42 protein-coding genes and 4 pseudogenes are annotated in these 51,252 nt (G+C 63.7%); 27 read left to right on the forward strand and 19 right to left on the reverse strand.

The features are described 5' to 3' along the window. Positions 1-28 precede the first annotated feature (28 nt). The 4 genes from eda (at position 29) to pgi (ending at position 4,785) form a co-directional block, all read left to right on the forward strand. Entirely contained in the window at positions 29-661 is a 633-nt protein-coding gene (gene eda, locus WKW80_RS31955; protein ID WP_340367619.1) for a bifunctional 4-hydroxy-2-oxoglutarate aldolase/2-dehydro-3-deoxy-phosphogluconate aldolase, read from the forward strand. Positions 662-688: 27 nt separating this feature from the next. Beyond that, positions 689-1,438, forward strand: a complete 750-nt coding sequence (gpmA, locus tag WKW80_RS31960) for a 2,3-diphosphoglycerate-dependent phosphoglycerate mutase (protein WP_340367620.1) — start codon at positions 689-691, stop codon at positions 1,436-1,438. 225 nt (positions 1,439-1,663) lie between these two features. Next, positions 1,664-3,130: a glucose-6-phosphate dehydrogenase gene (zwf, locus tag WKW80_RS31965; protein ID WP_340367621.1), complete on the forward strand. Its 1,467-nt coding sequence runs from the start codon at positions 1,664-1,666 to the stop codon at positions 3,128-3,130. Positions 3,131-3,189: 59 nt separating this feature from the next. Beyond that, complete coding sequence (gene pgi, locus WKW80_RS31970) at positions 3,190-4,785, forward strand: glucose-6-phosphate isomerase (protein ID WP_340367622.1); 1,596 nt, start codon at positions 3,190-3,192, stop codon at positions 4,783-4,785. Between the two features lie 143 nt (positions 4,786-4,928). Here the strand turns inward: pgi and WKW80_RS31975 are convergent, their stop codons facing one another. The 4 genes from WKW80_RS31975 to WKW80_RS31990 all read right to left on the reverse strand — a co-directional run bounded on the left by WKW80_RS31975 (position 4,929) and on the right by WKW80_RS31990 (position 8,355). Next, positions 4,929-5,096, reverse strand: a complete 168-nt coding sequence (locus tag WKW80_RS31975) for a hypothetical protein (RefSeq protein ID WP_340367623.1) — start codon at positions 5,094-5,096, stop codon at positions 4,929-4,931. A 94-nt stretch (positions 5,097-5,190) separates the two neighbouring features. Further along, complete coding sequence (locus WKW80_RS31980) at positions 5,191-6,303, reverse strand: potassium channel family protein (protein ID WP_340367624.1); 1,113 nt, start codon at positions 6,301-6,303, stop codon at positions 5,191-5,193. A 271-nt stretch (positions 6,304-6,574) separates the two neighbouring features. Beyond that, complete coding sequence (locus tag WKW80_RS31985; protein WP_340367625.1) at positions 6,575-7,216, reverse strand: hemerythrin domain-containing protein; 642 nt, start codon at positions 7,214-7,216, stop codon at positions 6,575-6,577. Between the two features lie 476 nt (positions 7,217-7,692). Continuing rightward, a complete protein-coding gene (locus tag WKW80_RS31990; protein ID WP_340367657.1) occupies positions 7,693-8,355 on the reverse strand; it encodes a dihydrofolate reductase family protein in 663 nt (220 codons plus the stop codon). A 520-nt stretch (positions 8,356-8,875) separates the two neighbouring features. On the opposite strand from WKW80_RS31990, the gene WKW80_RS31995 reads away from it, so the two are divergent. The 3 genes from WKW80_RS31995 to WKW80_RS32005 all read left to right on the forward strand — a co-directional run bounded on the left by WKW80_RS31995 (position 8,876) and on the right by WKW80_RS32005 (position 10,483). After that, positions 8,876-9,205, forward strand: coding sequence for a hypothetical protein (locus tag WKW80_RS31995; RefSeq protein ID WP_340367626.1), 330 nt, complete (start codon positions 8,876-8,878; stop codon positions 9,203-9,205). Positions 9,206-9,238: 33 nt separating this feature from the next. Continuing rightward, positions 9,239-9,766, forward strand: coding sequence for a methyltransferase family protein (locus WKW80_RS32000; protein WP_340367627.1), 528 nt, complete (start codon positions 9,239-9,241; stop codon positions 9,764-9,766). Between the two features lie 258 nt (positions 9,767-10,024). Next, positions 10,025-10,483 (forward strand): SET domain-containing protein, encoded by a 459-nt coding sequence (locus tag WKW80_RS32005; protein ID WP_340367628.1) that lies wholly within the window; start codon positions 10,025-10,027, stop codon positions 10,481-10,483. A gap of 372 nt (positions 10,484-10,855) precedes the next feature. On the opposite strand, the gene WKW80_RS32010 is transcribed toward WKW80_RS32005, so the two are convergent. From WKW80_RS32010 to WKW80_RS37505, 3 genes and pseudogenes are all read right to left on the reverse strand, one after another. Then, a complete protein-coding gene (locus WKW80_RS32010; protein ID WP_340367629.1) occupies positions 10,856-11,839 on the reverse strand; it encodes an ABC transporter substrate-binding protein in 984 nt (327 codons plus the stop codon). Positions 11,840-12,071: 232 nt separating this feature from the next. Next, positions 12,072-12,653 (reverse strand): annotated as a pseudogene (locus WKW80_RS32015) (IS30 family transposase); the annotation flags it as partial. Positions 12,654-12,729: 76 nt separating this feature from the next. Beyond that, a pseudogene (locus tag WKW80_RS37505) lies at positions 12,730-12,816 on the reverse strand (hypothetical protein); the annotation flags it as partial. Between the two features lie 169 nt (positions 12,817-12,985). Here WKW80_RS37505 and WKW80_RS32020 point away from each other — a divergent pair. Continuing rightward, positions 12,986-13,840, forward strand: coding sequence for a shikimate dehydrogenase family protein (locus WKW80_RS32020; RefSeq protein WP_340367630.1), 855 nt, complete (start codon positions 12,986-12,988; stop codon positions 13,838-13,840). A gap of 8 nt (positions 13,841-13,848) precedes the next feature. Here WKW80_RS32020 and WKW80_RS32025 read toward each other — a convergent pair whose 3' ends face one another. After that, the gene (locus WKW80_RS32025; RefSeq protein ID WP_340367631.1) at positions 13,849-14,637 is read right to left on the reverse strand and encodes an IclR family transcriptional regulator domain-containing protein; all 789 of its coding nucleotides are present in this window, start codon (positions 14,635-14,637) and stop codon (positions 13,849-13,851) included. A gap of 22 nt (positions 14,638-14,659) precedes the next feature. Here WKW80_RS32025 and WKW80_RS32030 point away from each other — a divergent pair, with 22 nt between their 5' ends. The 5 genes and pseudogenes from WKW80_RS32030 to WKW80_RS32050 all read left to right on the forward strand — a co-directional run. Next, a complete protein-coding gene (locus WKW80_RS32030) occupies positions 14,660-15,874 on the forward strand; it encodes an ABC transporter substrate-binding protein (RefSeq protein ID WP_340367632.1) in 1,215 nt (404 codons plus the stop codon). Between the two features lie 74 nt (positions 15,875-15,948). Further along, positions 15,949-16,134 carry a hypothetical protein gene (locus tag WKW80_RS32035; RefSeq protein WP_340367633.1) on the forward strand — a complete coding sequence of 62 codons (186 nt, stop codon included), beginning with the start codon at positions 15,949-15,951 and terminating at the stop codon, positions 16,132-16,134. Next, positions 16,079-16,996: a cytochrome b gene (locus WKW80_RS32040; protein ID WP_340367634.1), complete on the forward strand. Its 918-nt coding sequence runs from the start codon at positions 16,079-16,081 to the stop codon at positions 16,994-16,996. Before WKW80_RS32035 ends, WKW80_RS32040 begins: the two co-directional genes overlap by 56 nt. Positions 16,997-17,019: 23 nt before the next feature. Then, positions 17,020-18,765 (forward strand): glucans biosynthesis glucosyltransferase MdoH, encoded by a 1,746-nt coding sequence (gene mdoH, locus WKW80_RS32045; protein WP_340367635.1) that lies wholly within the window; start codon positions 17,020-17,022, stop codon positions 18,763-18,765. Between the two features lie 121 nt (positions 18,766-18,886). Further along, a pseudogene (locus WKW80_RS32050) lies at positions 18,887-19,432 on the forward strand (LysR substrate-binding domain-containing protein); the annotation flags it as partial. A gap of 125 nt (positions 19,433-19,557) precedes the next feature. Here the strand turns inward: WKW80_RS32050 and WKW80_RS32055 are convergent. After that, positions 19,558-20,364 carry a transglutaminase-like domain-containing protein gene (locus WKW80_RS32055; protein ID WP_340367636.1) on the reverse strand — a complete coding sequence of 269 codons (807 nt, stop codon included), beginning with the start codon at positions 20,362-20,364 and terminating at the stop codon, positions 19,558-19,560. A 206-nt stretch (positions 20,365-20,570) separates the two neighbouring features. Between WKW80_RS32055 and WKW80_RS32060 the strand changes: the two genes are divergently transcribed. Continuing rightward, positions 20,571-21,449: an SHOCT domain-containing protein gene (locus tag WKW80_RS32060; RefSeq protein WP_340367637.1), complete on the forward strand. Its 879-nt coding sequence runs from the start codon at positions 20,571-20,573 to the stop codon at positions 21,447-21,449. A gap of 271 nt (positions 21,450-21,720) precedes the next feature. Here the strand turns inward: WKW80_RS32060 and WKW80_RS32065 are convergent, their stop codons facing one another. Then, positions 21,721-25,089: an AfsR/SARP family transcriptional regulator gene (locus tag WKW80_RS32065; RefSeq protein ID WP_340367638.1), complete on the reverse strand. Its 3,369-nt coding sequence runs from the start codon at positions 25,087-25,089 to the stop codon at positions 21,721-21,723. Between the two features lie 136 nt (positions 25,090-25,225). On the opposite strand from WKW80_RS32065, the gene WKW80_RS32070 reads away from it, so the two are divergent. After that, entirely contained in the window at positions 25,226-26,824 is a 1,599-nt protein-coding gene (locus WKW80_RS32070) for an AMP-binding protein (RefSeq protein WP_340367639.1), read from the forward strand. A gap of 8 nt (positions 26,825-26,832) precedes the next feature. Continuing rightward, positions 26,833-28,115, forward strand: a pseudogene (locus WKW80_RS32075) (aminotransferase class V-fold PLP-dependent enzyme). A 192-nt stretch (positions 28,116-28,307) separates the two neighbouring features. Here WKW80_RS32075 and WKW80_RS32080 read toward each other — a convergent pair. Together WKW80_RS32080 and WKW80_RS32085 are read right to left on the reverse strand one after the other, a co-directional pair. Beyond that, positions 28,308-29,255: a VOC family protein gene (locus WKW80_RS32080; protein WP_340367640.1), complete on the reverse strand. Its 948-nt coding sequence runs from the start codon at positions 29,253-29,255 to the stop codon at positions 28,308-28,310. A gap of 116 nt (positions 29,256-29,371) precedes the next feature. Beyond that, positions 29,372-29,947, reverse strand: a complete 576-nt coding sequence (locus tag WKW80_RS32085; protein WP_340367658.1) for a malonic semialdehyde reductase — start codon at positions 29,945-29,947, stop codon at positions 29,372-29,374. A gap of 244 nt (positions 29,948-30,191) precedes the next feature. Between WKW80_RS32085 and WKW80_RS32090 the strand changes: the two genes are divergently transcribed. Genes WKW80_RS32090 through WKW80_RS32100 form a run of 3 tightly spaced genes read left to right on the forward strand, consistent with a single transcriptional unit; the run spans position 30,192 to position 33,675 of the window. Then, positions 30,192-31,691, forward strand: a complete 1,500-nt coding sequence (locus WKW80_RS32090) for an aldehyde dehydrogenase family protein (RefSeq protein ID WP_340367641.1) — start codon at positions 30,192-30,194, stop codon at positions 31,689-31,691. After that, a complete protein-coding gene (locus WKW80_RS32095; protein ID WP_340367642.1) occupies positions 31,691-32,470 on the forward strand; it encodes an enoyl-CoA hydratase/isomerase family protein in 780 nt (259 codons plus the stop codon). The genes WKW80_RS32090 and WKW80_RS32095 overlap by 1 nt, the downstream gene beginning before the upstream one ends. An 11-nt stretch (positions 32,471-32,481) precedes the next feature. Next, complete coding sequence (locus WKW80_RS32100) at positions 32,482-33,675, forward strand: CaiB/BaiF CoA transferase family protein (RefSeq protein WP_340367643.1); 1,194 nt, start codon at positions 32,482-32,484, stop codon at positions 33,673-33,675. Between the two features lie 20 nt (positions 33,676-33,695). On the opposite strand, the gene WKW80_RS32105 is transcribed toward WKW80_RS32100, so the two are convergent. After that, positions 33,696-34,628, reverse strand: a complete 933-nt coding sequence (locus WKW80_RS32105) for a LysR family transcriptional regulator (protein ID WP_340367644.1) — start codon at positions 34,626-34,628, stop codon at positions 33,696-33,698. Positions 34,629-34,866: 238 nt separating this feature from the next. Between WKW80_RS32105 and WKW80_RS32110 the strand changes: the two genes are divergently transcribed. Beyond that, entirely contained in the window at positions 34,867-35,730 is an 864-nt protein-coding gene (locus WKW80_RS32110) for a fumarylacetoacetate hydrolase family protein (RefSeq protein ID WP_340367645.1), read from the forward strand. A gap of 592 nt (positions 35,731-36,322) precedes the next feature. Further along, positions 36,323-37,948 carry a phospholipase D-like domain-containing protein gene (locus WKW80_RS32115; protein ID WP_340367646.1) on the forward strand — a complete coding sequence of 542 codons (1,626 nt, stop codon included), beginning with the start codon at positions 36,323-36,325 and terminating at the stop codon, positions 37,946-37,948. Positions 37,949-38,054: 106 nt separating this feature from the next. Here WKW80_RS32115 and WKW80_RS32120 read toward each other — a convergent pair whose 3' ends face one another. The 5 genes from WKW80_RS32120 to WKW80_RS32140 form a co-directional block, all read right to left on the reverse strand. Then, positions 38,055-38,345 (reverse strand): DUF1330 domain-containing protein, encoded by a 291-nt coding sequence (locus WKW80_RS32120; RefSeq protein WP_340367647.1) that lies wholly within the window; start codon positions 38,343-38,345, stop codon positions 38,055-38,057. Positions 38,346-38,497: 152 nt separating this feature from the next. After that, complete coding sequence (locus WKW80_RS32125; RefSeq protein WP_340367659.1) at positions 38,498-39,559, reverse strand: xylose isomerase; 1,062 nt, start codon at positions 39,557-39,559, stop codon at positions 38,498-38,500. 5 nt (positions 39,560-39,564) lie between these two features. After that, positions 39,565-40,770, reverse strand: a complete 1,206-nt coding sequence (locus WKW80_RS32130; RefSeq protein WP_340367648.1) for an ABC transporter substrate-binding protein — start codon at positions 40,768-40,770, stop codon at positions 39,565-39,567. Positions 40,771-40,813: 43 nt separating this feature from the next. Next, positions 40,814-41,839, reverse strand: a complete 1,026-nt coding sequence (locus WKW80_RS32135) for an aromatic ring-hydroxylating dioxygenase subunit alpha (RefSeq protein WP_340367649.1) — start codon at positions 41,837-41,839, stop codon at positions 40,814-40,816. 282 nt (positions 41,840-42,121) lie between these two features. Continuing rightward, positions 42,122-42,895 (reverse strand): ferredoxin--NADP reductase, encoded by a 774-nt coding sequence (locus tag WKW80_RS32140; protein ID WP_340367650.1) that lies wholly within the window; start codon positions 42,893-42,895, stop codon positions 42,122-42,124. Positions 42,896-43,157: 262 nt separating this feature from the next. Between WKW80_RS32140 and WKW80_RS32145 the strand changes: the two genes are divergently transcribed. After that, complete coding sequence (locus WKW80_RS32145) at positions 43,158-44,804, forward strand: 6-hydroxynicotinate reductase (protein ID WP_340367651.1); 1,647 nt, start codon at positions 43,158-43,160, stop codon at positions 44,802-44,804. An 87-nt stretch (positions 44,805-44,891) separates the two neighbouring features. Beyond that, positions 44,892-45,224, forward strand: a complete 333-nt coding sequence (gene fdxA / locus WKW80_RS32150; RefSeq protein ID WP_340367652.1) for a ferredoxin FdxA — start codon at positions 44,892-44,894, stop codon at positions 45,222-45,224. Between the two features lie 113 nt (positions 45,225-45,337). Here fdxA and WKW80_RS32155 read toward each other — a convergent pair whose 3' ends face one another. Continuing rightward, a complete protein-coding gene (locus WKW80_RS32155) occupies positions 45,338-46,060 on the reverse strand; it encodes a TetR/AcrR family transcriptional regulator (protein ID WP_422823005.1) in 723 nt (240 codons plus the stop codon). A gap of 343 nt (positions 46,061-46,403) precedes the next feature. Between WKW80_RS32155 and WKW80_RS32160 the strand changes: the two genes are divergently transcribed. The 4 genes from WKW80_RS32160 (at position 46,404) to WKW80_RS32175 (ending at position 50,989) form a co-directional block, all read left to right on the forward strand. Next, positions 46,404-48,365, forward strand: coding sequence for an ABC transporter permease (locus WKW80_RS32160; protein WP_340367653.1), 1,962 nt, complete (start codon positions 46,404-46,406; stop codon positions 48,363-48,365). Beyond that, the gene (locus WKW80_RS32165; protein WP_340367654.1) at positions 48,362-49,165 is read left to right on the forward strand and encodes an ABC transporter ATP-binding protein; all 804 of its coding nucleotides are present in this window, start codon (positions 48,362-48,364) and stop codon (positions 49,163-49,165) included. The genes WKW80_RS32160 and WKW80_RS32165 overlap by 4 nt, the downstream gene beginning before the upstream one ends. After that, a complete protein-coding gene (locus WKW80_RS32170) occupies positions 49,162-49,896 on the forward strand; it encodes an ABC transporter ATP-binding protein (protein ID WP_340367655.1) in 735 nt (244 codons plus the stop codon). Before WKW80_RS32165 ends, WKW80_RS32170 begins: the two co-directional genes overlap by 4 nt. 124 nt (positions 49,897-50,020) lie before the next feature. Further along, entirely contained in the window at positions 50,021-50,989 is a 969-nt protein-coding gene (locus WKW80_RS32175; protein WP_340367656.1) for a PDR/VanB family oxidoreductase, read from the forward strand. The last annotated feature ends 263 nt before the right edge of the window (positions 50,990-51,252 follow it).

Here is a 51,252-nt window from a genome sequence, read left to right on the forward strand (position 1 = left end):
CCGCAGTGCGAAGCACGGAGCTCGCGTCATGGACATCCTGGACATCATGCGCACCGGCCCGGTCATCCCGGTCATCGTCATCGACAGGCTGGAGGACGCGGTGCCGCTGGCGCGCGCGCTGGTGGCCGGCGGCGTTCGCGTGCTCGAGTTGACCTTGCGAACGCCGGTGGCACTGAAGGCGATCGAGGCCATCGCCAACGAGGTCGAAGGCGCGATCATCGGCGTCGGAACGATCACACGGCCGGAGGACTTCGACGCCTCGCTCAAGGCCGGCGCGCTGTTCGGCGTGAGTCCCGGCTTGACGCCGGAACTGGTTGCCGCGGCATGGGACAGTGCGCTGCCCTTGCTGCCCGGCGTGATGACGCCTTCCGACGTGATCGCGGCGCGCACAGCGGGCTTCACGGAACTCAAGCTCTTCCCGGCGCAGCAGGCCGGCGGGGTCGGCATGCTGCAGGCCTTGTCCGGCCCCTTCCCCGACCTGCGGTTCTGTCCGACCGGCGGGATCAGCGGCACCACCGCTGCGCAATTCCTGGCCTTGCCCAACGTGGCCTGCGTCGGGGGTTCGTGGCTGACGCCGGGCGACGCGGTCGCCTCTCGCGACTGGGGCCGCATCACGACGCTCGCACGCGGGACCGCGGACCTGCGGCCGGCCGCTCATTGACAGACACCCTCTACCCAAGGATCGACCATGAAAAAAATCGTTCTCCTTCGCCACGGCGAATCGACATGGAACCAGGAAAACCGCTTCACCGGCTGGACCGATGTGGGCCTCACCGACAAGGGCCTGGCGGAAGCACGCGCGGCGGGCCGGCTGTTGAAGCAGGAAGGCTACGACTTCGACGTGGCCTACACCTCGGTGCTCAAGCGGGCCATCAAGACGCTGTGGACCGCGCTCGAGGAGATGGACCGCATGTGGATCCCGGTCCACCATTCCTGGCGCCTCAACGAGCGCCACTACGGCGCGCTGCAAGGCCTCAACAAGTCGGAGACCGCGACGCAATATGGCGACGCGCAGGTGAAAATCTGGCGCCGCGCCTACGACGTGGCGCCGCCTCCGCTCGCGGACAGCGACCCCCGGATCGAGGCCGGCGATCCGCGCTACGTCGAGCTGGGTTCGACCGGATTCCCGCGCACCGAGTGCCTGAAGGACACGGTCGCGCGCTTCCTGCCCTATTGGCATTCCACCATCGCCCCTGCCGTGCAGTCGGGTCGGCGGGTGGTGATCGCAGCGCATGGCAACAGCCTGCGGGCGTTGATCAAGTACCTCGACAACGTGTCCGACACCGACATCGTCGAGCTGAACATCCCCACCGGCCAGCCACTGGTATACGAACTCGACGACGAACTCAGACCCTTGCACCACTACTACCTTGGTGACGAGGAGGCGATCAACGCCTCCCTGCAGGCGGTGGCCAATCAGGGCAAGTCGGGCGCCTGAGGAATGGGCGCCGTGAGCAATTCCACATCCGGCGGATCGGATTTCACCTTGCACCGCATCGTCATCGTCGGCGGGGGCTGGCAGGCTCGAGTGGGCCACGCGCCCCGCGAGCGGCGTGAAGTCCCGGTGGCGCCCTGCGTCGACCGCACCGAACCCGCGTCCAGCTGCATTCAGCGCGCGAAGCGATCTCGCCGCGCTCACTCTTACGCAAGAAGGAACCTTCACATGCCCAAAGTCAATTCATTCGATCTGCTCCTGTTCGGCGGTACTGGCGACCTCGCCATGCGAAAGCTGCTTCCTGCCCTTTACTTCCGTCACCGCGACGGCGACCTGCCGCCGCATGGCCGGATCCTGGGCCTGGCGCGCGAGACGCTGAGCCGGGCCGAATTCATCGAGAAGGTGAAGTCGAGCTTCGACAAGTTCGTCGCCGTCGCCGACATCGACAAGGCGACCTTCTCGACCTTCGCGGAGCGCCTGGACTACGCCAAGGTGGAGGCGAACACGCCGCGGGATTTCGGCGTGCTGGCCAAGTCACTGAAGGACTCGCCGGCGGAGGTGCGCGTCTTCTTCCTGTCCACCGCGCCGGACTTCTTCGCGCCGATCTGCAAGAACCTGGCGGCCGCCGGGCTGGTCGACGCGAACTCGCGCGTCGTGCTGGAGAAGCCTCTGGGGCGCGATCTGGCCTCCGCGCAGAAGATCAACGAGGACGTGGGCAGCGTGTTCACCGAACCGCAGATCTTTCGTATCGACCACTATCTGGGCAAGGAACCCGTTCAGAACCTGCTTGCGCTGCGGTTCGCCAACGCACTGCTGGAGCCGCTGTGGAACCGCACCTGGGTGCGCAACGTGCAGATCACCATCGCCGAGCAGGTGGGCGTGGAAACGCGGGGTGATTTCTACGACCGCACCGGTGCGCTGCGCGACATGGTGCAGAACCACCTCCTGCAGCTGCTGTGCATCGTGGCGATGGAGCCGCCGACATCGATTGATCCGGACGCGGTTCGCGATGAGAAGCTCAAGGTCCTGCGCGCGCTGGCACCCATCATCACGCAGGCCGACGTGGGCTCCTGCACCGTGCGCGGCCAATATCGCGCGGGAACGGTCAACGGCGCCGCCGTGCCCGGATACCTCGATGAAGCCGGCATCCCGCCCGACACCTCGACGGAGACCTACGTGGCCATCCGCGCCGAGCTCGAGAGCTGGCGTTGGTCGGGTGTTCCGTTCTACTTGCGCACGGGCAAGCGAATGGCCGAACGCGCGGCCGAAATCGTCGTGAACTTCCGCAGCGTGCCGCATTCGATCTTTCCGTCCGCGGGGAAGGATTCGCTCGGCAACCGGTTGGTGATCCAGCTTCAGCCGGAGGAGGGACTCAAGCTCTTCATGATGGCCAAGGTACCCGGCGACACCATGAACCTCAGGCCGGTCGGCCTGAACCTCGACTTTGCCGAGCAGTTCAAGCAGCGTCCGATGGAAGCCTACGAACGCCTGCTGCTGGACGCGATCCGCGGAAACCTGACGCTCTTCATGCGCCGGGACGAGCTCGACGCCGCGTGGCGGTGGTGCGAGCCCATCCTGGACGGCTGGGAGGCCTCCGGCGAAATGCCCCGGCCGTACAGCGCCGGCTCATGGGGACCCGCTGCCTCCAGCGCACTCGTCGGGCGCGACGGTGCGGCATGGCGCGAGGAGTCCTGAGTCCTCACCCGCATCACCATGGCGATCCGTCCATGCGCAACCACCCTCCCAGACACACCATGAACACACCCCGTTGCGACCAAACCCAAGCCTGGGCCGCCCTGCGCAGCCACTACGAAGGGGATGGTCACCAGTTCGATCTGCGCGAGGCCTTCGCCAGCGATCCCGGCCGCTTCGACGCGCTGGTGGTCGAGGCTCCCGGCATGTTTGCAGACTTGTCGAAGAACCGCATCGACGCCGCGTCGATGAAGCTGCTGATCGATCTGGCGAGAGAGTGCCAGCTCGAGAAGCGGCGCGACGCCATGCTGGCCGGCGCCGCGATCAACACCACAGAGGACCGCGCCGTGCTGCACACCGCGCTGCGCGCGCCGCGAGGGCAGGGTCCGTTCAGCGACGACGTGCACGGCGTGCTCGACGCGATGCTCGCCTATGTCGAGTCGGTGCGCCACACCCGGGCGAGCGGCATCCGCCACATCGTGAACATCGGCATCGGCGGCAGCGACCTCGGGCCGCAGATGGCGGTACCGGCGCTGGAGGCCTTCGTGCACCCGGAGCTCGGCTTCCACTTCGTCTCCAACGTCGACGGCCACGACATCACCTCGGTACTGCGCCATCTGCGTCCAGCGGAAACGCTGTTCGTCATCGCGAGCAAGACCTTCACGACGCAGGAGACCATGGCCAATGCGCATGCGGCAAAGGCCTGGTTCGTCGCCAACGGTGGGACCGACACGACGAAGCACTTCGTGGCGACGACCACCAACGTCGCGGCGGCGGCCGAGTTCGGCATCGAGACGACCTTCGGCTTCTGGGATTGGGTCGGCGGCCGCTACTCGCTGTGGTCGGCCATCGGCCTGCCGATCGCCCTGGCGATCGGCGCGGACAACTTCCGCGCCATGCTGGGCGGCGCCCACGAGATGGACAGGCACTTCGCCACCGCGCCCCTCGCGAAGAACCTGCCGGTGCTCCTGGGGCTGATCGACGTCTGGTATCGCAACTTCCACGGCTTCACGAGCCGTAGCGTCGCGCCTTACCACCAGGGGCTCAAGCGGCTGCCGGCGTACCTGCAGCAACTGGAGATGGAATCGAACGGCAAGTGCGTCGACCTCGATGGCAACGCCTTGCCCTTCGCGACCAGCCCGGTGGTGTGGGGCGAACCTGGCACCAATGGCCAGCACGCCTACTTCCAGATGCTGCACCAGGGCACCGACGTGATCCCGGTCGAGTTCCTGCTGGTCAAGCACCCGACGCACGACCTGGCCGACCAGCACACGAAGCTGCTGGCCAACGGCCTGGCGCAGGCACAGGCATTGATGCTGGGAAAGCGCTCGAGCCAGGCCATGGCGGAGCGCGCTCCGACCGCCGCGAAGTCACTGGCGCCGGAAATCGTCGCAAGGCATCGGACCTTCCCCGGCAACCGGCCCAGCACCACGCTGCTGCTCGACCGGTTGACGCCCCACAGCCTCGGCGCGCTGATCGCGATGTACGAGCACCGCGTCTACACGAGCGGTGCGCTTTGGGGGATCAATAGCTTCGACCAGTGGGGCGTCGAGCTCGGCAAGGCGCTCTGCGGCGACCTGCTGCCGCGAATGGCAAGCGGCAACACCGAGGGTCTTGATGCCTCGACGGCGGGTTTGATGCGACGGCTACTGGATTGATCGGGACGCGCAACATGCGGGCCTGCGCCACGTCGCCGCGCTTGAACGCAGCCATGCCGGCAGGCGCCAGTGCTTTCGGATGATTGGGGTCGATGGCAAGCGCCGCGTCGATGGCCTGTTGGGCCGGGCCATCCAGATCGCCATCACTTGCCAATGCAAGTGCGTCCGCAATAGTCGGCCAGCAATTGCGGCTGACCGGGAGCAAGCGCCAAGGCCTTCTGGTAGGCCACCACGGCGTCCGTGCCCGCGCGCGTACACGCGACGCAATCATGGATGGCATGGGGCGTGGCCGGAATGCTGATCGTCGGCATGCCCGCAGCGGCATCGGCATGGCCTTGTGCGCATGCCCCGTTGAGCCGTGGGCGTTCGGGATCCCGTCTTGAAATGCTGCAAGCCGGGACGAATTCAGCCCGGGCGGCCCTCGGTGAGATGCCTGACGACCGCATCGCGACCGAAGCGTTCGGCCGCCGCCCCGGCGGGGTCAATCCAGTCCGGCAAAGGCAGCAACAGGTAGGCCGACAGGCCCTCGAGTCTCGGCTCGTAGGTTTTTCGTAATTGCTGGATGACTTGCAGGGTGGCCTCGTCATCGTGCCAGGCGGGCAAGATTCGACGAATCGTGGGCGAGAGATGACCAAGCGCCTCGGCACCCATCCGGCGGGCCGACACCTGGCGCACAGGGGCCACGCGCAGCGACTCGCTCGCCTCGTCGAGGATGCGCCTCAAGGCCGAGAAGGTGGCGGTAGCCTGATGACGCCGTGCGTGGTCAGCCCCGGCAATAAGCAGCGTGCACACGTCCAGCACGACCGCCAGGGAGCCTAGCCAGGAATGGCCCTCGTGTTGCGATCGGTAGTACGCGAGCATCGGATACACGGCGTGACTTTCAATCAGATCGCTGCCCCAGAGCTCCCAGTCCCTGAGCCAGCGTTCGAGCGCCTCGGGGCTGTCATGCACATGCCAGCCGAGCAGGGCTGCGGCCGTCGGTGGCGACCCGGCACGCGCGGAGAATTCAATGAGCTGGAGATCGCGACGGGTGAAGTGCTGGTAAAGCACGGGCAGGTAGCCGATGGTCAGCGCGATGAATCCGAAGCCGGTGCCGGCTTCGACAATCACCAGCAGTCGTGCAAGCGAATGGTGCGGGACGATGTCGCCATAGCCGAGCGTGAAGAAGGCGTCACCGCTGATGATGATCTGGTCGATCAGCGCGTCGGCGCCGGCAGCCGGCACCAGGCGCTGCAGCGCCCATTGCATCAGCCCAAAACCGACGATCAGGCTTGCGCCCCAGAGGGCGAAGAGCATGACCATCGACAAGGGGCCGTAGACTCCGATGAAGTCCTCGCGCCGACGACCGGTGGGCCAAAGGTTGGCGCACCAGGCCCAGACGTCCCAGGTGCATTTGAAAAAATAGCGGTTTAGCCGTACCCGCCGGCGCACCGGGCGCGGCAGCAGTACCACCTCGAAGGCGTCTATCAGAGTAGCCAGAACCAGGATGACGCCGAGCAGGAGGGCGAACGAGGGCATAGAAACAGTCCAAGGAACTAAAAGCCCATCATCGATGAATGACCTGCTACCGTCCTGGCCAACTACCCTATTCCTCGAAGACGTCGGTCCTGGGCGGATTTAAAAAGGACGGCGAGTCGCATTGCAAGCCTCGGCAGCTATGCGCTGTGCAATGCGACCGAACAATGTTGGAGCAGCGACGAGCGCAAGCCCATCCGACCTCAAGCGCAGGCGCGGAGTCCGTGGGTTCTCTCGCTGGTGTCTGCCCGAATGTCTGCCGGCCGCAGCGGGGTCATTGTTCCGACGAATATTTCGGCTGCGCCGCGCCTGCCAGCGCTTCGAGTGCGGAACCCACACCCGAGATCCGCAACGAGCCGAGTATTTTCCTGAACAGCGGCCGATACACCTCGTCGGCTTCAAAGCCAGCGAACGCGTCGCGATTGGCCAGGAACGCGGCGTCGAGTGCGGCCCAGTCGTGCGCAGTAAGTGCCTTCTCGGCAAGCGGCAACACCTCGGTCTCCTCGATGTGCATGTGTTCGAGACAGCGGTCGACGTATTGCCTCATGGAGGTCTCGAACTTCTCGCGGCGTGCGTCGCACTGGTCGGTATCGCTCATCATCTGGAAGCCGACCAACTCGTGCTCGAGGTCGCGGATCGATTGGTCACCGCGCGCGTGGTCCCGCTCCAGGCGGTCGAGCACCGCGTCGGTACTCGCGTCGTGTCCGCGCAGACTCGGAAAGAGCAAGCGGCTCTCCTTGGGGTGATGCAGCTTTTCATGAAATTCATCCACGTAGAACAGCATGGCGTGCAGCGCGTCGAAGTCGGGAAGGGTACTTCGGCGCTTGTGCTCAGCGAGCAGCAAGGAGATCGTGCGCAGCATCGCCGACAGGGCACGATGCTCGCGACGGATGATGGTGAGGCTGGCGTGCGTCATGGCGCGATCTCCTGCATGGTCATGCGCCTAGGATGCCGCGTTCCGAACCGCGTGGCTTGAGGCAGATCAAAAGATCGCAGGGATCGACGGACTTCATCGCAAGACCGTCGGTTTCCGGCGCGCAGTTTGCGCCGCACCTTGGCGCTGACGAGCCCCGGCGATTGGAGGCGCCGAACACCGCGGTGGGCCGACGTCGGCAGGCGGTCGAGACGGCGAATGCGCAACGTGGGTCTCCTGGATGGAAATCCCTGCACGGACCGACCAGGCGACGTTGCAAGGGCGGCGCGACCGGCCGCTCCTGGCCCGCTCCTGGCCGGCCATCACCAGCCAATCAATTTGGATGCCAGAGAGCCGCCGCTCGAGGCCGCTTTCGACCCCGAAGCGGTCAGTGCCGTCAGGGATTCGACGACTGCAAGCAGCCGCTCGACGCTCCAGACCAGCGGCGGCGCGGCAGCGCTGTCCGCTGCAATCGGTTGTCAGGTTTCATTGCGCCCTTGCCGCCGAAGTACGACATGGGTGGCTTTCTCCGACGCAACGAACTGAACGCATTCGTATCCCAGAGCGCGCATGTCAGTCCCCTCGAATAGTCGCTCTCCCCCGCCAAGCAGGACCGGCGATATCGCGACGTGCAACTCATCGATGAGGCCTGCACGAAGATATTGCTGGACAGTGTTCGGTCCGCCGCCAATGCGCACATCCATTTCGTTGGCTGCGTCGCGCGCCCGGTCGAGCGCCTCGTGAATGCCGCCTGTAACGAAGTGAAATGTCGTTCCGCCTTCCATCTGGATGGGCGGGCGCGCGTGATGCGTCAAGATGAAAGTTGGAACGTGATAGGGCGGGTTGTCCCCCCACCAGCCTTTCCAGCTCATGTCGGGCCAGGGACCACGAATCGGTCCGAACATGTTTCTTCCGAGAATCCAGGCACCCACATTCTTGAAGCCCCGCGCGGCGAAGTCGTCATCGATCCCCGTTGATCCACCGTCGGCGCCGAACAGGGCTCGTTGAAAGGTGCGTGTCGGGACTAGCCACTGATGCAAGTCTGTCCCGCCCACGCCGAGCGGATTCCTGACGTCCTGATTCGGACCAGCTCCGTATCCGTCAAGCGAGATGGTAAAGCCCTCAACTCGGACGCGTGTCATTTTCATGCCTTCCTTTCTATTGACGCCTGAACGTAGAGATTACCGCTGCGCGGAGGCGAAGCACCCAGAGTGGACAGTGAAGGTTTCGCGGCCAAGGTGCCTTGCCATTACGGGTCCGCTTGAGCGAGGGGTCATGCGTAGCCCTGCTTCGAAGCCGCGATGCTTGCTCGCCGCCATGTTTCTCGCTGGCGGGCCTCTGGGGCACGCAGCGACGGCGGCGACCCGCCAGTTGAAGGTCAGCGTCTCCTGTTGCGGAACCGCAGCGGACCGTGGCCTGCCGGTCATCGCCGTCCAACGCGGTTGTCGGAAATAAGGAAGTGGCTATTCGGGGACTCGCGCCATCCGCCGCGGGGCAGAAACCATAGTGGGCGCCTCGGCGGCCGTTCAAGAAATAATGCGGGTAGAGATCTGTCCGCGCAAGCCGCGTGCTTGCCCTAACTGAACGAGGTTCGCTCCGAGTTCGCATCTCGCCAGGACGCGCATTGCGGGGTGGGACGGCGGGGGTACCATGCATGCAACTATGGATCCGCTCTACAGGAAGGCCATTGCACAAGGGTTGGCGGGGATGGCGGTATTCGTCGCCTTGATTTTCTTGCCCGCGGGCACGTGGCACTACTGGCAAGGCTGGCTCTTTATCGCAGTCTTTTCGGTCTCGACCATCGCCTTCACGGTCTATCTCGCCCTGTACGACAGGCCGCTTCTCGAGCGCCGTATGAATGCCGGACCACAGCATGAGAAAGAATGGTCGCAGAAGATCATCGTGTCGCTCATCATCCTCGCCTTTTTTGTCGGTCCTTCAGGGTTTGGAGTGGGTCGCCTGGGGAAATTCGAGCGGCTGCAACCGACATGAAACTGCCCAATCGCACCTTCGTGAATTCCCTCGATGCCTCGGAAAGCGAGCGCTGGTGCGGGTTTCCGGTCTGGCGGGGCTGTTTGTGCCTCCAAGCGACCGGAACTGCCGCGGCGTTTTGACCCACTGGAAAGTCCGAAGGACCTTTTTGTCTTTATCACTTTGCCTCCACTCGACTACCGCGTCGGCCTCTCGCCGGTGCCCGCATACCTGTCCATTGTTGGAGACATCGTGATCGTATTGTCCTTCCTCATTATTTTCTGGGTGTTGAAGGTCAATAGTTTTGCTGCAGCCAACATCAGTGTCGCGGATGATCACAAAGTGATCGACACCGGCCCCTATGCGTATGTGCGTCATCCCATGTACGCAGGCGCGCTCTGGCTATTCATCGGCATGCCGCTGGCGCTTGGCTCGTGGCTGACGATGTGTCTCGTCCCACTCATCCTGCCGGTACTTTTCTGGCGGCTTCTCGATGAGGAAAGAATCCTTCGCCGCGATCTTCCCGGCTACAACGAATACGCAAGCCGTGTGCGCCATCGTCTCATACCGAACATCTGGTAGGAATCGCTGGACGCCCTTGGGCCGAGGCCGTGCGACCGCTGGCGTAAAAGGGCTGGCTCGCGGCGGAGGAACGTCGACCGCATCCTTCGCGTATGGCTGTTCGGGCAACTCATCGTCGGGGCGACGTCGATGTACCTCACCACCGAGCGCGATGAAAGAATGAAGGCGATGCGAGGGTTCCGGAAGACGCGCGGATGACTTCCAGGGCTTCTACAATTTCGATTGCGGTCATCCCTCGAGGGCCGACGCGCTTAGCGAATGAACGCACGAACTCCCTATCTCCAAATTGCCTCCAGCGGCGTCCATGGCCTGGGCGTGTTTGCAACACAGGATCTGCCCGAAGCGACGCTCCTGGGCACCTATCAGGGACGGCGGTTCTCTCCGGAGCAACTCAGTCGGCGACGCTGGGACGACAGCCTGACTTACTTGTTTTCGTTATCGAATGGCGACACGATCGACGGGAGCAGGGGTGGCAATGCCACGCGGCATATCAATCATTCCTGTGCGCCGAACTGCGAAGCGGTGGAGGAGTGGGATGCAAGGGGCCGATTGGTGCTGAGGATCTATGCGCTCAGGCCGCTGTGCGCAGGCGAGGAGGTGTTTCTGGACTATGGCCTCATCGTCGACGAGTCGTACGATGCAACCGACTACCGTTGCTTTTGTGGTGCGGTCTCGTGCCGCGGAAGCATGGTGGCGCCCGCCGGCACGTCGGCATGACGGACCTCGTGGCGGTGAGCGGGCACGCAGGCTCACGGTAGCGCGGGAGCAAGGCCGGCAAGGCACGATCGGCAGCAGCGTCGGCGGACCACCGCAAACCCAGAGAGCAGCCGCGGGACCGCGGGGGCTGCGACACCCGATCAGGGCAGGGCTTCGGCGGACCCTTCGCGTCACCGGCCAACGAAGAGTCGAGCGAAGTGTGCCGTGCTGGGCGAGTTCGATACTCTGTGAGCGCCTCACCGGCCGCCACCGCATGCGCCCCGACCGCTGAAACTGGGCTTGTCGCAGGGCACGCTGCGGGCGTTGGGGCGCCTGGAAGTCAGAAAGCAGTCCAAGACAATCCACCATACACGCCACAAGCAGTCGATTCGGTCACTCGACGACGCGAGTAGCCTGCAACAGAAGTGATGGCGAAATCGTCAGGCCCAGCGCCGTCGCGGTCTTCACGTTGATGAAGAGGTCGAGCTTGGTCGGCTGCTCGACCGGCATTCGGGCCGGATTGGCGCCCTTCAGGATCTGGTCCACATAGCTGGCGGTCCGGCGAACCATCACATTCAGATCAGGCCCGTAGCTCATCAATGCCCCCGACTCGACCCACGGACCCCAGCCCGCCACCACGGCAATCCGCTGCCGTGCCGCGAACTCCAGGACCCGCTGCCGGTTGATCGTCGTGAGCCTCGACGACACCACGACGATTGCTTCCGCCCGTTCCGCCGCCGCTGCCTGCAAGGCCGGATCGAAGTCGCCCGCACTCCTGACTTCGAGCGACTGGACGTGAATGCCGAGGACCTTTCCCGCAGCCTGGGTCTCGCGGTACTCGGGGTCGATATGGTCGGGATTCCAGAGCACCGCGACCCGCGAAATGCCGGGCGCGGCCTGCTTCAGGATCTGCAGCCGCTTGGCCGCCAACTCGGACGACACGAAGGTCACGCCGGTGATGTTTCCACCCGGTTTCGACAGGCTCGCGACAAGCCCTGCCTGCACGGGGTCCTGGCTGGCCGCCATGACGATGGGAATCACGTTCGTGGCGGTCCTGGCGAAAGGGGCCACGTCGCCGCCGAGCGCGAGGATGACATCCGGCTTCAGCGCAACGAGTTCACTGGCCAGGGCGGGAAGGCGCTCAGGCTTTCCTTCGGCAAAGCGGTACAGCGTCGTGAGATTCGCGCCTTCGACATAGCCCAGATCGCTCAATCCTTGCCGGAATGCAGCAGCGTTCGGATCGGCCTCGGGTGCGCTGAACAGCAACACGCCGACGCGCGCGACTTTGCCGGCTTGCTGCGCCTCGGCGGGAGGCGGGGCTGCAAGCAGAAAAAGAACCGCCGCGCTGACGAGAAACGCGGTGATCGTCGATCGCAAGAATGACCTCCATCGCGGTTTGTTCGGCGGCCAATAGGAGGCACACATTGCGCCAGTTCCGCGCGGAGCGCAACCCGAAGTGCCCGCTGCATCGCCTGCTCTGAAATCATCCGATGCTGACTATCCGCTTTTGATCTGAGACTCTTTTGTGATGGGCGCAGGCGCGCGAGCGGGATGAACGCTGCAATCCTTTCAGTGGGCGGTTTCAAGGCTGAAGCGCAACGGGGTTGAGTTATTGAATTGACGCTGGCGGTTGATGGGACGATGCCAGTGTTCGTGCGAACACTTCCAGCGGCGTGTGCCACGCGTGCGTGGCGCGAGGCCTGTTGTTCATGCTGTCGGCGATCCCGTCGAGCTCGTCCTGGCTGAACAGACTCAGGTCTGTTCCCTTGGGCATGTACTGACGCAGCAGGCCGTTTGTGTTCTCGCAGGTGCCGCGCTGCCAGGGGCTGTGCGGGTCGCAGAAGTACACCTTGACCCCCGTCTGGGCAGCGAGATCCGCGTGACGCGACATCTCCTTGCCCTGATCGTAGGTCAGGCTCTGGCGCATCGGCTCAGCAATCGAATTCAGCTTGGCAGAGAAGCCCGCAAGCGCCGAGGCGGCGGTCGCATCGTCCATCTTGGCCAGCAGCACCAGGCGGCTGGTGCGCTCGACCAGCACGCCCACCGAGGACTTGTTGCCTGCGCCCTTGATGAAGTCTCCCTCCCAGTGCCCCGGCATCACCCGGTCGTTCACCTCTGGAGGGCGCACGTGGATGCTGACCATGTCCGGGATCCGGCCGCGACGATACCTGAGCCGAGTGCGAGGCGTACGGCAACTCGCCCAGCGTGTTGCGCTCCAGCTCCCGGCTGATCGTCGACGTCGAGCGCCCGAGCATGCGGGCCATGGCCCGCATGCTCAAAGACTGCTGACACATGCTCGCTATCGTGATCCGGTCCTCGGGTTGAAGCTGCTGGTACCTGGTTCGTTCATTCATGTGCACACCTTATGCGATCAGGTGTTGCACTTCAGTTTTGAGTCCGCCGTGGATACCCTCGAAGCGACCGTGTACCGTGCAGTGCGGCCGCTGATCGCCCTGTCACTCTTGAGCCGTATTGGCGCGCTGACTAGATTGGGATCTGGTTCCACTTCCAGCGGTGCGGCATATGACGATATTCGGAAGCACACGCGTCTTCCTGATCCTGGGCGACCCGGTGGCCCAGGTTCGGGCGCCGCAGGTTTTCAACCATCTCTTCGAAAAGCACGGCGTCGATGCGGTGCTGGTGCCGGCACGCGTTGCCCCGGGCGAGTTCGATTCCTTCGCACATGCGGTTCTGAAGGCCGGCAATATCGACGGCTTGTGGCTGACCATTCCCCACAAGACGGCCATGATGCGAATGCTCGATCGGTGCGACGCACTGGGACATGCCGCCGGCGCCGTGAATGCGGCCCGCCGCAACGCCGACGGGTCGATCGAAGGGGCTTTGTTCGACGGCATTGGCTTCGCCAAGGGTCTCGACCACTGGAAGGTCCCGATTGCCGGTCGCCGCGTGCTGATCGTGGGTGCCGGTGGCGCCGGCGTCGCGATCGCCGCGACGCTCGCAGCCCGCGGCGCTGCCCGAATTGCCTTGGCAGTGCGCGATGTCCAGCGAGCGACCGAAATCGTGGAGCGGCTGCGCGCAGCGTTCAACTGCGACGTGGCGGCTGTGCCGACGCCAGACCCTGCCGGCTACGACCTGGTCATCAACGCCACGCCGCTCGGCATGCAGGCGAGCGATCCGCTGGCCTTCGATGTCGCGCGCCTCGACGATGGCAGTTGCGTCGTCGACATCCTGATGAAGAATCAGCCAACGCCACTGCTGCGCGCCTGCCATGCGCGCGGTATCGCGGCCTATCCCGGCTTCGAGATGCTGATCCAGCAGGTGCCTGAATACCTGTCGTTCTTCGGGTTGGACCATGTCGCGGCCGCAGTGCAGAGCGACCTGTCCGGCGTACGCGCGCTGTTCGAAGCGGCCCAGTGACCGGCGCTTCAGAGTAGCGTCCGCAGCGACAGGGCTGCGTGGCTCAAGGCAGGGACCCATCGGCTGATGACGCGCTCTCGTGGCCACGCGTTCATCTGCAAAGTCATGCCGATCGCTGCCACCACGGTGTCGCGGCGGTCGCTCAACGGCATCGCGACGCCGAGCAAGGCCGGGCCGAGGTGCTCCTCGATGATCCAGTAGCCCAGGTCGCGCGCCGCGCGCACGTGGCGCACGAACTCGTTTGGATTGGTCACCGTCTTCGAGGTGAAGGCAGTAAAGACGTGCTCGCCGATCCAACGCTGCAGGGCGTCGTCGCCGAGCGCCGCGAGCAGCGTGACGCCTGGCGTCACGAGGTGGGCCTGTACGCGCAAGCCTGGATAGAAGCCAACCGACACCAGCCGCGGGCTGTTGCTGCGCGAGATGTAGACCACGTCGTGGCCGTCCAGAACGCTCACGTTGACGGTCTCGCCGGTGCGTGCGGAAAGGTTCTCTTTGGACGGCTGCACGATGCGCGGCAGGCGTGTCGCTGCGTGGAACCGTCCGCCCACACGCAATACGCGCGGTGTCAACCAGAAGCGCTTGCCGTCGGTCTGCGCGTAGCCATGATGGCAAAGCATCAGCAGATGCCGACGGGCTGCGTTGCGACTCAACGAGGTGCGCACCGCCACTTCAGAGCCGCTCATCCGGGAATGATCGACATCGAACGCCTCGATGACCGAAAGGCCGCGCGCCAGGCCTTCGACGATCGGACAGTGTCGAGCGACAATCGGTCGCCGACGCCTGCGTTGCGAATCCACGTTCGTTCCATGGTATCTACCGATGCCCGATGACGCACTTGTGCCAAGCTCGTTCAGCGGACTCGTCATCCACCCACAGGACCCCTTGACAGACCGGTGTCCGCCTTGCGGCTCGTGTGGTTGTGCTCATGCGTGGCTCCGGTTGATGCCCCTAGGGTTGACTCGAAGCGCATCGGGAGCTGCGCCCGAGGACACGCTGCAGGCCAATGAGGAGATCGAAATGACATCGAAGCGACCAACAATCCTGGAATCGCGGCGCGCTGCGATTGTTACGGCCATCGCCACCTTCGCCGCCCCGCTGACGGCGCAGTCCCAGGCGGCGCCAGGCAGGGTTCGCCGCCTGGGCTACCTCAGTGGTTCGGCGCCCGACCCGATCACGTTGCGCAACGCGGTCAATCCGTTTCGCCAGGGGCTGCGCGAGCTTGGCTACATCGAGGGGCAGAACCTTGACATCGCATTTCGCTGGGCAGATGGCAAGTATGAGCGGTTGCCCAGTTTGCTGGACGAATTGATCCGGCTCGCTCCAGACGTGCTGGTGACCGCCGGCCCGCGCCCAGCGATGCTCGTCAAGGACGCAACAAAGACTCTCCCCGTTGTCGCCATCGCGGTCGATGACCCAGTTCAAATGGGTCTGATCACGAGCCTGACGCGGCCGGGCGGTAACGTCACCGGCATTTCGGCCGCGTTCGACGGCATTCTGCAAAAGCGCCTGCAACTGCTCAAGGACATCTTCCCGACAGCGCGCCGGTTTGCCGTGCTGTTCCATCCGGACACAGCGTCGCCCGAGGGCCTCGCCCGGGCCGTTCCAGGCTGGCAACAATCCCTTGGCGTCGCGCTGCAGTTGGTGGAAACGCGCGGCCCGGATGACTTCGATTCGGCGTTCGCATCGATGGCCAGGGAGCGCGTGAACGCTGTTGCCATCCTTGCCGACGCCATGATCTGGACCCAGCGCGCAAGACTCGGCGAGTTGTGCCTCAAGTATCGGCTGCCGTCGATCTGGGGTGGCGCGGCCTATCTCGACGCCGGCGGCCTGCTTTCCTACCAGGGCGACTGGCCCGCCATGTTTCGCCGCTCTGCCGCGTTCGTCGACAAGATCCTCAAGGGCGCAAAACCGGGCGACATCCCGTTCGAGCAAGGCACCAAATTGGAACTCGTTGTCAACCTGAAGGCCGCCAAGGCGCTTGGCGTGACGATTCCGCAGAGTGTGCTCGTGGCTGCCGACGAACTGATCGAATGAAACGCCGCGCGGCCGGCATTCACCGTCGACAACCAGATCGTTGCCAGCCGAGACAGACCCCAGGGAAGCATCGAATGACCGACCGCCGCTGCTTTGTCAAGGCCGATGCGACCCTCATCCCCGCTGCCGCGCTTGGCGGCTTCATGCACGGGGTGTCGCGGCCGGGCTATCAGCCGCTGGCAGGCTTCTTCGGCATGCCGCCGCATGTCTTCATCACATATCGCCGATGGTCGTCTCGCCACGCCCGGCGAACTCATTGAAGCCACCCGCGGCGTGCCGACGAATGCCGGCAACGCAATGCGCGCGCCGACCTCGCTGCCACTTCGCCGGATACTCCCACGGAGGCTTGCTCGCTTTGGTCGCGCTGGGGCGTTCGGCAGCTGTCTTGGTGCTGTGCGTTCCGGCCTGCGTAGGTCAGAATTTGGCCAAGCCGACTTCTTCCCAATGGCCCTGGCCGGGGATAATCGCATCCCGATCGAGCTTGCCATTGAACCGGCGGTGCCAGGGTCAGTTGCCGGCGACATGGTCCGGATGACGCCGCTCAGGCACGCGCTTCGCGCCGGTTTTGACGAATCTGGAGGTCTGACAATGACATCTGTGTCGCGCTACGCTGCTTCGTCCCGCTGGCTGCACTGGCTGACCGTGCTGCTGCTGCTCGTCATGATTCCAGTCGGCATCTGGATCGGCTTCTTCGAGCCGACCGAAGAGGCTTTGAAGATGCGGCTGTACAACGTGCACGAGAGCCTGGGCGTGCTGGTGTTCGTGCTGGTGCTGATTCGTATCGTCAATCGCCGCCTCAACCCCCCGCCGCCGCTGCCGGCCGACATGCCGGCATGGATGCGGTCGGTCGCTCATGCGAACCATATCGGCCTGTATGTGCTGCTGGTCCTGATGCCGGTGATCGGCTTCCTTGCCACCAATGCTTGGGGCTTTCCCCTTTCGGTTTTCAATGTGTTGCCGATCCCGTCCCCGCTGGGCAAGGACGAGGCGCTCGCCAAGGTGCTGTCGTTCCTGCACTTGTGCGGGGCGATCGCGATCGGGCTGATGATCCTGGGACATCTGGCGGGCGTGGTGCACCACACTTTCATCCGACGCGACGGGCTGTTGCGCCGAATGCTGTGAAGCATGCCGCAACGGCTTCGGCAATGAGTGCCGGCCTGCGTTGGCGTCGCGCTGGCTTCGCGCTCGCCGTCGCAGCCACGGGGCTCGGCCTTGTCTGGTTAATGGCTGCGACGCTGTTCGTCGAAAGGGTCGATGCGACGGGCTTGGCGATGCTGCTGGCCTTCGCGGTCACGCTGCCATGGACGGTGGTCGGCTTCTGGAATGCGGCCATCGGCCTGGCGCTGATGGGCTTCAGCCGCAATGCGGCCGGCCTGGCGGCGCCGCATATCCAGGCCGCCGACCCGCGGCAGCGCATCGAGGCGTCCACGGCGCTGCTGGCCTGCGTCCGCAACGAGGACGCGGGCCGGCTCTCTCACAATCTGGCCTGGATGCTCGAAGGCCTGATCGACAGCGGTGAGGCTTCGGCCTTTCGCCTTTACGTCCTGAGCGACAGCGACGAGCCCGAGATCGTGGCGGCCGAGGCCCGCATGATGTCCCAACTGCAGGCGCGCTTCGGCGCGGCCATCGCGCTGCGCTACCGATGCCGCGAGCAGCCGCATGGCTTCAAAGCCGGCAACATCCGCGATTTTTGCGAAAGCTGGGGCCCACTGCACGACTACGCCATCGTGCTCGACGCCGACAGCCTGATGACGCCGCGGGCGATGCTGCGGCTGGTGCGCATCATGCACGCGCGGCCCGCGATCGGCATCCTGCAGACGCTGGTAACCGGGCTGCCCAGCGCCAGCGCCTTCACGCGCATATTTCAGTTCGGCATGCGGCTGGGCATGCGCTCCTACACGCTGGGCGCGGCCAGTTGGCAGGGTGACTGCGGTCCTTATTGGGGACACAACGCCATCTTGCGTCTGCAACCGTTCACTGCGCACTGCAAGCTGCCGGAGTTGCCCGGCCCGCCGCCGCTCGGCGGCCCGGTGCTGAGCCACGATCAGCTCGAGGCCGTGCTGATGCGGCGCGCTGGCTATGAAGTCCGCGTACTGCCGGACGAGGAGGGCAGTTGGGAAGAGAACCCGCCCAACCTGCTCGAATTCATCCGGCGCGACTTGCGCTGGTGCCAGGGCAACATGCAATACCTGCAATTGCTCGCGATGCCTGGGCTTCGGCCCGTCAGCCGCTGCCAGCTGTTGTTGGCGATCGCGATGTATCTGGGCGCGCCAGCCTGGCTTGCCTTCATGGTGCTCGGGCTGTGGCGTGAACAGCCCTTCAGGCCGGACCTCGGGCTCGCACTGTTCCTCATGATGCTGGGCATGAGCGTGGCGCCCAAGCTCGCCACCCTGGTCGACGTGCTTCTGTGCGGTCCACTGCGTCGCGCCTATGGCGGCGCACCGCGCATCGCTTGCGGCATCGTGCTCGAATTCGGCTTCTGGGTGCTCACGGCGCCGGTGGTGGCCATGGCCGTCACCGCATTTTTGCTCGGACTGCCCTTCGGTCGCCGCGTCGGCTGGGTTGCACAGCAGCGAGACGTACAGCGCATCGACTGGCAGGTTGCGTTGCGCGGCCTGTGGCCGCAGACGGCGCTGGGCCTCGTGCTGGCTGGCGTGGTGTTGTTGCGGACGCCGGGCGCGCTCTGGTTCTGGTCGCCCATCCTGGCCGGACTGATCGGATCGATCCCGTTCGCGTGGTTGAGCGCGCACCCGGCGGTCGGCCGCTGGCTCATGCGTTGGGGCCTGTGTCGCATACCGGAGGAAGCTTCGACGGCACCTGGGCCGGGGCCGCTGCGCAGCTTGCCGGTACAGGCGTCGGTGGCGCCGTCTGCCGTACCGGCTGCGGAATGAAGCGGCCGATGTTGCCGCGGCGCGTGGAACGAAAAACCAGCCCCTACGGATTCAATTCGAGCTCGCAATTCGGCAAGCACAGGGAGTTGACGTTCAAAAGGGGTGATGCACTCACTGATTCGAGGAAGCACAGAGCCGCGATCTGGTGCGGGGGCTCCGGGAAGGCATTGCGCCGCTGGGCGTCTGCTGGGATGCGGCCGACCTCGAAGGGTTCCAGACGCGCCCCTACCGCAACGACCACCTGGCCATCATTGCCCATCCGAAACATCCCATCGCTCGCCTGAAGCGTTGCGCCTTCGAGCAGACGCTGGCGTTCGACCACGTCGGTCTGCCCGCCTCGACGGCGGTGCACACCATGCTCGGACGGGCTGCGGCGATCATCGGCAAGCCGATCAACTACCGCGCGGTGGTCAGCACCTTCGACGCGTCGCTGCGCTGTGTTCGTGCAAACCTCGGCATCGCTGTGGTGCCGAGCGAAGTGGCACTCCCGGTCGCGGGCAGTTTCGGAATCAAGGTGCTGCCGCTGTCCGACAAATGGGCGCAGCGACAGTTCGCGCTCTGCTTCCAGGACGAGAAGAGGCTGTCACCGGCGGCCCGGCTGTTGGTGACTCATCTTGAAGGCCTTTCAAGGCCGCAGCGACCGCCTGGCAAGAACAGCCTGACATGAGATCAACATGTCGTACATGAATTCACATCCCAAGCTTGGTAGCGGGCAGTCCTCGGATGCATCGCAGCTACCAGGCGGCCCGCGCCGCCAGGCTGACACCGGAAGTCTCGCTGCGTACCTTTCAATCACTGAACCTCGTCGCACCAGACTTTGAATCCGTCCAGCTCGTTGGGGCCGAAGGTGCTGGACAACGCAACGTCGCTGGCGTCACGCCCCTGCGCAATCAGCACGCGGCCGACGCGGGGCACGTTGTTACGCGCATCGAAGGTGTACCAGCGGTCACCCAGGAAAGCCTCGAACCAACCCGCAAAGTCCATCGTGCCGTACGGCGGCAGGGTCCCGACATCGCCGAGGTAGCCGGTGCAATAGCGGGCCGGAATGTTCAGGCAGCGGCATAGGGTGATCGCCAGGTGCGCATAGTCGCGGCACACGCCTTGCCCTTCCTTGAAGGCTTCAAAGGCCGACCGGGTGCGCCGGGCGTGCTGGTAGCCGAACTCGATGTGCTGGTGCACGAAATCGCAGACCGCCTGAACGCGGCCCCAGCCGGTCGGTCCGGTCCCAAAGCGCTGCCAAGCAAAGTCGGACAGCAGGTCGGTTTCGCAGTAGCGGCTACCCAACAGGTAGAGCAAGGTGGACTCGGGCAGGTACTCCACCGGCGTCTGCGGCGCCGAGGGCGCGACGACGTCCAGCGCGCCGCTGTCGTGGATCACGGTATCCGTACTCAGTACGAAGCGGCCCGCGGGTGCGACCAGGCGTGTACACCAGTTACCAAACAAATCGCGGTACGCAGTGGTGGGCACGGCCGGCTTGGTGAGCAGATGGTCCGGGCGCAGGAGATCCGAGGCGCGCGAGTAATGAATGCTGAGGGTCAGGATCATCGGCGTCGGCTGGGGAAACAGGTAGGCGATTTCAAAACCGAGCTGGATTTTCATCAGCCCATGATGCGCCTTGATTCGCAATTCCGCAGATCTGATCGGTTTGGTTCACGAAAAATATCCGCGCCGCTGCTCGTGCGAATCAGATCTTGAGCGGGAGTTCGGGATGACGCAGCGATATTTCTATTCTGAAAACCCGTGCCGCGACAGTGTCTTGTCGAGGCCTCACAATCGCGCCCCCGATCTTTCGACAAATACCTCCCATGCGACAACTCTCCCCGGCCGGCCAGCAGGTCATCAACGACATCGCGCAGCGCCACGGCTTCAGCGTTGAAGCGACGCTCAGCATGCTGGACTCCGTGATCAATGGAAACGGCAGCCAGGCACAGTTCAATCACCCTGAATTCTCCGGCTCCGGCCAATGGATGCGCGGCGGCATGATCATGCTGTCGGACATGTTCAACAACTACCTGAAGGGCCGCGTCGACGGCCTGTGCAACGACTTGTCGAACCTGGTCGCCAGCCAGCCCGACCTGGTTCGCAGCGGCAGCTTCCAGTCGCAAAGCCAGGGCGGTGGCTACAACATCGGGCAAGCACAGACGAGCTATGGCGGTGGCGGGCAGCAGCAAGGCAACGGCAACTTCGGCCAGGCGAGCCTGTTCGTGCCCGGCACTACGAACGACTGGTGGCCTTCCGACCTGCGCTTTCCCAACAGCACTGGCGCACAGAACGGCGTGCGCTATGCCTACTTCGCGCAGGCGCGGCGCTTGGCCATCGAGGTCAATGGACGCGTCACTGTGTACAACACGCTCGACCACCAGATCGGCGGCTTCGGGCAGCAACAGTCGTACGGCGGCACCCTCAGCTTCAACAGCCAGTACGGCTTGATCGACGTCGCCAGCCTGCCCGTGATCTCGGTCGATGGCCTTGCGCCAATTGTGGAGTCATCTGCCGCGCCGTTCAATGAGCCGGTCAACCCGCTGGCCACCGCGAGCAACGGCAATGGCTACAACAACGCGCCCGCTGGTAACCAGCAGGACGTGTTCGCCACCATCGAGAGGCTGGCCGACCTGCGCTCCAAGGGCGTCATCAGCGATGACGAGTTCGCCAACAAGAAGGCGGAGTTGCTCAGCCGGATCTGAAGCGGGACGGAAGGTCAGTCAGCGAGCGGCGCGAGTTGATTGCGGATCCATTTTTAACTCGATGGCTGCAGGCGTCAGGAGACATTGTCCTGCCAGGCGTAGCTCGACGAAGGGTTCGAAGCGCCAGTCCCGGCTCGATCACTGGAGAAGCAGCGATCCCCGCCACCATCGGCACGCCGCCAGTCTGATGCGGAAGATCACGCGATCGAGCGCTGGCAGCGTGAACCTGCCCCGGCATTGCTGCGGCTGCGAGGCAAAGCGGGCGCGAAGTCTACCCAGGGGACGAATCGGCCTTTCGCTCCGACGCTGTGCACTGCGGGCCGTGGGCGCCCAAGGCCTGGCAAGCGCGTGTCAGTTCAACGTGCATATGTTGCCGTTCGGCGTACGCCATCGCACGTTTCAATAGGGCCTGGCCCTCGTCGATGCGGCCCTGTGCCTGGGCTCGGGCGCCTTGAAGCCGCCACTGCAGGATCGCTGCCGGCGGAAAGCGCCGCACATGCATCGCCAGCGCAGGCTCGAACGCCCGCCACGCTTCTTCCAGGGGCCCTTGCTCGGCGCTGCTGGATGGTTCATGCGCGCACAGCGCCAGCAAGGTGTCGCCCAGTCCCGCGTACCCCTCATGCGCCCACCACGCACTTTGCATGCGACGGGCAGCTGCCACGCCGGCGTACACCGCCGCCCGTGCTGCCGGGACGTCGCCGCTGCGCCAAGCGAGTCGCGCAGCCAGGCCGAGGCGACGTAACGTGTAGGCGGCGTCGATGTTCTCCATTTCCGTCATGGCAAGCACGGCGCGTTCGTAGTGGCTGCGCAACATGACGTCATCGATCGGTTCCAGGCAGAGTCCCACTTCGACCAGCCCGATCGGGCCCCATGCGCGCCACGATTCCCCGGGGCGGCGCAGGGCCAGTTCATCGAGTTCGTGGAAGCGCCGCAGGGACTCGTCGAGCCGCCCCTGGAAGAACGCCAATTTCGCGGAGAGCGCGCGCATGTTCATTTCCTGCCGGCCACAGCGCAGGCGGGCAAATTGCTCTGCCGACGCCTCCAGTTCCTGCGCCAGGGTGTCCCAGTCGCCCAGGCCGGCGAGCACGACACAGCGGCTTTCGCTGAACAGGGCACTCACGCGCAGGTCGCTGGAGGGCTGGCTCGCCTGCAGTTTCTGGGCCCGCGCCACCAGCCGTCGCGCGATGGCGGGGTGCCCCGCGGTCGAGAAAGCAAGCGCGCTCGATCCCACGCGAAGACCGCCGTGCAGGCGCAAGCGTCGAAACAGTACGTCGGCCTCCAGCGAGATGCGCATCAAAGGGCGCTGGTCAGGCGAGAACACCAACAAGCCCATGGTGCAGTAGAGACTGCGCAGGACCAGGGCCGAGAAGGCGCCACGGGACGGGTCGTGCGTCGGCCATTCCTCCAGGGCGAGCAAGCGGCGGGTCGCCGGCATCAGCTCGGCCCAGGGCGTCTGTTCGAGGTCGGCATTGCACAGCCCGAGTTCGGCCAGCGCATGGATGTAGCCGCGCAGTGCGGCCCTGGACGCGCCACAACCGTTGAGCAGTTCGGCGCGCCGCAGCCCCCAGCCTACCCTCTGCCATCGCGGCAGCTCGTCAGATGCCAGCGCCTGCGCCAGCAAGGTCGCGGACTCGGCTTGCCGATCGGCGTGCAGCAGCATGGCTACGGCGCGGTCGGTCCAATCCGCCGCACGCGAGGGCTGCATGCGCCCGGCAACGAGGCGCGCCGCAGCCATCAGCGTCGGCGCCGAGCCGCAAGCGCTGTCGGCCAGCGTCGTCGCCCTGGCGGCAGCCCCTTCATCGTCCGCTGGCAGGTCGGAAAAGGGCGAGACCGATGGCATGCGCTCGTCCAGCCATTGCACGACCCGCTCCATCACCATCGGCTGGGCCGTGGACGCGCCGGGCTGCCGCCGCAGCCAGGCCAGCAGCAAGGGATGAAATCCGAGGCGCCCGTCGCCTTTCGCGTCGCCGCTGCGCATCAACCAGGAATGCGCGCGCAACGTCGCCAGCGCGGTGTCGCCGGCGCCAACGACGCGCGCCAGTTCGGCATCGAAGTCGCCCGGCAGTTGCGACAGCCGCAGCGCGGTGTCGCGCGCGTCTGCATCGAGCAGCGCCCATGAGTCCTCGAGCACGGTGTCGAGGCTGCGGTGCTGATCGGTCTCGTCGCGGTCGTCGTCGACCAGCGGATCGCCTTTGTCGAGGTGCTCGAGCACGGGTGCCACGCCAGCGGTGTGGACGCTGCGGGCCGCCATTTGCAGTGCAAGAGGGAGGCCCCCGACGAGACGACAGATGCGTTGCACGGACTCGGCCTGCGCGTCGGCATCGAAGCCCGGTACGAGCCGCCGCGCGGCCGCGCTGAACAGCCGCACCGCCGGCGCCATGCCCAACCCACCGAGTTCCAGCAACCATTCCTGGCCTCCGCCCACCCGCACGCGCGAGGTGGCCAGTACCTTCACGCCCGGCGCGCGCTCGCGCAGCATTGGCTCGAAGGCGCGCGCCGCAGGGACTTTCTCAAGGTTGTCGAGCACGAGCAACAGCGCCCCCGCGACGTGACGGTCGGCACCGGTGCGCGCCACGATCTGCTGGATCAGGCTTTCGGCGTCCTGCAGCGCGCCACCGCCGTCGCCACGGCCGCTGAGCCAGAGCACGCCGTGACGGCAATGCGGCCCCCACGCTTCGGCGGCGGACTGGGCCAGCCGAGTCTTGCCAACGCCGCCCGGGCCCGTGATCGTGAGCCAGCGGCAGGCCGGGTCGCCCAATCGCTCGCACGCGAGCTCGAATTCGGCTTCGCGGCCGATCAGGTCGGGCCCGGCGGGAGCGATCGATGGTGGCGTGTTCGCGGCATTTTCGGCGGGCGGCTCATGCAATGGCGCCGCCACCGCCTCTGGCGACACGCGCGCGGCCTTCGGCGCACCGGCGTCCGAATGAATGCGTGTGTAGAGCGCGTAGCACTCGGCCGACGGCCTGGCGCCCAGCCGTTGGAGGAGCGCGGCGCGGCAGGCTTCGTATTGCGCGATGGCGGCCGTGCGACGGCCGGTTGCCGCCAGCAGGCGCATCAGCGCCATGTGCGCCGCCTCGTCGGCGTCGTCAACGTCGAGCAGGCAGCGGGCTTGCGAGGCCGCGTCGTCGAGTGCGCCTGCGGCTTCACTGCGTCGAAGCAGATCGTGGCGCAGCAACTGAAGCTCGCGCTGGGCGCGCGGACGCGCTTGCGCGAGCCATTCCTCGAAGCCCTCCGCGCTCCCGACTTCGAAGCCATCCAGCAGCGGCCCACGCCAGGCGTCCGCCGCCGCGCAGCGACAGGCAGGCGCCATTTCGGGCGATGACATGGCCCGGGTCAAGGCGTGCAGGTCCACTTCCCATGCCGCGCCGGGCGCAAGGCCGATTTGTTGAGCATCGACCAGCAACAGTTCGGGCAACCAGCGGCGCAAGCGCGAGAGTGCACCACGAAGGTTCGATCGGGCCGATGCTTCGTCCAGTTCGCTCCAGAGCATCGAGGCGAGCTTCGTGCGGGCGACCGAGCCACCCATCGCCGCAAGGTAGAAGAGTAGCGCCTGTTGCTTGGGCGCAAGCAGGCGCGTCAGCGCCTGGCCGTCCAGTTCGAGCCGCCCCTGTCCCAACAGCAGTACGCGCAATCCCTGCACTTTCAGCCTCTCGATCTGCGCATTGCCACGCAGAAGACACGCTGCAAACACGCCGCAAACACGCTGCAAACACGCCGGGGTTCGATGCTAAGCCCGCAAGTCTGCGTAGCGTCCGTCCACCTGAAGGAGTGAAAGCATGTCGAACACCGCCTCCCCCATTGTCGAGGGCCCCGCATTGGCCCGCGCCTTGCCCTCCACGACCGTACCGCAGTTCATTCGCGAGGCCATCCGGCGCCGGCCGGACGCCCTGGCCATGATCGACGCCCCCACCGGGCGCACCATCACCTGCGCAGCGCTGGACCAGCAGATCGGTCGGGCGGCCGCGGGACTGGCTGCGCAAGGATTCAGGCCCGGCGACACGCTGCTGATCTGCAGCCCCAACAGCCCGGAATGGGTCGTCGTCGCGCTCGCCGCCATGGCGGCGGGCGGGAGCGTGAGCGGTGCCAATCCAGGCTACACCGTGGCCGAACTGGCGCAACAGCTGCGTGATTCCAAGGCGCGCTTTGCCTTCACCGTGCCACCGCTGCTCGATACGGTGCGCCGGGCCGCGGAGCAAACAGGCTGCGAGCACTTCATCGTCGCGGGCGTTGCCGAGGCGGGCGACGCGCTCCCGCTGGCGGGCCTGCTGACAAGCAACGGGCCCGAGCCCCTCGCGTCAGCCGATCCCGACACTCTGGCACTCCTGCCTTTTTCCTCGGGCACGACCGGCGTGCCCAAGGGCGTGATGCTCACGCACCGAGCCATCGTGGCCAACGTCTGTCAGATCGTGCAGGGCAGCGAGTGGCCGCAAGGCATGGTGTCGCTGGCCTTCCTGCCGATGTTCCATGCAATGGGCTTCGTGCTGACCACGCTGTCCGGCCTGGCCGCGGGCGGCACGCTCGTGACGCTGCCGCGCTTCGAGCCCGAGGCCTTTCTTTGCGCCATTGCCAGCCAGCGCGTCACGCATGTCATCGCCGTACCGCCTGTCATGCAGTTCCTGGCCGGACACCCGCTGGTCAGCACCTTTGATTTGTCCTCGCTGCAACTCGTCGGTTCGGGCGGCGCCCCCATGGGCGCAGCGCTGGAAGACCGCGTCTGCGCGCGCCTGAAGTGCCCGACGGTGCAAGGCTACGGCATGACCGAGGTGGGGGCGGTGCTGACGTTGGTGGATACGCGCGGCGCACTGCGTCCCGGCTCGGTGGGGCAGGTGGTGCCGGGCACGCAGGCGCGCGTGGTCGACCCGGCCACGGGTCGCGACCTGCCGCGCGGTGAAGCCGGCGAACTGTGGTTCCGAGGCCCGCAACTATTTGCCGGCTACCTCGGCAACCCGCAATCCACGGCGGCAACGCTCACAGCCGACGGCTGGATCCGCACCGGCGACATCGGCCGGATCGACGCGGACGGCTTCGTCTTCATCACCGACCGGCTCAAGGAACTGATCAAGGTGAACGGCGAATCGGTGGCGCCCGCCGAGCTGGAGGCGTTGCTGATGACCCACCCCGCGATCGCCGATGCGGCCGTCATCGGCCGACCCGATGAATACACGGGCGAGTTACCCGTTGCCTGGGTCGTTCCGCGCAGCGAGCTCGACGCGGAAGTGCTCAAAGCCTGGTTTGCCGAGCGCGTGGCGTCGCACAAGCGGCTGGCCGACGTGGTGGCGGTCGACACAATCCCCAGGAATCCAGCGGGCAAGCCGCTGCGCCGCGTGCTGCGGGCGCGCGATGCCGAACGCATGGAAAGCGTGGGGATGTCGTGAGTCGCGCGATGAGCGCCGCCTTGCGCAGCATCGACGCCGTGTCGCTCGACGCGTGGGACGTCGAGTCGATCCGACAGCATTTCCTGTTTCCCAAGGCGGGTCGTATCGCAACCAACAATGCCGCCAGCACCCAGCCGCCGCGCGAGCTGCTCGCGCTCTACACCGCGCTGGCGCCGCAATACGAGAACGTGCATCGTGGACAGTCCAGCGCATCGCAACACACGACCAGGCTTTTCGAAGCGGCATACGACGACATTGCGCGCTTCGTCGGGGCGCGCAGCCGCAACAACATCGTGCTGGTGCGCAACGTGACCGAGGCGCACAACACCGTCATGTACTCGCTGCTCACCGAGTTTCGCGATGCCACGTGGCGTTGCGGCTGGCGCGCTTCGATCCGGCAAACGGGACGCTCGACCTGGACCATCTCGCGTCGCTGGTCGACGCGCGTACCAAACTCGTGTGCTGTACCGGCGCGTCGAACTTTCTGGGCACCCTCAATCCGCTTGCAGCGCTGCGCGCCATCGCGGATGCGAGCGGCTACGTGCAGCCGGACGGCGAGCGCCGTTCATATCTGTTGATCGACGGGGCGCAACTGGTGCCGGGCAACTTCATCGACGTGCAGGCGCTCGATGTCGACTATTTGTCGTTCTCCTTTCACAAGATGCTGGCGCCCTTCGGCGTGGGTGTGCTGGTCGCCAGGGAGCATCTGCTGGACGCGTCCTTGCCCTTCCTCTACGGTGGCGACATGGTTGCCGAAGGGAGGGTGTTCGAAGGCAGCGTGAGCTACAACGCGCTGCCCTGGAAGTACGCGGCCGGCACGCCGAACATCCTGGGCTCCATCGTTTCGGCGCAAGCGCTGCGCCTGCTGCTCGACCTGGCTTCGCCGTCGGGGCAAGCCCGCTACTTCGACAGCGACAGGTCCATCGAGCGCCGGGACGTCGAGTTCGCGATGCGGCGGGTGTCGACATGGTGCCGACGACTGACTGCGAGAGCACTCGAGCGGCTCGGCGCCATCGAGGGCATCACGATCCATGGCCCCCGCGAGGCGGCACGCCGCAGCGCGCTCGTCGCCTTCGACGTGGCCGGGCACGATCCGTTCGATCTGGCGCGCGCATTCGACGACGCCGGGATCGAGGCACGCGCGGGTTGCCACTGCGCGACGCTCGCGCATCAGGCGCTCGGCATTCGCGCCAGTTGCCGTCTGAGCTTCTACTTCTACAACACCTTCGACGAGGTCGACCATGTAGTCGACGCGCTGGCCGAGATTGTCTCTTCGGGATCCCGGCAGTGACTTCCTGCAACGGCAGGTCCGCAGCGAGGTTCCCCGTCGTTTCCTCCCGACAGGGGAACTCACGCCTGGACGTTCATGTTCCAACCGACACCTGTTCGTGATCCGGGGGCACAAGCGCGCAGGCAGTTCGCCGCAGCCGCGACGCGCCACCAGTGCGCGTACAGGCGGTGAGGGTGATTCGTCGTTCCGCCGTCAAATGTGACGCGTCTTTTGGAAGAAGGCGGGAGGCACCTCGGGCCCCCATGCCCACAAGTGATCGTCCGTCCCTTGCACAATGTCGGCCGGTACGGTGTTGTCATAGAGATCGCCATCGGCGTAGTGTTCCACGCGGAAGCCATCGGGATCCCACCAATAATCAAAGACCTGGCTGCCCAGGACGTGGCGGCCTACGCCCCAGTGAGGACGGTGCGTTCTCATCATCATCCATTCATGCCCCATGAAGACGGTATCGATGTCTTGAACCTCAAAGGCCACGTGATGAACGCTTGGCACATCGGACTTCGTAATCAGCAAGGTATGGTGGTCGCAGGGCGTGCTGCCGCGGTCGCAGCGCATGAAGAAGCCGATGTATTCGTCCTTGGACCCGGGCACGAGCATCGCGTCGGAGACAATCATCCCCAGGTTTTGGACCGCCCAGTCCTTGGCAGCGATTGGATCCGGTACGCCAAGGACGACGTGTCCGAGTCGAAGCACTTGCGCGGGCACGCGCGGTGGTCGCTGAGGCGCATTGAAACGGGCTTTGCGTTGCCCCTCGTTGATCACCAGGGCTGACTGGATTGGCAACGGTTCGAAGTCCGCTATTCCATGAACCAATTCGATCCTGATCCCTCCTGGCAAGAACACATCCACGACGCGCCCACCACCGGGTCGATCCAGTTCGCGGATCCCCGACGCCCCCTCGATTTCAGCCGCGCGCACGAGATCTGCCGGACTCTCCAACTCCATGCCAAAGGCCCTCAGCGAAGGGTCGCCCGATTTCTCGGCGATGTAGACATAGGGGCTGGGGAGTGCGCCTCTCAGATAGGTCGCCTCGTCGTGCCACGCCACCGGCACGAGTCCAAAGTCTGTCATGAATTCTCTTGTGTCGTCCGGGTTGCTCACCCCAAAGACCACATATTTCGCGCCACGAACCTTGATCATCGTCTCTCCTATTGAACAATCTTCAGTGCCATTGCTCGGCACTCGTTGAAAACCGCGGACGGCCAAATAAGACGCAGCACAACCGTTTGGGCTCGCAGCGTCACATGTCTTTCGCACTAGAGCATTCGGCAAGCTCTATCAAACGGAAGCCGCGGATTCCGCGGGAAGACCTTTGCCTGATCACCCTTGCCAAGCGTGCAGATGAAGTTTGTCTTCACCGTCGAGTTGGACCAAAACGCTTCGTCTACCTGGTTGGCGTCGAAGCCGCTCATGGGCCCGCAATCGAGGCCGAGCGCCCGCGCGGCAATGATGAGATACGCACCTTGGAGGCTTGAGTTCCGAAACGCGGTACTTTCCACGAGCGTCGGCTGATCGACAAACCAGCTCCTGGCGTCCGCGTGAGGGAATAGCTCAGGCAATTGGTCAAAGAACCGCATGTCCATGCCAATGATGACGGAGACCGGGGCCTGTCTGACTTTCTCCGTGTTTCCTGGACTTACACAGTCGATCAAGCGCTGCTTGGCTCCCGGGGAACGGACGAAGGCGAACCGTGCAGGCGATGAGTTGGCCGAGGTGGGACCCCACTTCAAGGTAGCGTACAGGCGATGAAGCATTTCGTCGCTCACGGGCTCGTCGAGGTAGCCGTTCTGCGATCGGGCTTCCGTAAATATCTGCTCCACAGTCAGCGTCATCGTCATGTGCACTCCACTTGCGTGTCCAGGTCGGTTCGGATGCTGCGATTCCACCCGTCCTGAATATTCGGCGCAATAAAGCGGCGTCAATAGGCCCATCAGCTTCGCCGACGGTGCTGCCTGAGCCATGACAGCCACTATCACGCGCAACGAATCGGAACATTCGCCCTGCTGAATTGCGCGATTCGCCGATCCTTCCGACCATTGCGGCTCCGAAGTTTCCAACCCAAAAACGGAGATCACCTTGACCACTGGATCCCTCACCGTCCTAGACGATCCGTTCACGCTCGCTCGCCAGTTGTCTGGCCTCAACCTTGTGGACGGCAAACTCGTTCAGGCCGTTTCGAAGCGCACGTTTCCGGTAGTGAACCCGGCAACGGGACAACGCATCGCCGACGCAGCCGATGCCGACTCGGATGATGTCGACAATGTCGTGGCAGTTGCGGTTCGCGCTCAGGTCTCCTGGTCAAAACTACCGGCGCGCGAGCGGGGTCGGTTGCTTGCCGAGGCTGCGCGCGCGCTCTCCGCGCATACGGAGGAGATCGCGCGGCTCGTGGCGCTCGAGACCGGCAAGGCGTTGCGGACAGAGAGCAGACCCGAGATAGTTGCCACGGCCGATGCGTTGGATTTTTTTGCTGGCCTGGCACCCGAGCTCAAGGGCGAGACGGTTCCTCTGAAGCCGACGGCTCTCACCTATACGACGCGGGAGCCCCTGGGAGTCGTCGGGGTCATCATCCCCTGGAACGTGCCGGCACTCATCATGGCTTTCAAGATTGCGCCCGCGCTCGTAGCGGGAAACACAGTCGTCGTGAAGTCCGCCGAAGAGGCGCCGCTTGGTGTACTCCGAGTTGTCCAGATCCTGAACTCGGTGTTGCCGCCGGGTGTCCTCAACATCTTGTCCGGCGATGGTCCAGCGTGCGGCGGACCGCTCGTCAACCATCCCGCAGTGCGCAAGGTGACGTTCACCGGCTCGGTGGCAACGGGCCGGATCATTGCGCACGCCGCCGCTGAAAAACTCATCCCGGCCACGCTGGAGCTGGGTGGCAAGAGTCCGATGATCGTGATGCCCGACGCTGATCTTGCGCAAGCGGTCGAAGGCGCCTTTGCGGGCATGCGCTTCACCCGGCAGGGCCAGAGCTGCACGGCGGCCAGCCGCATGCTGGTGCATGGCGCTGTGCATGATGAGTTCGTGCGAAGACTGGCGGAACGCGTCAACGGGTTGACCATGGGGGACCCTCTGGATGAGGCTACCGACATCGGGACCATCGTTTCGCTTTCGCAGTACGAGAAAGTCAAGCACTACATCGAATTGGGCGAGGCGCAAGAGGGCGCCGTCGCGATCCGCTGTTCCACATTGCCCGAAGATTCCGCCTTGAAGAGTGGTCTGTTTCTGCAGCCTGTCCTCTTTACCGGTTTGACCAACAAGAGTCGCTTGGCGCGTGAGGAGATCTTCGGCCCGGTCACCTGCGTCATCCGCTTCGACACCTTGGACGAGGCTATCGAGATTGCCAACGACAGTGACTTTGGCTTGGCCGCGAGCGTCTGGACGAAGGACATCAAAGTCGCTCTCACTACTGCGCAGAGTCTGGAAGCGGGCCTTGTGCAGGTGAACCAGAACCAAGTTGCGGGCCCCAACATTTCCTACGGCGGTATCAAGCAATCCGGGCTGGGCAAGGAACTGTCACTTGAGTCGATGCTGGACCACTTCATGCACAAGAAGACCGTGATCGTGAATCTGGAGTGATGCAAGTGACTCCGGAAACCATACGCCTGAGCTTCCCCTCACCTCGGGTGGCACGGATCGACCTCGTCCGACCAGAACGAGCCAACAGCTTGCGACCCCGCGAACTGGAGGCGCTACACCACTGCCTCGACGACGCCGAAGCTCGTGCTGACGTGCATGTCCTGGTCATCACGGGCGTGGGCCGGTACTTCAGCGCTGGGTTCGACCTCCCATCATTGGTGGAGCGCACCAGCGGCGCGGTGAGCGCGGACGAGGTTCAGGCGGACTTCGAGCGCGTCGCCAATCGGCTGGAGGGGACGCGATTGATCACGCTCGCCGCGCTCAATGGGCCTGCGATCGGCGGTGCGACCGATCTCGCGCTCGCGTGCGACCTTCGCATTGGCTCGGAGCAGGCGACGATGACCATGCCTGCAGCCCGCTTTGGCCTGGCACTGTACGCAAGTGCGCTGCGCCGATTCTCGACGCGCCTGGGTTTGACTCAGGCCAAGTGGCTGGTGCTCACTGCCGCGACGCTCGACGCCAATGCAATGCTTGCCGCGGGCTTTGTAAGTGAAGTCGTCCCGATCGCCAGCTTCGAGGGGCGAATCTCCGAACTCGCGGCACGGATCGCTTCGATGCCTGGGGACGCACTTGCGGCGATGAAGCAAGCCCTCAATGCAACCGCTCCGGGCTGGGACGAGCTTGCCGCGCAGCGCGCTCACCGCGCGCTTGTCGACGCGATCGATGGCGACCTGATTGCTGCCCGAGTCACCGACGCGATTGCCCAACGAAACTCCTGAGGATTGCCATCTTGAAACTCCAAGCTCGAAGCTCCGGACCGCTGAGTGGTCTTGTCGTCGTCGATCTGACGCGAGTACTGGCCGGCCCCTACTGCACCATGATCCTTGCCGATCTCGGTGCGCGCGTGATCAAGGTGGAAATCCCGGAGAAGGGCGACGACGCGCGCCAGGTCGGGCCTTTTGTCGCTGAAGGCGAGGAGGCGATCTCTGCATACTTCTTCTCGATCAATCGCAACAAGGAGTCGATCGCGCTCGACCTGAAGCGAGCCGAAGACCGCGTCGTTTTCGATCGACTCCTCGAGAGCGCGGACATCCTGGTCGAGAACTTCACCCCGGGTACTCTTTCAAGACTTGGCTACTCGTGGGAGAAGCTGCATCGCGAGCATCCGCGTCTCGTACTGGCGTCGATCTCCGGGTTTGGTCAGACGGGTCCGTATCGCGACCTTCCCGCGTACGACATGGTGGTGCAGGCCATGGGCGGGCTGCTCAGCCTCACCGGTGAGGAGGGTGGAGTTCCGACTCGGGTGGGTGTCTCGATCGGCGACCTGGCCGCCGGAATGTTCGCCGCCATTGGCATCCAGGCGGCCGTGTTCGAGCGCATCCGTACCAGTGTCGGAAAGCATGTGGATGTGGCGATGCTTGACAGCCAGGTGGCATTGTTGGAGAACGCGCTTGCGCGTCTTCAAGTCGACAAGAGGACGCCCGCACCGATAGGTTCCCGCCATCCATCGATCACGCCCTTCGGCCTCTTCCAGGCCTTGGACGGCCAGCTGGTGGTGGCGGCCGGAAACGATGCGATGTTCGTGAAACTGTGCGACGCTCTCGGCACGGTTCATCTGTGCGATGACCCGCGATTTTCGACCAACGCGGCCCGGTGCGAACATCATTCGGACTTGAAGAGGCAGATCGACGCGGCACTCGCGTCGAGGTCGGTGGGGAGTTGGCTGGAGCATCTTCGCGCGGCTGGCATTCCCTGCGGTTCGCTCAACGACGTTGAAGATGTGATGAGTGATCCGCAGGTCATCGCGCGCGGCATGCTGGTCGAACTTCCGATCGGACGGGATCGCCGGCTCAAAGTCGCCGGCAATCCCATTCAGTTTGCTGGTTCGCCGCCGGCACGACCTATCCGAGCGCCGCGTCTTGATGAACATCGCTCGGCGTTGCTGCAAGAACTCGGCCTGGAAGGGGCCGCGACCGTGCTATGACGGCGATTCCGTGCTCCGTCTCAGGCGTCGCGAGCGTCCCACGCGCCGCAGCGCCGGACCGCCTCGCGGAACCAGCGCTGGGCCGCGTGGCGGTGGGTTCTCTCGTGCCAAACCATGGAGATGGTCGGATTCTCCATGGCGAAGGGCAGGGCGAACACCTGAATGTCGAAGATGCTTGCGTAGTGCGTCGCACCTGTCCTTGCCATGCTGGCCACGAGGTCGCTGCAGGCGACGGCCTGTGCCAGACCGAAGGCCGTCTGGGTGCGAAGCGCCACGCGTCGGCGCAGCCCTTGTTCCTCGAGGGCACGATCCACCATCACTTCGAGCGCAAACGGATTCGTTGTCGCGGTGCCGCGGCGCGCGTGCGCCGCAGCGATATAGGTATCGAGATCCAGGGAGCCGCGAATGACGGGATGGCCGGCAGCCACGATGCAGGCGAACTTGTCCACGTACAGCTCCACAGCCCGAAGCCCTTCGGAGAGATCCACGAAATATCCGATCATCAGATCCACCTCACCGCTCTCGAGCCCTTCGCGCACGCGACTCTGGTCGGGGGCCACAAGTGTCACCTCCATGCCAGGCGCTTCCCGACGCATCAGGGGCAGCAGGTGCGGCACGAGGAGGGCGCTTGTGTAGTCGCTGACCGCAACGGTAATTCGCGACGTCGACGCCAATGCATCGAAGTCACTTCCTTCCGACATCAGGCTGGTAAAGGCCTGCAGGGTGCTGCGCACCAACGCATGCAGTTCGACGGCCCGCGGGGTCGGAACCATCCCACGTGCTGTTCTCACCAGCAGTTGATCTCGAAAGATGTCGCGAAGCCTGGCAAGCGCATTGGACATCGCCGGCTGGCTCAGGCTCATCCGTACGGCGGCATGTGTGACCGACCCTTCTGCCATCAACGCATCGAAGCAAGCCAAGAGATGAAGGTCGACGCTCTTCAGATCAATCATCGTTCGAATCTTTCCGGGACTATGGCTGTCCAAGCCACGGGTGCTTGGCGACTTCTACCTCATCAGACTAACACCGGTGCATGCGACCGCCAGACTCCGGCGCGTTGCCTCGACGCGCATTTGACCACCGTCGGTGGTGCCGGTGCCTGCGCGCGAACGGGACGTGCACCTGTTCGCATCCCGCAACTTCAGGTCTGAAGCTGCATTTCCCTTCCCCAACCAACCTGAGACTGATCTCATGAAACTGATTGCCTACCGTTCAACCACTGCCGGAGATGCCTCGCCTACTCAAATGGGCGTCGTATTCGACGACAAAGTTGCACCTTTGACCTCGCTGGAATCTTTCTACGCGGACGTTTCCGCGTGGCGCGCCAAGGCGGCACTCCTCCAAGAGGGCTCGTTGCCGCTCGCCGACTTGACGTTGGCGGTACCCGTTCCGCCAACGTCCAAGGTGATTTGCGTGGCGATCAACTATGTGCTGCACGGCAAGGAAGGCGGACTCCCGATGCCACCCTTTCCCAATCTTTTCGCGCGCTGGTACTCGACACTGGTGCCGACCGGGACGCCAGTTCCTGTGCCGGCATCGGAACCTGACGGAATCGACTGGGAGGTCGAACTGGCGGCAATCGTGGGCGACACGATGACGGATGCCTCCCCGGAGCGCGGGCTCGAAGGTCTGCTCGGATATACCGTCTTCAATGACCTCAGCGGCCGTGCGTCGCAACTGGAAGCCATGACGCTGAGCACCGGCCAGTGGGGCCTCGGAAAGAACCTCGACAACAGCGGCGTGATTGGCTCGTATATCGTCACCAGCGACGCTGTCGACGCTGACAACCTGCGGCTTACCACCACGCTGGATGGCGAGTCGATGCAAGATGGCACGACGGCGGACATGGTGTTCACGTTCGGGCCGCTGATCGAACACATCAGCAAGACAATAACGTTGCGTCCCGGCGACGTCATTGCGAGTGGCACCCCCGCAGGTGTGGGGTTTGGCAAGAAGCCGCGGCGGTACGCAAAGCCCGGCTCGGTGGTTGAGGTCAACGTGCATGGCGTTTGCGCAGTGACCTCGCCAATCGTCGATAACGCATATAGGCAATAGCGACCGTGCGGCTGCATCGAACTTCAGGGGCCGTCGACGCAATTGCCTGCTGCGGCGATCCCCGGGGCTGAATGATTGCCCCAGGCAATGCCGAAGAGGTTCGACAGGTACGGTGAACGGCGATCATCGGCATGGACTTGACGTTTTACGATCAATTGCCCAAGCTGCTTGCCGGTGCGCGGCTGTCGTTCGCCGACAGTCCTGACATTGGAAATGTGGGGGCACCCACGTGAGAATTAATTTCCTGTGCACGCTGGGCGTCGAGGATTCGGTCAAGCTCTTCGCGCGCAGCCCGCGGCTTGCATTCGAAGAGGCGTGCAGATTTCTGTAGATGGCCAGGATGAAACACCCCCGAAGCACCTGCGGCGCTTGCCCCTCAAGGGGGCGCACCTGGCGGCCCGGCAAAGCCGGTTCCGCGGGTGCCCACGAACAGGCTCCGCTTTGCTGGCCCCGATTTCATTGCGTCGCGGAAGACGCTCGGCGTCATGGACCACTGACATGAGACCGCTTCGAGTCTGGATCGTATTGTTGTTTGCCGGCCTTCTGGGGCTCTCCGGCGTCGAACGGCTGAAAGAGCTGACGGAGCTCGCTGGTGCTGCCATCCAGTGACACCCTCGTCATGCGCCGACGCATCCGCCAGTTGCTGCTTGCCTGCGTCGCCGTCACCGCGCTCGGTCTCTCGGGCTGCGCCACACTGCAGGACGAAGGGCGGCGCAACTACACCACGGCGATTTCTGCGCAAGGTCCCGCGACGCCTTTGGATGGCGTTTCACGGGCTTCGATGACCGGCGCCGAGCCGGGCGCCAGCGGCTTTCGCTTCCTCCTTGGCCCCAGCGGCTTGGATGTTCGACTCTTCTTGCTGCGCGGCACGCAACGCTCGCTCGATTTGCAGTACTACCAACTACGCGACGATGCTACCGGCCGGCTGGTGCTGCGCGAGTTGCGCAATGCGGCCCAGCGCGGAGTGCGTGTGCGCCTGCTGCTGGACGACCTGTATACCGACGGATTGGAGCCGTTGCTGGGTGGCCTGGGTGAATACCCCAACGTCGAAATACGCCTGTTCAACCCCTTCCCGACGCGTGGCAGCGTGTCCAAGCGCTTCGCCGCAGCGCTGTTGGACTTCAACCGGATCAACCATCGGATGCACAACAAGCTCTTCATCGCGGATGGCGTGCTGGCCGTGACCGGTGGGCGCAACCTGGGCGACGAATACTTCATGCGCAGCACTCTGTCGAACTTCTTCGACTTCGACATGCTCGCGGCCGGCCCGGTGGTCGCGCAAATGGCCAGCTTGTTCGACGAGTATTGGAATGCCGAGCAGGTGCGTACCGCCCCCTCGGTGCTCCGCCCGGCCGATCCGCCAGATGTCTTGCGCCGCGCCTTCGATGCGCGGGTGGATGGCGTCGGCACGCTGGACCCGATGCCCTTTCACGGACTGGATCGATTGGGTCTTGCGCCAGTGGTTGACGAATTGATCGCCGGCCGGGTGTCGATGGTGTATGGCAGCGCCCAGGCTTTTGCCGATTCGCCGGCCAAAGCCTGGGGCGAACTGGAAACTGGGCGTCTGCCCAGCGGCGCCTTGTTGGACAACAGCCGTCGTCTGCTGATCGCCGAGTTCGAAAGTGCGAAACGCGAGGTCTGGCTCGCGTCACCGTACCTGGTACCCGGTCCCGAGGCACTACGGGGCGCACGCAATAGTGCCCGGCGCGGCGTGCGCATCGGCCTCATCACTAACTCGCTGGCCGCCACCGACGAGCCGGTGGTGCACACCGGCTACCGGCGCTACCGCGACGACCTCCTGCGCGCCGGCGTCGAGATCTTCGAACTGCATCCGAATCTGGGACAGCGCCTGCTGCTGCCCGGCGAGGTCGCGAACACTTCGCTAGGTCTGCACAGCAAGGCCGCCGTAATCGACCGCGAGCGCCTGGTCATCGGCTCGGTGAACTTCGATCCTCGCTCGGAAGCGCTGAACACCGAATTCGGCGTTTTCATTCATAGCCCTGAACTGGCGGCCAAGGCTCTCGGCTTGCTGGAACTGCTCAAGCGAGAAGCGTCTTACCAGGTGCGACTGAAGCAAGGCAAGCAGCGTGACCTGGAATGGGTATGGATGGACAAGCGCAACGGAATGGAGGTAGTCGATGACGAGCCCGGCGCTGACCTTTGGACCCGCACGAAGCTTTACATCCAGTCGCTCCTGATCCCGGAGTCGCTGCTGTAGACAAGGCCCGGGGGGCGGGCTCAGCTTGAGAGCCTGCGAGGCTGGCGGGTCGGTGACGAGCCTGTCCTGCTTCGGTGGTGATTTGGTGCGTCCCGTCGCCCTCCGTTCAGACGCCCTCGATGATGCGGATCTCGCGGTCGGCGCCGTCGCCCAGCGCGGCCAGGGCTGCCTGGTATGCAGGGCTGTCATGTGCAGCCATTGCCTGTTCGACGCTGTCGAATTCGATCAAGACCGTGCGTTGCATCAGGCCGAGCTCGTAGACCTTGGATGGTTCGCCGCGCGCCAGGAAACGCGCGCCATTTGCAACGAGCGCAGGGCCGGCCAGCTTCGCGTACGCGGCGAGCTTGTCGGAATCGTTGACCGCGCGATACGTGCTGACCCAGTAGGCTTTTGGCATGGGGCTTCGTTTCAGTCCGAGTTAAACGCCCGACTGTGCCGCGAGTCTCGATCTTCTGCAAGCCTGTGTCACGTCCGATGCAAAGGACGGGGCGCTCCGCCAACTGGCGACTCGACGCTGCGAAGCCCCGCTTGAAGAGGCTGCGCTGCAGTTCACCGGACCAACTCGGCCCAGGTCGTCCGGACGAACCGTCCGATCGCCGCGTTTTGCCCGATCAACGAGAAGCGGGCGTTGTGCGCGTAGTCGGGTAGGTTGATCATCTCCGTGGTAATCGCTCTGAGTCCCGAGTCAGGCGTCTTCGCATGGTGAATGAGCACCTTGCGCACCACTTCTCGCGTGCATTCCAATGCAGCTGATTCCCATGGCGAGTGCCATTCCCCAGGACCAGGCTGCTCGAATGGGTACAGTATGCCGCGGCCAGGCACCCCAGTGCAGTAGTCGAAAAGAGAGTGCTGGGGCACTGCAGCAACTGGCTGGGTAGTGTCCAGGATGGACCAGGCATTGCGTGGTCCATTTGGAGCAACGGAGCGAATTTGCAACCAACGCACGATCCCCATCTCCAGCCATTGGTCAACCAGGCTGTTGTTGCGGCGCGGATCGAGCTCGACGCGGCCAGCGGTCACATCGTCGTACAGCCCGCACAGCCGAAGTTCCTCGTCGTTTCCCATCTTGAAGATCACGTGGCTGTAGTCCAGTGTGAAGTGGAAGGGCACACCACGGCTGCGCACTGCGTCTGCGACCGGGATCACTCTGCGTGGATCCTCGCTCCACATGTTGACGTGAAGTTCCAAGGTCGGCTCGACTCCCAGGGGCATGCCTTGGTCATAGGCTCTCAAATAGAACTCGGCGACCTCCCGGTCCGTGATGGAGCGGCCGTTGGCGTCATGCCAATGAATCATGATGTTGTGCTGCCGAGCGCCGACAGCCGCCGCAAGGCGCAGCTTTTCCGACAGCAGCTCCTCGTCCTGGCCAAGCACGTAGAACCAACTCGCCGTCAGGACGGGCAATTCATAGCGCTCGATGCAACTCAGGTAAGTATCCAACTGATTCGCCATCGGCAGCCGATCGAAGCTGTCGAAGACACCCGCTTCATGGACCAGTCGGAACTGCTCTTCGATCGACGGTTCCGTCAAGGAGACAGGCGCGGCGATCGAGGACGCTTGCGCCCCGCGCCCATTGCAGCCAATCGGCGGAAGTTGAATCTGGGAAACCATGCGGGTCACGATGCGTTGCGGAGCTTGCGGATGAGGTCCTCGGACGGTTGCAGCTTGCTGCCATCGACATAGGTCCCAGCCGGCATCACGCCCTTGCCATCTTTCAACGCAGTTCGACCCACAAAGATTCCGAGAGTGGATTGGTTGTCCTGCGGCCTGAACACGACGGGACCAAACGGCGACAGGAACTCAAGCCCACGGAACGCGGCAACGAGTTTCTCGGTCTCGGTGGAACCCGCTTTCTGAATGCCAGCGGCCAGGGCCTTGGCACTTGCGTATCCCACAACCGAGTTGAGGCGTGGATAGTCGTTGTACTTCTTCTGGTACGCGGCCAGGAAGGCCTTGTGTTCCGGCGTGTCGATGTTGGCGTATGGGTAGCCGGTCACAATCCATCCGTCAGGGGCATCGTCCTTCAGGGGATCCAGATATTCCGGCTCTCCGGTCAGCAGGCTGACGACATCTCGGCCCGTGAACAGCCCACGGTTCTTCCCTTCGCGCGCAAACTTCGTCAGATCGCTGCCGAACAGCACATTGAATATCGCATCTGGTTTCGCGTCTGCGATGGCTTGCGCTATGGCACCCGCATCGATCTTTCCCAGAGGAGGCGACTGCTCTGTCACGAATTCAACATCCGGCTGCACCTTCTTGAGGTTCTCCTTGAAGGCTGCAACGGCGGCTTGCCCGTACTCGTAATTGGGGTAGATCAACGCCCAGCGCTTTTTCTTCAGCTTCGCAGCCTCGGGGACGACCGAGGCTGCCAGCGCATACGTGCCCGATCGCAGGCGGTAGGTATATCGGTTGCCGTTGTCCCACACCACCTTGTCGCTCAATGGCCCGGTGGCCAAGAAGAACACCTTCTTCTGCTTGGCGAAGTCGGTGAGTGCAACACCGACATGCGAAAGCGTCACTCCGCTGAGTACATCCACCTTCTCCCGTGTGAGCAACTCTTCCGCCATGCGCACGGCGTCGCCCGGGTTGGCGTTGTCGTCGCGGAAGATGGTTTCCATCTTGCGGCCAAGCAGGCCGCCAGCAGCGTTGATTTCGTCTTGTGCCAGCAGCCATCCCTGCCGGTAAGGCACCAGGTTCTGCGGCAATGCCTTGTAGCTGTTGATCTCGCCGATCTTGAGCGTGTCCTGCGCGCTCGCAGCGCCTGCTGCGAGGGCGAAGCCGGCCGCCAGAAGGCGGATGGAACGAAAACTTGTCGCGTTCATGAGCTAACTCCTTGTGGGGAAAAGGGAAGGCTGGTCTGCTTTGTCAGGAGCCGGAAGACGCCATTTCTTCGACGATGCGGCGCATCTTGATGGACGATGCGTCCAGGGCAAGATTGATGCGCTTCCATTCGCGCGGCTTGTCTTCGTTTCGCTGGATTGCCTCGAGCACTCGCTTGTCCTCGTTGAAAGCCAGTCTCAAACCCGCGAGCAGCCGGTCGTCGATTTCCGGACTTGATGGCGAGTTCTTCAGGCACAACCAGTGCTGCATGCAACTGTGCTGATCGATCGGGGTGATGAAGTGGCAGGCGAACATCCGGATGCAGTCCTCCCGGTTCCCCTCGGGAGCGCCAGTGCCCGTGCGCGCGGATCCAAAGTCGATGACGGCGATACAGGGTGCGTGGTAGTGGTAGTAGTGCCAGCGGTCTACGTTGGCACCGCCGAAATCCTTGAGGCCCTCAAATACCGGGATCAGGGGACCGTCGATCACCCAGCGCCAGGTGATGACCTTGTTGCCTTGGCGTTCATGCTGGACACGGGTCTCTTCTCGGCCGGCGCTGGCCAGCGTCGTCTTGTGGACATAGACCACATGGGTCGGATCGCACAAGTTGTCAGCCAGACTCAGGTAGTTGGCCTGAACCGGCAGCGCGTCTCCCTCCACAACGCTATAGGCAGGATCGTCGTACTCCGCGAGATGGAAAACCTCGCTGCCGTTGGCCTTCGCGGGATCCCCCATCCACACCCAGACCATCCCCATGCTCTCGGCGGTGGGATAGCTTCTAACGCGAGCGCCTGTCGGTGCGCGTGCCATGCCTGGAGCGGACACGCATTGCCCGCTGCAATCGAAAGTAAGGCCGTGATAGCCGCACTCCACCGCGTTTCCGCGCAGCGTGCCCAACGACAGGGGTGCCAAGCGATGGGGGCAGACATCTTCGAGTGCGGCGACTTGCCCGTCCTCGGTACGGTAGACCACCAGATCTTCCTCGAGAACTCGCCGCGTAGCGAGTTGGCGTCCGATATCTCGCGACCAAGCAAGGGGATACCAGGCATCGTATGCGTAGGGGACATTCATCTGGGGCACTCCATTTCGGCGTAGATCGTTGCGGCGTGCCGCTCCGAGGGTAGGTAGGTACACGTCTAGCATGACCCATGCCTGCATATTAGTTAAGTAGGTTCTCCATGAAATTGGAGTAAACACTTAATTTGTGCGAAATTTCGCCTGTGTCTGGTGCGCCGATCCCAGCTTGGCACCGCTTTGGGCACGGGGACGCGAACGTTTCGCAACGCCGCTCGATCAATCCGAAAAGTCGGCGACCGCGCAATCCCCACATCGCAGAGCCGAGACGACGCCGGATTACTTGTCTGCGAAAGCGCGTTCCACCACGTAGTCGCCGGGCGTGCTGGTGTTTCCTTCCCTGAAGCCACGGCGCTCGAGGATTTCCTTCATGTCTACCAGCAGGCCCGGGCTTCCGCAGAGCATCACACGATCTTCTCCAGGATTCAGGTCCGGCAGACCCAGGTCATCGGTCAGCTTGTTGGTTTCGATCAACTCGGTGATGCGGCCCATGTTGCGGAATTCCTCCCGCGTGACCGTCGGGTAGTAGATCAGTTGCTTCTCGATCATCTCACCCAGCAGTTCGTGATTGGGGAGGTGGTCGACCAGCACATCGTGGTAAGCCAACTCGTCCACCTGCCGCACGCCGTGCACGAGTACGACCTTCTCGAATTTCTCGTAGGTCTCCGGATCGCGGATGACGCTCATGAAGGGTGCGAGCCCCGTGCCGGTGCCGAAGAGATACAAGCGCTTGCCAGGCAGGGTGTAGTCGATCAGCAGGGTCCCGGTCGGCTTGCGGCCCACGATCACGGTATCGCCTACCTGGATGTGCTGCAGCCGTGAAGTGAGCGGACCTTCCTCGACCTTGATCGAAAGGAATTCGAGGTTCTCCTCGTAGTTGGGGCTGACGATGCTGTAGGCACGCAACAGCGGCTTGTCGTTGACCTTCAGGCCGATCATCGTGAAGTGGCCATTGGAAAAGCGCAGGGCTTGGTCGCGGGTGGTGGTAAAGGTGAACAAGCGGTCGGTCCAGTGATGGACCGAAAGGACCCGTTCTTCGCTAAATGCACTCATGGTGAATCCCCTTGTGGTGGTTGCCGGTCTCCGAGCAGCCAAGCGATGCTGCGCGGTTCGTTGATGTAGGGAACCCTACATGAACGAAATGCGATGGTAGTGGCTTCGGACGGAGAGTGCAACCCTTCAGGAAGCGGACGCTTGAATCGGATCATGAGCCGCGATCTTTCGGCGAGAACCATGTTGATGGGCCGCGACGGAACTGCTACATTCCAAAAATGTAGGGAGTACTTAACTAATCAAAATTCCGGATTTCAACATCATGACCGAACACACCAAGACCGATGGCTTGCCAGGCATGGACGTGCCGGTGCTGCCCGAACAGGGGGCACCCGGATTGACGAAGTCGCCGCTACGCAACGACCGCATGAGCGCCGCAAAAATGGAATGCAATGCCTGCCCGGTGCTTTGTCAGATTTCAGAAGGGCGAACGGGGGCGTGCGACCGCTATGCGAATCGGGGCGGAACGCTCGTGCGCGTCGATCCGGTCCTGCTGCTGCGCCGGGAATTGGCGAACGACGCGCCCGCCCTGGTGCCCTTCGTCCGGCCGTGTGGCGAACTGGAAGGCGAATCGGAAACTCCGGCCCGGGAGACCGCGCTGCCGGTGAGGGATTGGGATGGCGACCTTCTCCTGGCCGACAAGATCTTCGTCACCGGCGTCGGTGCCTCCACCACCTATCCGGACTACAAGCCTGCGCCTTTCATCGTTGCCTCCAAGGCGCGGGGAGTGGACATGGTCACCGTCGTCACCGAAGGCATCTTCAGCTACTGCAGCGTGAAGGTGAAGATCGACACGGACCGTTTCCTTGGCAGCGAGCAGGCGAACGTGCGCTACAAGGGGGAGGTTGTCGGACACGTCACGACGGCGGAGTATGGTTCCCAGATGCTCTCGCTCGGCGGCGTGCACCATCTCACCGGTGGCAGCAAGAAGGAAGGCCGGATGACGCTGGAAGTGATGCAGCACCTGTGCAACAAGCAGGCGACCGAATGCACGATCGATGGCGGCTCGAGCCTGGTCATCCAGGCAGGCAAGGCACCGATCGTCAACGGCGTGCATGAGCAGCGCATGCGCGTAGGCTGCGGTTCCGCCACCGTCGGCATCTTCGCCAGGCAACTCCACGGGCTGGCCGACGAGGTGGTCGTGGTCGATGATCACATCACTGGCGTACTGACCGAACACCAGGCGGGACGCTGCCTGGCGATGCAGCCCTCGGGTATCCAGATGCGAGGACGAAAATCCACGCCGGGACGCTACTTCCAGGTCGCCAATCCGGGCAATGGCTGGGGCGGCACCGACATCGCGAATCCGCTCTCGATCATCGAGGGGTGGGAGCCCGGCGCTGCTCGCCCCGGCTTGCGCTTGCTCATGACCTCCACCACCGGCGAGCAGGCGCAGTGGTACGTGTTGGACGAAGCGTTGCAACCGGTGCAGCAGTCCATGCCGGCGGCCGTGCGCAAGGTTGTCGAGCGAATCGGCGAAAACTGCGAGCCCTCGCTGTGCACGGTGCTCTTCCTCGGGGGCGCGGGCGGGTCGTTGCGAGCCGGCGTCACAGAGAATCCGATCTTGCTGACGCGCGCGATCAAACGCGCATTGGTCAACGTGACCTGCGGCGGGGCGCCTGCCTACGTGTGGCCGGGCGGCGGCATCACCGTGATGGCGGACGTCCTGCGCATGCCGGACAACAGCTTTGGCACGGTACCCACGCCCGCGATCGTGGCGCCGATCGAGTTCAACATGTGCCTGGCCGACTACGCCGCGCTCGGCGGACACATGGAACACGTGATGACGTTGGAGCAGGCGCTGGCGCGAGGTGCGTGGCAGGACGACGGCGCACCGACGCAGCGCCAATGGTGCCGGCCGGATATCAGCAATGCCTGGCCGCTCGGGGAGCAGCCCATGCTGGGTTGAACGTTCCAACCAACCGAAAGAAAGTCAAATGATCTGTTCGACGCCATACCCTAACTCGGCGAAAGCCTCTATGCCAAAGGATCGTTCATGACCCATGTTGTCAGCGACAGCTGCATCCGCTGCCGATACACCGACTGCGTTGATGTCTGTCCGGTGGACTGCTTCAAGGCCGGCAAGGATTTCTTGGTGATTGATCCGGATGAGTGCATCGACTGCGCCGTCTGCATCCCGGAATGTCCAGTGAACGCGATTTACGCCGAAGAAGATCTGCCCGACCATCTGGGGCATTTCGTGGCAATCAACGCAAAGCTTGCCAGGGAGTGGCCCTTGATCACGAAAAGGGAGCAACCGCACCCTGAGGCAGAGAAGTGGAGCACTGCAACCAACAAACTGGGCACGGTCACTCTTCAGGGCTCTTGAAAGCCGAGCGGCCGGGGATCACGCCCCACGCCCGGCACGTTGTAGAGGAATCTCCGCTCGAAAGGGACGCCGCACAGGCGCTGCGTTTGCGTGGCGCCCGTCGCCTCAAGCCGTCACTTGCGAACGATCCGCAGAACCGAGTCGATGACGAACGCTTCCCAGCGCCCACGCTGCGCAGGCGAATCGAGGTCCTCGCCCAGGAAGCTGCTGAGCGTGTACTGATTCGACGTGTAGAAGTACCCGGATGCCGTGATGAGCAGATAGACCTCTCGTGCACTGATCCCCTGTCGGAAGACCTTTTGCTCAACGCCCTTGGCAAGGATGGCCTCGATGATCGAAACCGCCTTCGAGGAGTACTCGCGCGCGCGCTTTGACTTCGCGATGTGGCGACCTTTGTGGAGATTCTCGGTGTTGATGAGCGTGACAAACTCAGGATGTCGGCGGTAGTAGCCGTGCACGAACCGGATCACTGCGGTCAATGCATCCATGGGGCGGGAAAGATCGAAGGCAATCGCCGATTCCGCATCGTCCATTCGTTGGTAGACACCTTCCAGCACCGCAACGAAGAGGCCTTCCTTGCTGCCGAAGTAGTAGTAGATCATGCGGTCGTACGTTCGCGCGGCCTGTGAGATCTTTTCCACGCTGCCACCTGCAAAGCCATGCTGCGCGAACACCTTCGTCGCTGCCTTGAGGATGGCATCGCGCGTTGCCTGGGCCGTCGCGTCGCGGGAGGTTCCCTTCCTTGCGCGCTTGGAGGAGGGCACACGGGCAGCCTCGCCCTGATCGACGGATGGCTTGTTGTCGTTGTTCACTGCCTGCGGATTCTTGAGGGTCATTGGGCACGGTGCGTCAAAGCGATGGGTGGTTGCCAGCGGCTGCCTTGCAGCGCAGTACCTGCTGGCGCGAAATGGAATGGGGCAATCCGTGTCGCAGCAATTCCACGATGGAAGGCTGCTTCGGCAGAAGGCTCCGGCCAACATTCTGCTCGTCGATGCACCGGTGAAGTTCACGCATTCTGGAAAACACCCATTCCTGCACGGCAAGGGTGCATTAGATTACTTCATTCAGGGAACGCAACATGAATAAACAGGCATGCATGTTGCAAGGGACCTCACGCATCCATGGACCATGGTATTGAACGTAGCGCAGACCCCTTGGGGTTCTGCAGGAGGTGATTTAGTGAACTTTTCAAGTCTGATCGTGCAGCTGCTGAACGGGTTGGCGTCCGCGTCTTCGCTGTTCCTGGTGGCGGCGGGGCTGTCATTGATCTTCGGGGTGACCCGCATCGTCAATTTCGCCCACGGTTCCTTTTACATGGTGGGCATCTATGCAGCCTACGCATTGACCGAAAAACTCGGTGGCGTCGGCTTCTGGCTGGCGCTGCCGGCCGCAGCGCTTGCAGTGGGCGCGCTGGGCGCGCTGATCGAGGTCACGCTGCTTCGTCGCATCTACAAGGCTCCCGAGCTGTTTCAACTGCTTGCCACCTTTGCCCTCGTGCTGGTAATCAAGGACGCAGTGCTATGGCTCTGGGGGCCGGATGAATTGCTCGGGCCGCGCGCGCCGGGGCTCTCCGGATCGGTGACGCTGCTTGGACGCCAGATTCCGACCTACGATTTGTTCCTCGTCGTGGTCGGCCCCATCGTGCTCGGCCTGGTGTGGCTGCTGCTCACCCGAACCCGTTTTGGCACGCTGGTACGCGCCGCCACGCAGGACCGTGAGATGGTCAGCGCTCTGGGCGTCAACCAGGCCTGGCTCTTCACGGCAGTCTTTGCGCTGGGTGCATTGCTGGCTGGATTGGGTGGGGCGCTTCAACTGCCCCGCGAGCCTGCGACCTTGGAGCTCGACCTGAACGCCATTGGGGCCGCGTTCGTGGTGGTGGTGGTGGGCGGCATGGGCTCGCTCCCCGGTGCCTACGTCGCCGCATTGCTGATCTGCCAGATCAAGGCAGTCTGCATCTGGCTGGGTGTCGTGGAGATCGCGGGCGTCGCCGTCTCCTTTTCCAAGCTCACGTTGGTGGTCGACTTCCTGGTGATGGCCGCCGTGCTGGTTTGGCGTCCCTGGGGTCTGATGGGGCGGCCGCAGGCGCCGAGTCGGCATGCGGGAATGCAGGAAGAGCCGTTGCGCCGCGCGGGAAAGACCTACGTGACAACCGTTGCCGCAATGGTCGTCATGCTCACCGCCATGCCCCTGCTAACGGGCGATTCGCCTTACACGATCGTGCTGTTGGTGGACTTGCTGATCGCAGCCTTGTTTGCCGCAAGCCTGCATTTCATCATGGGGCCAGCGGGCATGCATTCCTTTGGACACGCGGCCTACTTTGGCCTGGGAGCCTACGGCGCCGCACTGCTGGCGCGCGCCGCTGGATGCCCAATGGAGCTGACGTTGGTGCTGGCGCCACTCGTTGCCGGCCTCGGCGCATTTGTCTATGGGTGGTTTGCGGTGAGGTTGTCGGGCGTGTATCTGGCCATGCTGACGCTTGCATTCGCGCAGATCACTTGGGCGATCGTCTACCAGTGGGATGGTTTCACGGGCGGGAGCAATGGCCTCACGGGCGTCTGGCCTTCCGAATGGCTCTCGGACAAGCGCAGCTACTACTGGCTCACGCTGGTGCTGGTGGGCCTGGGCATCTGGGGATTGCGGCGCGTATTGTTCTCGCCCTTCGGCTATGCACTGCGAGCCGGGCGCGACTCAACGCTGCGAGCCGACGCGATAGGTATCGATGTCAAGCGAATCCAGTGGGCAGGCTTTGTCCTGGCCGGCGCGGTGGCTGGCGGTGCCGGGGCGCTCTTTGCCTATTCGAAGGGCAGCATCTCGCCCGAGTCACTCGCGGTCGGCAGATCGGTCGATGGCTTGGTGATGGTGCTGCTGGGGGGTATCCAGACCTTGGCCGGCCCGGTGGTGGGGGCGTTCACGTTCGCATGGTTGCACGACACCGTGGCGCGCAACACGGAATACTGGCGCGCGTTGCTGGGAGCGATCATCCTGATCCTGGTGCTTCTTTTTCCACAGGGTATCGCGGGTTCGCTCAGGCAGATCGCTGAACGCCTGCACGTGCGCGCACGGCGCAGCAACATCCTGTCGGGTGTCGCGGTCCAACAGCCCCGACAAGTTCCGGCGACTGTCGCGGAGGTGGCGCGATGAGCCTTCTCGAAGTCAAGGAAATCGGCAAATCCTTCGGCGGCGTCAAGGCGGTCGATGGCATCACCTTCGAACTCGCCGCCGGCGAACTGCTGGCGCTGATCGGGCCGAACGGCGCCGGCAAATCGACCACCTTCAACATGGTCAACGGCCAGTTGAAGGCAGATCGCGGGTCGATCTTGCTCGACGGCGAGGAACTCGTCGGCCGCAAGCCACGCGAGATCTGGCGCATGGGCGTGGGGCGCACTTTTCAGATCGCCGAGACATTCGCGTCGCTCACCGTGGTCGAGAACGTCCAGATGGCTTTGTTGTCGCATGACCATAAGCTCTTCTCGACATGGCGCCGCGCCGCTGATCACAAGCGGGAAGCAGCGCTGGCATTGCTCGATCAAGTCGGGATGAAGGCACAGGCAGATCGCCCGTGCAGCGTGCTGGCCTATGGCGATGTGAAGCGAGTCGAACTCGCGATTGCGATGGCCAACGGTCCGAAGCTCCTGCTCATGGATGAACCCACCGCAGGCATGGCGCCCAAGGAACGCAATTCGCTGATGGCACTTACCAAGGAGCTTGTCATCGAGCGTGGCATGGCCGTGCTTTTCACCGAGCACAGCATGGATGTGGTGTTTGCGTATGCCGACCGCATGATCGTGCTCGCGCGTGGGCGGTTGATTGCGCAAGGCAAGCCGCTGGAGATCCGCGACCATCCGAAGGTCCAGGAGGTCTATTTCGGCAGCGGCAAGACTTTTGAGAAGATCGCAGAGAAGGCCGCCGCTGTGAATGCTGCGGTTGGAGAGCACGCATGAGTTCCCATGAAACCCTCCTCGAAGCCAAGGCGCTTTGCGCCTGGTATGGTGCCGCGCAGATCCTCTATGACATCGATCTCGAAGTCAGGCGCGGCGAGGTTGTAGCGCTGATGGGCCGCAATGGCGCGGGCAAGTCGACGACGCTCAAGGCATTGATCGGGATGATGGGCAAGCGTCGCGGCGCGGTACGCTTTCTGGGACACGACATCTCGAAGGCCGAGCCGCATCAGGCAGCAAAGCTGGGTCTCGGTTTTGTTCCCGAGGACCGGCGTGTCTTTACCGACCTTACGGTGATGGAGAACCTCGAAGTCGGAAGGCAGCCCGCGCGCACCTGGACCGACGGCGCGGCGGCGCCGGAGTGGACGCCGGATCGACTGTTCAAGCTGTTCCCCAATCTCGGCGAGATGCCGAATCGCCCCGGCGGCCGCATGAGCGGCGGCGAGCAGCAGATGCTCACGGTGGCGCGCACGCTGATGGGCAACCCGTACCTCGTACTGCTGGACGAGCCGTCCGAAGGCGTCGCGCCGGTCATCGTCGAGCAGATGGCCCACATGATCCTCGAACTCAAGGCGCAGGGCGTGAGCATCCTGCTGTCGGAGCAGAACATGCATTTCGCGGAACTGGTGTCGGACCGGGCCTATGTGCTCGAGAAGGGCCAGATCCGCTACCAGGCGACGATGCAGGAGCTTGCGGCGAATGAAGATGTACGTCGTGCCTATCTGAGTGTCTAAGCTTGTCGGTACGAGCTGGCTAGTCTCTTGGCAGTGCGTCCTCCGCCAAGTTCAAAATGGATTGGGGGATGCGAGGTCGAGCGTTGATTGGCCGAACTCGATCGACTTTTGAGTAATTCTCCATATGCCTGCATCTACCCTCAAGGCTTTGGTCTATGCCATGCGGTATGAGGCCGAAGGCATTGTCAGCGTGGAGCTGCGGCCCGGCGCGTCGGGCGTTCAATTTCCGCCTTTTCGCGCGGGCTCGCATGTCGATCTCCACCTGCCCAACGGCCTGACGCGGAGCTATTCGCTATGCAATTCGTCGAGCGACGTTGGACGCTACGTGGTCGGTGTACTCAATGACCGCAGAAGTCGTGGCGGCTCCCGCTATGTGCACGAACAGCTGCGTGTGGGCCAGATCATAGACTTGTCTCCGCCGCGAAACAATTTCGAATTGGACGAGGAAGCGCGGCGCAGCGTGCTGGTCGCAGGGGGCATCGGCGTCACGCCGATCATCTGCATGCTGCAGCGCTTGACTGCCTTGGGCCGGGCGGTGGAAGTGATCTATTGCGCCCGCAATCGAAAGGAAGCTGCATTCATTGAATCCATCGAAGGATTGCTCGGCAATGAAAAGGTCACCTGGCACTTCGACGACGAGGAAGGCGCTGCTCCCCAGCTCGGCACGCTTCTGGCAAGTCATGACGCAGAAAGCCACTTCTACTGCTGCGGCCCGACGCCAATGCTCGATGCTTTCGAAGCTACCTGTAGAGAACTTGGCTATCCGAACGCTCACGTCGAGCGCTTCGCTTCGGTGCATGTGGAGTCCGCGTCCAAATTGCACGGATTCGAGGTGACGTGCAAACGAAGCGGCAAAGTCGTGGAAGTGCCGCCGGCGAAGTCCGTGCTGGACGCCCTGCTCGAAGCGGGTTTGAACCCCGACCACAGTTGCAGGGAAGGGGTGTGCGGTGCTTGTGAAACTGCGGTCCTGAACTATGACGGTGAGCTGGACCATCAAGACGCAATCCTCACAAAAGCCGAGCGGCAAGCGTGCAAGACCATGATGATCTGTGTGTCTCGCTGTACAGGAAGGCGACTCGTTATCGATGCGTAGCGGTCTGCGCGGTCTATGGCGGTGCATCGCTGGTTTCCTGTGTGGCCCTTGCCCTGATGCGTGTCCGAGCTCTCACGTGCGCCGCAGCCCGGAGCGTACTTGGAACAGAGTCGCATGCGCCGCGCTCGAAGTCCTGTTTCCGGCCGCGCAACGTAAGCGGCTCGCCGTCCCACCTTGAAGGCGGACGTGAGGCGTGTGTGGACGCCTGGATCAGGCCGGTCGCCAGTTGTGAGGCAGAAGCTCGTCGATGCGGCTGTTGAGAT

Origin of the sequence: Variovorax humicola, assembly GCF_037889915.1 — a bacterium.
Lineage (GTDB): Bacteria > Pseudomonadota > Gammaproteobacteria > Burkholderiales > Burkholderiaceae_C > Variovorax > Variovorax humicola.

Excerpts from the sequence above, each read along its gene's own strand:
- WKW80_RS32095 (WP_340367642.1), top strand. The coding sequence starts at position 31,691 with ATGCAAGTGACTCCGGAAACCATACGCCTGAGCTTCCCCTCACCTCGG.
- WKW80_RS32035 (WP_340367633.1), top strand. The coding sequence starts at position 15,949 with ATGACCGACCGCCGCTGCTTTGTCAAGGCCGATGCGACCCTCATCCCC.
- WKW80_RS32130 (WP_340367648.1), bottom strand. The coding sequence starts at position 40,770 with ATGAACGCGACAAGTTTTCGTTCCATCCGCCTTCTGGCGGCCGGCTTC.
- WKW80_RS32085 (WP_340367658.1), bottom strand. The coding sequence starts at position 29,947 with ATGACGCTGACTGTGGAGCAGATATTTACGGAAGCCCGATCGCAGAAC.
- WKW80_RS32040 (WP_340367634.1), top strand. The coding sequence starts at position 16,079 with ATGTCTTCATCACATATCGCCGATGGTCGTCTCGCCACGCCCGGCGAA.
- WKW80_RS32055 (WP_340367636.1), bottom strand. The coding sequence starts at position 20,364 with ATGAAAATCCAGCTCGGTTTTGAAATCGCCTACCTGTTTCCCCAGCCG.
- WKW80_RS31980 (WP_340367624.1), bottom strand. The coding sequence starts at position 6,303 with ATGCCCTCGTTCGCCCTCCTGCTCGGCGTCATCCTGGTTCTGGCTACT.
- WKW80_RS32030 (WP_340367632.1), top strand. The coding sequence starts at position 14,660 with ATGCCCGATGACGCACTTGTGCCAAGCTCGTTCAGCGGACTCGTCATC.
- WKW80_RS32155 (WP_422823005.1), bottom strand. The coding sequence starts at position 46,060 with ATGACCCTCAAGAATCCGCAGGCAGTGAACAACGACAACAAGCCATCC.
- WKW80_RS32175 (WP_340367656.1), top strand. The coding sequence starts at position 50,021 with ATGCCTGCATCTACCCTCAAGGCTTTGGTCTATGCCATGCGGTATGAG.
- WKW80_RS32165 (WP_340367654.1), top strand. The coding sequence starts at position 48,362 with ATGAGCCTTCTCGAAGTCAAGGAAATCGGCAAATCCTTCGGCGGCGTC.
- WKW80_RS32000 (WP_340367627.1), top strand. The coding sequence starts at position 9,239 with ATGCCTCGGAAAGCGAGCGCTGGTGCGGGTTTCCGGTCTGGCGGGGCT.
- WKW80_RS32125 (WP_340367659.1), bottom strand. The coding sequence starts at position 39,559 with ATGGTTTCCCAGATTCAACTTCCGCCGATTGGCTGCAATGGGCGCGGG.
- WKW80_RS32145 (WP_340367651.1), top strand. The coding sequence starts at position 43,158 with ATGACCGAACACACCAAGACCGATGGCTTGCCAGGCATGGACGTGCCG.
- WKW80_RS32140 (WP_340367650.1), bottom strand. The coding sequence starts at position 42,895 with ATGAGTGCATTTAGCGAAGAACGGGTCCTTTCGGTCCATCACTGGACC.
- WKW80_RS32135 (WP_340367649.1), bottom strand. The coding sequence starts at position 41,839 with ATGAATGTCCCCTACGCATACGATGCCTGGTATCCCCTTGCTTGGTCG.
- eda (WP_340367619.1), top strand. The coding sequence starts at position 29 with ATGGACATCCTGGACATCATGCGCACCGGCCCGGTCATCCCGGTCATC.
- WKW80_RS31995 (WP_340367626.1), top strand. The coding sequence starts at position 8,876 with ATGGATCCGCTCTACAGGAAGGCCATTGCACAAGGGTTGGCGGGGATG.
- WKW80_RS32110 (WP_340367645.1), top strand. The coding sequence starts at position 34,867 with ATGAAACTGATTGCCTACCGTTCAACCACTGCCGGAGATGCCTCGCCT.
- mdoH (WP_340367635.1), top strand. The coding sequence starts at position 17,020 with ATGAGTGCCGGCCTGCGTTGGCGTCGCGCTGGCTTCGCGCTCGCCGTC.
- WKW80_RS32005 (WP_340367628.1), top strand. The coding sequence starts at position 10,025 with ATGAACGCACGAACTCCCTATCTCCAAATTGCCTCCAGCGGCGTCCAT.
- fdxA (WP_340367652.1), top strand. The coding sequence starts at position 44,892 with ATGACCCATGTTGTCAGCGACAGCTGCATCCGCTGCCGATACACCGAC.
- WKW80_RS32070 (WP_340367639.1), top strand. The coding sequence starts at position 25,226 with ATGTCGAACACCGCCTCCCCCATTGTCGAGGGCCCCGCATTGGCCCGC.
- WKW80_RS32020 (WP_340367630.1), top strand. The coding sequence starts at position 12,986 with ATGACGATATTCGGAAGCACACGCGTCTTCCTGATCCTGGGCGACCCG.
- WKW80_RS31985 (WP_340367625.1), bottom strand. The coding sequence starts at position 7,216 with ATGACGCACGCCAGCCTCACCATCATCCGTCGCGAGCATCGTGCCCTG.
- WKW80_RS31990 (WP_340367657.1), bottom strand. The coding sequence starts at position 8,355 with ATGACACGCGTCCGAGTTGAGGGCTTTACCATCTCGCTTGACGGATAC.
- WKW80_RS32105 (WP_340367644.1), bottom strand. The coding sequence starts at position 34,628 with ATGATTGATCTGAAGAGCGTCGACCTTCATCTCTTGGCTTGCTTCGAT.
- WKW80_RS32170 (WP_340367655.1), top strand. The coding sequence starts at position 49,162 with ATGAGTTCCCATGAAACCCTCCTCGAAGCCAAGGCGCTTTGCGCCTGG.
- zwf (WP_340367621.1), top strand. The coding sequence starts at position 1,664 with ATGCCCAAAGTCAATTCATTCGATCTGCTCCTGTTCGGCGGTACTGGC.
- WKW80_RS32120 (WP_340367647.1), bottom strand. The coding sequence starts at position 38,345 with ATGCCAAAAGCCTACTGGGTCAGCACGTATCGCGCGGTCAACGATTCC.
- WKW80_RS32080 (WP_340367640.1), bottom strand. The coding sequence starts at position 29,255 with ATGATCAAGGTTCGTGGCGCGAAATATGTGGTCTTTGGGGTGAGCAAC.
- pgi (WP_340367622.1), top strand. The coding sequence starts at position 3,190 with ATGAACACACCCCGTTGCGACCAAACCCAAGCCTGGGCCGCCCTGCGC.
- gpmA (WP_340367620.1), top strand. The coding sequence starts at position 689 with ATGAAAAAAATCGTTCTCCTTCGCCACGGCGAATCGACATGGAACCAG.
- WKW80_RS31975 (WP_340367623.1), bottom strand. The coding sequence starts at position 5,096 with ATGCCGACGATCAGCATTCCGGCCACGCCCCATGCCATCCATGATTGC.
- WKW80_RS32060 (WP_340367637.1), top strand. The coding sequence starts at position 20,571 with ATGCGACAACTCTCCCCGGCCGGCCAGCAGGTCATCAACGACATCGCG.